At 69.7% G+C, this 44,970-nt stretch carries 38 protein-coding genes, 1 tRNA gene and 2 pseudogenes; 17 read left to right on the top strand and 24 right to left on the bottom strand.

Annotated features, from left to right (window positions below; translation table 11 throughout):
• Positions 1–466 precede the first annotated feature (466 nt).
• Positions 467–631: pseudogene (locus ACIRR9_RS52080) on the bottom strand (IS5/IS1182 family transposase); the annotation flags it as partial.
• A gap of 2 nt (positions 632–633) precedes the next feature.
• Complete coding sequence (locus ACIRR9_RS52075) at positions 634–873, bottom strand: hypothetical protein (protein WP_403767874.1); 240 nt, start codon at positions 871–873, stop codon at positions 634–636.
• Positions 874–1,176: 303 nt separating this feature from the next.
• Between ACIRR9_RS52075 and ACIRR9_RS52070 the strand changes: the two genes are divergently transcribed.
• Positions 1,177–1,623, top strand: a complete 447-nt coding sequence (locus tag ACIRR9_RS52070) for a peptidoglycan-binding protein (protein WP_403767871.1) — start codon at positions 1,177–1,179, stop codon at positions 1,621–1,623.
• A 150-nt stretch (positions 1,624–1,773) separates the two neighbouring features.
• Here the strand turns inward: ACIRR9_RS52070 and ACIRR9_RS52065 are convergent, their stop codons facing one another.
• From ACIRR9_RS52065 to ACIRR9_RS52050, 4 genes are all read right to left on the bottom strand, one after another.
• Entirely contained in the window at positions 1,774–2,028 is a 255-nt protein-coding gene (locus tag ACIRR9_RS52065) for a hypothetical protein (protein ID WP_403767869.1), read from the bottom strand.
• A gap of 203 nt (positions 2,029–2,231) precedes the next feature.
• Positions 2,232–2,543, bottom strand: coding sequence for a hypothetical protein (locus ACIRR9_RS52060; protein ID WP_403767866.1), 312 nt, complete (start codon positions 2,541–2,543; stop codon positions 2,232–2,234).
• A gap of 1,762 nt (positions 2,544–4,305) precedes the next feature.
• A complete protein-coding gene (locus tag ACIRR9_RS52055; protein WP_365352061.1) occupies positions 4,306–5,424 on the bottom strand; it encodes an acyl-CoA desaturase in 1,119 nt (372 codons plus the stop codon).
• A gap of 7 nt (positions 5,425–5,431) precedes the next feature.
• A complete protein-coding gene (locus tag ACIRR9_RS52050; protein WP_403767880.1) occupies positions 5,432–6,442 on the bottom strand; it encodes a ferredoxin reductase in 1,011 nt (336 codons plus the stop codon).
• Positions 6,443–6,573: 131 nt separating this feature from the next.
• On the opposite strand from ACIRR9_RS52050, the gene ACIRR9_RS52045 reads away from it, so the two are divergent.
• Complete coding sequence (locus ACIRR9_RS52045) at positions 6,574–7,713, top strand: PucR family transcriptional regulator (RefSeq protein WP_403767863.1); 1,140 nt, start codon at positions 6,574–6,576, stop codon at positions 7,711–7,713.
• A gap of 355 nt (positions 7,714–8,068) precedes the next feature.
• A complete protein-coding gene (locus ACIRR9_RS52040; protein WP_403767860.1) occupies positions 8,069–8,407 on the top strand; it encodes a thioredoxin family protein in 339 nt (112 codons plus the stop codon).
• A gap of 338 nt (positions 8,408–8,745) precedes the next feature.
• Here ACIRR9_RS52040 and ACIRR9_RS52035 read toward each other — a convergent pair whose 3' ends face one another.
• Positions 8,746–10,362 (bottom strand): nitrilase-related carbon-nitrogen hydrolase, encoded by a 1,617-nt coding sequence (locus ACIRR9_RS52035; RefSeq protein ID WP_403767858.1) that lies wholly within the window; start codon positions 10,360–10,362, stop codon positions 8,746–8,748.
• A 137-nt stretch (positions 10,363–10,499) separates the two neighbouring features.
• Between ACIRR9_RS52035 and ACIRR9_RS52030 the strand changes: the two genes are divergently transcribed.
• Positions 10,500–11,726: a sensor histidine kinase gene (locus ACIRR9_RS52030; RefSeq protein ID WP_403767856.1), complete on the top strand. Its 1,227-nt coding sequence runs from the start codon at positions 10,500–10,502 to the stop codon at positions 11,724–11,726.
• The gene (locus ACIRR9_RS52025) at positions 11,723–12,430 is read left to right on the top strand and encodes a response regulator (RefSeq protein WP_403767853.1); all 708 of its coding nucleotides are present in this window, start codon (positions 11,723–11,725) and stop codon (positions 12,428–12,430) included. The genes ACIRR9_RS52030 and ACIRR9_RS52025 overlap by 4 nt, the downstream gene beginning before the upstream one ends.
• A 412-nt stretch (positions 12,431–12,842) precedes the next feature.
• Here ACIRR9_RS52025 and ACIRR9_RS52020 read toward each other — a convergent pair whose 3' ends face one another.
• The 6 genes from ACIRR9_RS52020 to ACIRR9_RS51995 form a co-directional block, all read right to left on the bottom strand.
• Positions 12,843–13,055 carry a transposase gene (locus ACIRR9_RS52020; protein ID WP_403767850.1) on the bottom strand — a complete coding sequence of 71 codons (213 nt, stop codon included), beginning with the start codon at positions 13,053–13,055 and terminating at the stop codon, positions 12,843–12,845.
• Between the two features lie 220 nt (positions 13,056–13,275).
• Positions 13,276–13,479 carry a hypothetical protein gene (locus ACIRR9_RS52015; protein WP_403767847.1) on the bottom strand — a complete coding sequence of 68 codons (204 nt, stop codon included), beginning with the start codon at positions 13,477–13,479 and terminating at the stop codon, positions 13,276–13,278.
• A gap of 62 nt (positions 13,480–13,541) precedes the next feature.
• Positions 13,542–13,724 (bottom strand): hypothetical protein, encoded by a 183-nt coding sequence (locus ACIRR9_RS52010; protein ID WP_403767844.1) that lies wholly within the window; start codon positions 13,722–13,724, stop codon positions 13,542–13,544.
• 132 nt (positions 13,725–13,856) lie between these two features.
• A complete protein-coding gene (locus ACIRR9_RS52005) occupies positions 13,857–14,954 on the bottom strand; it encodes an alpha/beta hydrolase family protein (protein ID WP_403767841.1) in 1,098 nt (365 codons plus the stop codon).
• Positions 14,955–15,084: 130 nt separating this feature from the next.
• The gene (locus ACIRR9_RS52000; RefSeq protein WP_403767838.1) at positions 15,085–16,188 is read right to left on the bottom strand and encodes a DUF1648 domain-containing protein; all 1,104 of its coding nucleotides are present in this window, start codon (positions 16,186–16,188) and stop codon (positions 15,085–15,087) included.
• Positions 16,189–16,193: 5 nt separating this feature from the next.
• Positions 16,194–16,625: a GntR family transcriptional regulator gene (locus ACIRR9_RS51995; RefSeq protein ID WP_403767835.1), complete on the bottom strand. Its 432-nt coding sequence runs from the start codon at positions 16,623–16,625 to the stop codon at positions 16,194–16,196.
• A 311-nt stretch (positions 16,626–16,936) separates the two neighbouring features.
• Here ACIRR9_RS51995 and ACIRR9_RS51990 point away from each other — a divergent pair, with 311 nt between their 5' ends.
• The gene (locus tag ACIRR9_RS51990) at positions 16,937–18,418 is read left to right on the top strand and encodes a glycoside hydrolase family 3 N-terminal domain-containing protein (RefSeq protein WP_403767832.1); all 1,482 of its coding nucleotides are present in this window, start codon (positions 16,937–16,939) and stop codon (positions 18,416–18,418) included.
• 103 nt (positions 18,419–18,521) lie between these two features.
• Here ACIRR9_RS51990 and ACIRR9_RS51985 read toward each other — a convergent pair.
• Positions 18,522–19,795: pseudogene (locus tag ACIRR9_RS51985) on the bottom strand (glycosyl hydrolase).
• Positions 19,796–19,836: 41 nt separating this feature from the next.
• Between ACIRR9_RS51985 and ACIRR9_RS51980 the strand changes: the two are divergent.
• Together ACIRR9_RS51980 and ACIRR9_RS51975 are read left to right on the top strand one after the other, a co-directional pair.
• Positions 19,837–20,922, top strand: coding sequence for an N-acetylglucosamine kinase (locus ACIRR9_RS51980; RefSeq protein ID WP_403767829.1), 1,086 nt, complete (start codon positions 19,837–19,839; stop codon positions 20,920–20,922).
• An 85-nt stretch (positions 20,923–21,007) separates the two neighbouring features.
• Positions 21,008–23,221, top strand: a complete 2,214-nt coding sequence (locus ACIRR9_RS51975) for a glycoside hydrolase family 3 N-terminal domain-containing protein (RefSeq protein WP_403767826.1) — start codon at positions 21,008–21,010, stop codon at positions 23,219–23,221.
• Here the strand turns inward: ACIRR9_RS51975 and ACIRR9_RS51970 are convergent.
• The 6 genes from ACIRR9_RS51970 to ACIRR9_RS51945 all read right to left on the bottom strand — a co-directional run bounded on the left by ACIRR9_RS51970 (position 23,211) and on the right by ACIRR9_RS51945 (position 32,606).
• Positions 23,211–24,095, bottom strand: a complete 885-nt coding sequence (locus ACIRR9_RS51970) for a carbohydrate ABC transporter permease (protein WP_403767823.1) — start codon at positions 24,093–24,095, stop codon at positions 23,211–23,213. The genes ACIRR9_RS51975 and ACIRR9_RS51970 overlap by 11 nt on opposite strands.
• Positions 24,092–25,090, bottom strand: coding sequence for a carbohydrate ABC transporter permease (locus ACIRR9_RS51965; RefSeq protein ID WP_403767877.1), 999 nt, complete (start codon positions 25,088–25,090; stop codon positions 24,092–24,094). The genes ACIRR9_RS51970 and ACIRR9_RS51965 overlap by 4 nt, the downstream gene beginning before the upstream one ends.
• 17 nt (positions 25,091–25,107) lie before the next feature.
• The gene (locus tag ACIRR9_RS51960) at positions 25,108–26,484 is read right to left on the bottom strand and encodes an extracellular solute-binding protein (protein WP_403767820.1); all 1,377 of its coding nucleotides are present in this window, start codon (positions 26,482–26,484) and stop codon (positions 25,108–25,110) included.
• A gap of 154 nt (positions 26,485–26,638) precedes the next feature.
• Positions 26,639–27,322, bottom strand: a complete 684-nt coding sequence (locus tag ACIRR9_RS51955; RefSeq protein WP_403767818.1) for a peptidyl-prolyl cis-trans isomerase — start codon at positions 27,320–27,322, stop codon at positions 26,639–26,641.
• A gap of 49 nt (positions 27,323–27,371) precedes the next feature.
• On the bottom strand, positions 27,372–31,598 hold the full coding sequence (locus ACIRR9_RS51950) for an NEW3 domain-containing protein (RefSeq protein WP_403767815.1): 4,227 nt from the start codon (positions 31,596–31,598) through the stop codon (positions 27,372–27,374).
• 114 nt (positions 31,599–31,712) lie between these two features.
• Entirely contained in the window at positions 31,713–32,606 is an 894-nt protein-coding gene (locus ACIRR9_RS51945) for a MurR/RpiR family transcriptional regulator (RefSeq protein WP_403767813.1), read from the bottom strand.
• Positions 32,607–32,724: 118 nt separating this feature from the next.
• Between ACIRR9_RS51945 and ACIRR9_RS51940 the strand changes: the two genes are divergently transcribed.
• The gene (locus ACIRR9_RS51940) at positions 32,725–33,489 is read left to right on the top strand and encodes a sugar isomerase domain-containing protein (protein WP_403767810.1); all 765 of its coding nucleotides are present in this window, start codon (positions 32,725–32,727) and stop codon (positions 33,487–33,489) included.
• A 77-nt stretch (positions 33,490–33,566) separates the two neighbouring features.
• On the opposite strand, the gene ACIRR9_RS51935 is transcribed toward ACIRR9_RS51940, so the two are convergent.
• A complete protein-coding gene (locus ACIRR9_RS51935) occupies positions 33,567–36,653 on the bottom strand; it encodes a beta-N-acetylglucosaminidase domain-containing protein (RefSeq protein WP_403767807.1) in 3,087 nt (1,028 codons plus the stop codon).
• 170 nt (positions 36,654–36,823) lie between these two features.
• On the opposite strand from ACIRR9_RS51935, the gene ACIRR9_RS51930 reads away from it, so the two are divergent.
• The 3 genes from ACIRR9_RS51930 to ACIRR9_RS51920 are packed head-to-tail and all read left to right on the top strand — an operon-like array spanning position 36,824 to position 37,643.
• Positions 36,824–37,006 carry a hypothetical protein gene (locus ACIRR9_RS51930; RefSeq protein ID WP_403767804.1) on the top strand — a complete coding sequence of 61 codons (183 nt, stop codon included), beginning with the start codon at positions 36,824–36,826 and terminating at the stop codon, positions 37,004–37,006.
• A gap of 20 nt (positions 37,007–37,026) precedes the next feature.
• Positions 37,027–37,266: a hypothetical protein gene (locus ACIRR9_RS51925; protein ID WP_365350362.1), complete on the top strand. Its 240-nt coding sequence runs from the start codon at positions 37,027–37,029 to the stop codon at positions 37,264–37,266.
• Positions 37,266–37,643, top strand: coding sequence for a fic family toxin-antitoxin system, toxin component (locus tag ACIRR9_RS51920; RefSeq protein ID WP_403767801.1), 378 nt, complete (start codon positions 37,266–37,268; stop codon positions 37,641–37,643). Before ACIRR9_RS51925 ends, ACIRR9_RS51920 begins: the two co-directional genes overlap by 1 nt.
• A 197-nt stretch (positions 37,644–37,840) precedes the next feature.
• Here ACIRR9_RS51920 and ACIRR9_RS51915 read toward each other — a convergent pair.
• Positions 37,841–37,915: transfer RNA gene (locus ACIRR9_RS51915), tRNA-Met, on the bottom strand.
• A 128-nt stretch (positions 37,916–38,043) separates the two neighbouring features.
• On the opposite strand from ACIRR9_RS51915, the gene ACIRR9_RS51910 reads away from it, so the two are divergent.
• Together ACIRR9_RS51910 and ACIRR9_RS51905 are read left to right on the top strand one after the other, a co-directional pair.
• On the top strand, positions 38,044–38,568 hold the full coding sequence (locus ACIRR9_RS51910) for a hypothetical protein (RefSeq protein ID WP_403767799.1): 525 nt from the start codon (positions 38,044–38,046) through the stop codon (positions 38,566–38,568).
• Positions 38,569–39,413: 845 nt separating this feature from the next.
• Complete coding sequence (locus ACIRR9_RS51905) at positions 39,414–40,445, top strand: polyprenyl synthetase family protein (protein ID WP_403767796.1); 1,032 nt, start codon at positions 39,414–39,416, stop codon at positions 40,443–40,445.
• A 500-nt stretch (positions 40,446–40,945) separates the two neighbouring features.
• Here ACIRR9_RS51905 and ACIRR9_RS51900 read toward each other — a convergent pair whose 3' ends face one another.
• Complete coding sequence (locus tag ACIRR9_RS51900; RefSeq protein WP_403767794.1) at positions 40,946–41,311, bottom strand: hypothetical protein; 366 nt, start codon at positions 41,309–41,311, stop codon at positions 40,946–40,948.
• 189 nt (positions 41,312–41,500) lie between these two features.
• On the opposite strand from ACIRR9_RS51900, the gene ACIRR9_RS51895 reads away from it, so the two are divergent.
• Both ACIRR9_RS51895 and ACIRR9_RS51890 read left to right on the top strand, forming a co-directional pair.
• Complete coding sequence (locus ACIRR9_RS51895) at positions 41,501–42,181, top strand: hypothetical protein (protein ID WP_403767791.1); 681 nt, start codon at positions 41,501–41,503, stop codon at positions 42,179–42,181.
• A gap of 206 nt (positions 42,182–42,387) precedes the next feature.
• A complete protein-coding gene (locus tag ACIRR9_RS51890; RefSeq protein WP_403767788.1) occupies positions 42,388–43,419 on the top strand; it encodes a hypothetical protein in 1,032 nt (343 codons plus the stop codon).
• A gap of 240 nt (positions 43,420–43,659) precedes the next feature.
• Here the strand turns inward: ACIRR9_RS51890 and ACIRR9_RS51885 are convergent, their stop codons facing one another.
• A complete protein-coding gene (locus ACIRR9_RS51885) occupies positions 43,660–44,190 on the bottom strand; it encodes a hypothetical protein (RefSeq protein WP_403767785.1) in 531 nt (176 codons plus the stop codon).
• Between the two features lie 298 nt (positions 44,191–44,488).
• Between ACIRR9_RS51885 and ACIRR9_RS51880 the strand changes: the two genes are divergently transcribed.
• On the top strand, positions 44,489–44,746 hold the full coding sequence (locus tag ACIRR9_RS51880; protein WP_403767783.1) for a hypothetical protein: 258 nt from the start codon (positions 44,489–44,491) through the stop codon (positions 44,744–44,746).
• The last annotated feature ends 224 nt before the right edge of the window (positions 44,747–44,970 follow it).

Here is a 44,970-nt window from a genome sequence, read left to right as displayed (position 1 = left end):
GCGGCAGACAGATGAGATGTGAGATGGGTGCCCGTGCGCCGAGGCGCCCCAGCGGGCTGTAAGGACTGTCGCCTACGGCCAAGGGAGGGCCTGCGTACGAGCCGGGCCCCGATGCCTTACGCCACCGGTGGTGCGTCGAGGCAGAGATGGCGCGCCACCGGCTGCTGACGCGTGCCTTCAGGTCAGTCTGGCCTGTCACCCGTTTCCGCCGTGGTGACGGGCCAGACGTCTGCTGAGCTGGTGAGGAGGACGAGGCACTCGGCTTCCGGGCCAGCTCCAACACAACCTGCGAGTAACGGGCGTTGCGCCCCGTCACCTGCAGTCGTATCTCGTCCAGAGCCCACCAGAGCCCACCAGAGCACGCGGCCACCTCGCACCGTTTTTCGTGCGGCGATCTTAGATGATCGACGACATTCAGCGAGATCTTTCAGCGCTGCCGTTGGGACTTCAGTCGTGCAACGTTGCGTCCTGGCAGGCGTCTGAGGGGTGTCGTCACCCACGGGCCGTCTCCCACGTAGGCACGGTCGGCGAGGACCGGAACGCCCTGGCGTTCGCAGATCCGGATGATCCGGTGGGCGTGGGCCGCAGTGAGGTCGTGCGTGCGGCCGTGCAACGTCGGTGAGATCCACTCGATCAGCCAGAGGTTGTCGAGGTTGGCACCGGCATCGGCCATCCGGCCTCGATGCGGTGGTCCAGGTGCCGGCGCCGGATCTCCAGGCGCTGCGCAGTCGGCTCAGGCCTCGGCATCCGCGCGGCCAGGATGTCCGCCCCCAGGTCCTCGTTGCCGGCGAGCCGCTCGATGTCCTCAAGCGCCCACCGCCCGAACCGGGCCTTGATGCCCTGGTCGCTGGCGGCCTTCTCGTACTCGGTCACCTCCCAGCCGCACCGGCCGGCCGCCTCATCCGTCCGGGCCGAGGCCTGAAGTCACGCGACCCACTCGGCCACGATTCCCTCGAGCGCCGCGCACATCGCCGCGGTCGGGGAGCTGTCGTGCCTTGCTGTCCCACCTGTCACCATCTCGGATCCAACAATATGGCCTGAAGTAAGTCATACGAGAAGTCTGGTCGCATTTTCCCAAGATTTAGGAGTCCGCTCCTGGCACGCTTTGTGGCGGCGCGGACGGCCCCTGCGGGCGGTCGCGCCAAAGCCTGCACAGTCGATCGGAAAGAGGAAGCAATGCGATCTTCTCTGGCCAGGGCACTCGTTGCCGCGACTGCCGTCGTCGGCATTGCCGCCGGAGGTCTTGCGGGTGCGAGCGCGAGCGTGGCGGCCCCCCAGCAGGCCACCAAGCCCGCGGTCGGCAGCCGGCAGATCCTCGCGGTGAACAATCTCGGCTTGAATACAGCCCGGGCCAAGAACTGGCAGAGCTGCCTGAACGCCTGGCACTTCAACGCCGGTAGTGAGGACGGACAACTGGGCACCAACAGCTGGATGGCGGCACAGAGGATGCTCAACGCCTGGGGCTACAACGCCGGTGACGTCGACGGGGTCGTCGGCCCCAACACGATCACGGCGCTGCAGAAGTTCCTCAACGCCGTCGGCGAGAACGCCGGCACCCCCGACGGGATCGCCGGACCGCAGACCAGGGCCGCGTTCTGGAATTACAACGCCACGGGCTGCTGAGCCGATCCCACATGGTGCGTCGTGCCGGCCGAGCAGCGAACCGACTGCTCGACCGGCACGGAACCGGACGTCGGCTTCCGAGTCGAACTCACCGACTGTCCCGCCAGGATTTCGGGTTCACCCGATTCCACATAAGTGAACGGCTCACTTTTACACCTCGTTGAAACCACGCGACGCGTCGTAGATGTCGGCCTCGATGACAACCACGAAGAAGCTCGTCACGACATGGTGGACCATTACACGGTCTTCCCAGGCCGCGCGCGTCACAGTGTCGGTCCGGTAGGCAAGGTGGCTGTCGGCGCCTTCCGGATCAGCTGTGATCCTGTCGACAAGCCGCAGGAACTTCTCCCGATCTCCGGTCGGCATGCAGTCACGGAACGGCACAACCTGCTCGGTGAACTGCACGCGTCTCTTCATCGAGCGGGATTCTATGGACACGGCGCAGGGCCCCGCATGGAATATCGGTGGGGGCTACGACGGCGGATCCGGCCAGTCGGGAGGTGGTGACGTAGCCGTCGTGGCGTGCCGGACCGCGCGCAAATCCGGCCTGTGTGCCGATACCTGAAGTGATGCTGCGGAGTGGCGCGCTCTTCCGCGCTCGCGATCCGTCACGGGTGGATCGGGGGCAGTTTCCGGCGCTTTCGGCTGCGGGGGCCGTTGCGATAGGTGTCCCGGTCGCGGGCCAGCAGAAGGTAGCCGACGATGCTGAGTGCCGCGCAGCAGCCGGCGAGGATGACGCCGAGTGGCTGGCGGTCTCCGATCAGAGAGTTTGCCGCGTGTATCAACTGCGCTGCCCCGAGGGCGAGTCCGCCCCACCCCGCGAGGGTGCTGGCGCCCCTGCGGTGTTGCCGCCGGACGAACCACATGCCCATGGCAAAGCAGATGACACCACCAGCGCCGAAAGTCACCGCAATGAACATCCCCGCCTCCGGGGGAAGCGTACCGGTCCGGAAGACGGAGCAGGAGTGCGCGCCGACGGTCACTTCGGGGGTGGTGGGCGGCGTGCCCTCCAGATCACCCGAAGCCAGGGCCGAAGCCGTGGTCGTGCAGGCGTGCGCATCGCAGGAGTACGCGGACCATGCCCGTGTTGCCCATCGCCCAGCCGGTGCAGGGTTCGAGGTGGGCAGGGGTGGCTCGGTGCTCGACGTTGGACCAGTGGGCGCCCTCGCTGTCGGTGAGGTCCGTGACGAGGACGTGGGCGAAGCCGTACGCGTCCTGTTGCTCGGAGATCCGATCTCGCCCTGGTAGCGCTGCGCACCAAGGAGGTGCGCGGTGGCCGATGCTGGCGCCTCACCCGAGGCTGCGCGCCATGCTGCGGGCGGTCGGGGATGCCCCGTATGAGGCGGACGGCGCCGGCGACGTCCGCTTTTCGCTGCCTGATCAGAGCAACCGCGAACGGTGGCTGCGGTTGGACGAGATCCCGCTGGCGCCGACAGCCCAGGCCGTCTGGCCGCGCATGTAGGGGGCTTTCTCACCTGAAGGGCCCGGCGGCTGTCGCCGGGCTCTAACAGGTAGTCTTGACAGGCCGTTTGGAGAGTATTCGGCAGGCACTGGTGGGGGCTTGATCCTGACGGACGTTCATCGGCGACGACTCCCACGGTGCTGTGCAGGGCTGCGCGATACTCGTCCTGTGGAGTGGTTCGAGCAAGCCCGGGCAGCTGAACGGCGCCGGGATTGGGATGCGGCCATCGCGTTGGTAAGCGCCCGCGCCGAGTGCTACTCCACCGATCCCTGCAGGCACGACAACCATCTGTGGCACATGGATTTGCTCGCCCGTGCGGAGCGGCTCTCGGAACTGACAGAGCGCGCTGTCACGGATGTCCACGCACGTCGGAGACTCAACAGATCGCTTCGCGATCGGGGGATGGAGGCAGCGCTGCGCGACCGCGCCAGAGACGGTGACCGTGGTGCCCTGTACGTCCTGGTTCGGCTGCTCTGTGAGACGGGTCGGGCCCAAGAGGCCCATCGCGTGGTCCAGGACCTTGGTCCGGACGATCAGCACGCACACCAGATCATGGCCCGCTTTCGATCGCCATCGAGCGGTGCACAGTAACGCTCGCCTGCCTTGTCCGATCTATGAAAAGCCGGTGACCCTCGAACCTGCCCGTGGTGCCGGACCTACGACCGGATCCAGCCCGTATACGCTGATTTGAGCGGCTTGGCCACGTCCCCTCCACGCCTCTCCCTTCGAGCGCCATATACCAGAGCAGGGCCTCGTTGCGGTCGGTGGTCGACCACGTCGGCTCGTTCGGCGGGCCGATGTCGGCGAGCACCTCGACGTCGAACGCCACGTATGTGGCCAGGTGCTGAGCGGCGAGCTTGCGGGGCCAGCGAGGCCGGGAGAGCGCGGGGGACTGCGCAGCGGCGAAGCTGATGTACACCATGGCCTCGCCGTCCAGTGCCGTCGCGTCCGGCAGCTGGCTGTTCCCGGATTAGATCTCCCGGAACGGAGCAGTCAGGCTCGTGCCCGGCTGTGAGTGCAGCACTACCCGGCCCACGTCGACGGGGACCAGGGTGCGTGCTGAGCTCCTGGTGCGCGTCCGGGCAGTGCAGCCGGGCACCGGCCTGTCCGGATCCCGTGTCGTACGGTCTGGTGTCGCGGCCACCCACCGTCTGCAACGGACCTCACCGGCCCCGGCGGTGCCGCCGGTACGGTCGGAAGATCTGAACCAATGCCGGAAATCAGGCCGCGACGAGCTCCTGCTCGCGATCCGGTGTCTTGACCTTGGGCTTCTTGTTCGGCAGCGAGAGCCGGAAGACCTTGTGCCACGCGGAGAACACCTGCTTGGGCAGCGGACCGGTGACGTACTCCAGCTCGTACTTCTCGAACAGCGCGCGCACCTTCACCGCGACCTCGGCGTACCGGTTGCTCGGCAGGTCCGGGAACAGGTGGTGCTCGATCTGGTGCGACAGGTTGCCGGTCATGAAGTGCATGGCCCTGCTGCCGCTGATGTTCGCCGAGCCCATCATCTGGCGCAGGTACCACTGGCCGCGCGTCTCACCCTTGATCGACCGGCGCTCGAAGACCTGCACGCCCTCGGGGAAATGCCCGCACATGATCACAGAGTGGGACCAGAGGTTGCGCACCAGGTTCGCGGTGAACGTGGCGGCGAGCGTAGGGAGGAACGACGGGCCCGACAGCAGCGGGTGGATCACGTAGTCCTTGAGCACCTGCTTGCGGATCTTGCGGCCCACGGCCTTGGCCCGCGCGCGGAACTCCGGGTTCTTGCGGCGGCGCTTGTGCAGGTTCTTGCCGAGCTCCAAGTCGTACGCAGCGATGCCGTACTCGAAGAAGCAGGCGTTGATGAAGTTCCACAGCGGCTGGCCGAGGTGGAACGGGTGCCACTTCTGGTCCTCGTCGACGCGCATGATGCCGTAGCCGAGGTCGTTGTCCTTGCCGATCACGTTGGTGTACGTGTGGTGCAGCTCGTTGTGGGAGTGCTTCCACTGGTCGGCCGGCGAGACGTGATCCCACTCCCAGGTGGTGGAGTGGATCTTCGGGTCCCGCATCCAGTCCCACTGGCCGTGCAGGATGTTGTGGCCGATCTCCATGTTGTCCATGATCTTCGCCACGGACAGCCCGGCGGTGCCGATCAGCCACGCGGGCGGGAAGATCGAGAACAGCAGCACGCCCCGGCTGACCAACTCGAGCTTGCGCTGCGCCGAGATGACCTTGCGGATGTAGGCGGCGTCCTTCTCACCGCGGGTGGCGATCACCTCGTCGCGGATCGCATCCAGCTCGCGGCCGAGCTCCTCGATCTGCTCCGCGGTCAGGTGGGCGGTGGGGTCGATGGCGGTCAAGGTGTTCCTACCGTTCGATGTCGCAGGGGCCCGCCGCGGCGGACACACAGGTCTGGATGAGGACGCCGGGCTCGGCCTCGGTGATCTCGCCGGTGCGCAGGTCGCGGACGGCGCCCGCCTTGAGCGGCGTGATGCAGCCGAAGCAGATGCCCATGCGGCACCCGGAGGGCATGAGCACGCCGGCCTCCTCGCCGATGTCCAGCAACGGCGTGGCGCCGTCCGCGTCTACGGTCTTGCCGGTGGCGCTGAACGTGACCTCGCCGCCGTCGCCGGCGACGACGATGCCGGGGCGGAAGCGTTCGGTGTGCAGGCGCTCTTGGACGCCGTGCTCGCTCCAGTGCTCTTCGGCGGCGTCGAGCAGGCCCGCGGGCCCGCAGGCCCAGGTCTCGCGCTCGGCCCAGTCGGGCACGAGTTCGTCGAGACGGGCGATGTCGAGCATGCCGTCCGTGGCGGTGTGCACCTCGGTGAGCCGCAGCTTCTTGTCCGTGACCAGGCCGTGCAGTTCGTTGCGGAAGATCACGTCTTGCGGCTGTGGCGCGCAGTGGACCATGACGACGTCGTCGAACTCGGTGTCGCGCAGCATGCCCATCACGGGCGTGATGCCGCTGCCGGCCGTCAGGTAGAGCACCTTGGCGGGCTTGGCCTGCGGCAGCACGAAGTCACCGGTCGCCTGGTCGAGCTGGATCAGCGTGCCCGGAGTCGCCCTGCGGACCAGGTGGTTGCTGACCTTGCCGTCCGGGATCGCCTTCACGGTGATCGTGACGCGGCCGTCCTGGCGGTTGGTCGGCGAGGTGATGGAGTAGGCACGCCACAGGCGCACCCCGTCGACGTCGACCCCGATCCGCACGTACTGACCGGCTGTGTGGCCGCGCCAGCCCCGTCCGGGTCTGATCACGATGGTCGCGGCGTCACCCGTCTCGGGGTGCACGGCCTCGATGCGCCCCCGCAGGTCGGCGCCCGCACGCAGCGGGCTGACCAGGTCGAGGTAGTCCGACGGCAGCAGCGGCGTCGTGACCATCTCCAGCAGCTTCCACGCCCTGCTGCGGAGGGCTGTACTCGTCATGGCTCCAGCTTGCTGTGCCTCAGGGCGTAAGGTCCTAACCGCAGGACGTAAATCTGGACGGCAGAATTGTTCGCAGGGAATAAAACGTGAACCATGTGATCCGGAGGGCCAGCGAACTGGCCCTGGATGAGACGACGGTCACCGTACTTCGGGCTGGGCTGAAGGCCACCGCCGACGAGGTCGTCCAGGCGATCATCGACGAGGTCCCTCCCTACGCCAATGCTCTTACGGGCCACATGGGCGCCACCATCCGCCGAGCCGTCCGCACCGCCCTGGGGCACTATCTGGACCTCGCGAGCGGGAACGCCACGGGCGGCGACGGCGGTGACGCGGCCTACGAGCTCGGCCGCGGCGAGGTGCGCGACGGCCGTTCGATGGACGCCCTGCTCAGCGCCTACCGCGTCGGTGCCCGCGTGGCCTGGCGATGCCTGGCAGCGGGTGCCGTACCCGCAGGTCTGCCCGCCGCCGAGGTCGCCAAGTTCGCCGAGCTGACCTTCGCGTACATCGACGAGCTCTCCGCCGCGAGCGCCGCGGGCCACGCCGACGAACTGGCCGCCCGGGGCAGGGATCACGAGCGCCACCTGGAGCAGCTGGCCCGCGACCTCGTCGCCGGCGCGAGCCCGGACGTGCTGCTGGCCTCTGCTCAACGGGCCGGGTGGCAGCCTCCGGTTTCGCTGACCGCGGTCCTGCTGCCCGCCGCCCAGGCCCGGCCCGCCTACCGCGCGTTCGACCCGAGCGCTCTCGTCCTCGACGATCTGCCGGACGCCACCGGTGTGCTGCTCGTCCCTGATGCCGACCGATCACATCTCTTGCGGCAGCTGACCGACCGCACCGCCGTGGTCGGCCCGGCCCGGCCATGGACTCGTGCGTCCGCCTCGTACGCACGAGCCGTCCGCGCGCGCTCCCTCTCCTCTGATATTCGCGACACCGAGGACCATCTGCCCGAGCTGGTGCTGAGCGCCGACGTGGACGCGTTCGCAGACCTGCGTGCCCGAGCCCTCGCACCGTTGCGGACCTTGCCTGCCGCGACCGCGCGGCGGCTGGAGGAGACGTTGCGGGCGTGGCTGCTGCACCAGGGCAGGAGGGACGAGGTGGCGGCGGCGTTGTTCGTCCATCCCCAGACCGTCCGGTACCGGATGTCGCAGCTGCGGGAGCTGTTTCCGGATCTCGCATTGCCGCACCGGATCCTTGAACTGACGCTGGCGGTCGGTCCCAGGGTCGGCTGACGCGTACTTCGATTGTCCACGACCGCGTCCGCGAGCGGTCCAGGAATCGCGCCTCGGTCTCGGTGGATACAGCTCGACTGGATCCGGTGGGCGATGCGCTCATCGGACATCTGGTCCGCGATCTGGGTGGCTGTGTCCTAAAAACGGCTTTCATGCTGTCGTGGAGGGCGCCGCCCTGGCATGAGCTGCCCCACGGGTGCGGGGCCGGTCCGCTCGCGCCGGGGACCACTGTGGTTCTGCGACAGCCCCGTGCCTCCCTTCCCACAGGTCAACCGGACGACCGACCTGGCCAGCCTGGCACATCGCGCAAGGGATGATGGGGATGGAACGACGGAACGTGAGGTCAGGAGCTTCCATGACAAAGCGGGTTCACCGACCCCGTGAGGACGCGGAGTTCAATTTCATCCTCGGGATGAGCAGAGTTCCGGTCCTCGCATACTTCACCGGGACATGGCCCAAGGCAATCGAGCCCTGCCGGGTGATGGACCTCGTCGTGGGTGACATCGCCGACGAGTACACGGGCCGCCTGACGGCCGTCCGCGCCGACATCACGCGTTGCCCGGCCGCAACCGAGCGATACGGGATCACCGGAGCCCCGTCCTACGTCCTGCTGAAGGAGGGAGAGGCGGTGGCGCACGGCGCGGGGCCCATGACCATCGCCGAGGTACGGAAGCTCCTGGACAGCCACCTCTGAACGGCCGCTGCGGCGCGTGGCCGCGAAGCCCGTCAGGTCTCGTCTACGGAAGTCGCGCCGCCTGAGACACCTTGAGGCTGAGACACCCCCACAGGCCGCATACTGAATTCGGCTTGGCAGGGTGATGTCGGGACGCCGAAGGGCAGGCCGGCTCCGGCTGTGAAGCCGTTGAGGAAGCCGGCCCGGTACTGGAGGCGCTTGAGTCGGTGCCTGCCTCGGCGAACTGGTGGACGCCGGCGACCGCTTCCTGCCGCGTCGGCTTCGTTTGATGCCCGTACGACGGGGTCGCCAGTGTTGGATGGCGACCCCACGAGGTACAGCAACGGCGTAACGGCTTATCAGGCGGCGGAAGAGTCGGGGTGGGTGCTGGCCGTGGCGGCGGTGCGGCGCCAGGTGCGGGCCAGGGCGGTGAAGGTGAGCACGATGACGCCGGTCAGGCATAGCCAGGCGAAGGCATCGCCGATTCGGTCGTAGATCGTGGTGACGCCGTGTGTGGGCACGTAGGCCACCATGGTTTGCTGGCCGGTGGTGAAGGCGTCGGTGGTGGCGAGGACATGGCCCTCGTTGTCGTAGGCGGTCGCGACGCCCTGCGCGTCCTGGCGGATCAGTGAGTAGCCGCTGTCGATGGCACGCAGGCTCGCCTTCTCGGTGTGAGGGCCGCCGTACTCCTTCCAGTCGTGCGAGGGGACGAGCATGATGTCGGCGCGGGTGTGCATCATGGCAGGGAAGTCGGCGTCGTAGCAGATGACGTTGGCGATGCGGCCGTATGGGGTGTCGACGACGGGCACGCGGCCGTCACCGGGGTCGAACTTCTCCGAGCCGGGGATGGGGTGTGCCTTCTGATAGGTCCACAGCGCCTTCCCGCTGGGGTCGATGAGGATCGCCTCGTCCCGGCCGTGGGCGGGTGCGGTCGTGCTGTAGACACGGACGCCGATCTCCAGGTAGATGCGCGACCGGCGAGCCTGCCCCTGCGCGGCCGCGATGGCGGCGGACTCGTGGGACTCCTGTGTCTTGAGGGCCTCCTCGGGCCAGACCACGATCTTCGCTCCGGCGGCGGCCTCGCGCCGAGTTGAGGCCAGCAGGTCGTTCTCGACCGCGTTCATCGACGGTTCCACCTCTGAGGCGGGCGCGGAGGCGATATCTGTCGCTCCATCAGCGAACCGGCTCAGGGTGGCCTGGAGCGCGTCGGTCACGGTCCGGCTGGGGCTCACCCCGGCAATCCGCACGGTCGCCCCTGTGGGCGGGCTGAGGGCGAGCCGGGCGCCGCCTGCGAGCACGACGGTCAAGAGGACGACCCCGTACACCACACCGCTGTGCCACGATGGCCGCTGCCAGATCCGGTTGGCGGTGCTGGCGAAGTAGGCGATCAGGAATCCGATCCCCCACGGGCCTGTGATCGAGATGACCTGCAGGAGCGGGAGATCACCGTACTGGGTGACGGCCAGGGAACCATAGGCCGTGCCGAACGGGGACAACACGGTGATCAGGAACTCACCGGCCGCGACGCCGGCGGGGAAGGCCAGGGCCGCCACCGCGGGACGCAACCGTTCGACCAGCAGTCTGTCGGCCAGGAACGGCAGCGTCTGCAAGGCGGCGAGAGCAGTCAACCCCGTGATGACGACGAGGTTGAAGCCGATCGCCGACTCCTGGACCCAGAAGACGGCGGCGACTATGTGGGCCAGCCAGATCCACAACGTCCCGGTCCATACGCGGCTGAGGCGGGTGAAACGCAGCAGGAGCACTGGGAAGATCCAGGCCGCAGCGGCGATGTCCCACCGGCCGCCCACCGCGAACAGCATCGTTCCCGTACCGAGGGTCAGCAGTACCCATCGTGTGGCAGAGGCCGAACGTTCCCTTCGCTTGGCGTAGTTGCTCGCTGTCGTCGGGGCGCGGTGAGGCTGCGCCATCGCCCCGGCCTGCCCGATGGGGAGGTTCGTCACCGAGTGCTTCGTCATGGGAGACGACGCTAGGAGCGCGGCACCTTGTGACGCCTCGGTCCACATGACGATCTCGGAAGCGGTGGCGCAACTATCGATGTGCTCCCGAGGAAGGATCCGCCAGGCCCTGCGTTCGTCTAGCCTGACGAACCAAGATGTTCACCCACGTGAAGGCGGCGCTACGAGCCGCGCAGCAATGGATCGCCGACCGACCGCGTCTGACGGACGTGGCACTGGGCGCCGGGCTGACGTCGTTCGATGTGGTCACGGTGCTGGACCGTGCACCACAGCCGAGCGGCTGGGCCGTCGCGTTGTGGGGGGCGCAGACGTTTCCGCTGCTGTGGAGGCGGACGCGTCCGCGTACCGTCCTGGTGGTAACGACCGGCCTCTACATCGCCTTTCAGGTACTCAGCCCGATTCGGGGGAGGATTCCCGGCCCCTTTCTGCTCATGTTCGGTGTGTACGCACTGGCGCGCTACGCGTCGGTCTCGGCAAGTCTGCCGGGGACGCTTCTGTGCCTCGTGTCGGCCATCGCTGCCGACGCCCTCACCGGGCACTGGCAGACCCCGCGCCTGGGCTCGTTGGAGCCGATCAGCGCCGTGACGTTCGTCTTCTTTTTCGCGCTTGCCTGGCTTCTGGGGTTCGGCAGGCGCAGGATCGACGCCGACGCGGAACGCTTGCGCGATCTCAACCAGCGCCTGCAGGCGGAGCAGGAGCTCAACGCCCATCAGGCGGTGGTGGCCGAACGTGCCCGTATCGCCCGCGACCTGCATGATGTGGTCGCCCACCATGTGAGTGCCATCGCCGTTCAGGCGCGCGCGGTCGAGGACGTCATGGCGACCGGTCCTCTCGTCGCCGCGGAGGCCGTGGAGAGCGTCGGCCTCATCGCGCAGACCGCTGATACCGCGCTCGTCGAGATGCGGCGCCTTCTCGGGTTGCTGTCGTTCCGGGAACGGCAGCTCACGCCCGAACCATCGCTGGAACATCTCGGCCCCCTTATCGGCGCGGCGACGTCCTCGGGTTGCCGGGTGACGTATGTATCGGACATCCGTGCACAGGCCGTGCCGTCAGCGGGGTTGCAGGTCTCGGCCTACCGGATCGTGCAGGAGGCGCTGACGAACGTGGTCAAGCACGCCGGCCCCGTTGACGTGCAGGTGACCGTACGCGGTGACGACTCCTGCCTCACGGTCGAGGTCGAGAACGACCCGCCGCCTCCGGGCCACCGGGCCGTTCCCGGCACCGGGCGGGGGCTCATCGGCATGCGAGAACGCGTGGCTGCCTTCGACGGCGTGCTGCAGGCCGGGCCGCGCGAGGAAGGCGGCTGGCGGCTGTGCGCCGTCCTGCGCGCGAAGGCACCTCAACCGGCGGAGCTGGGCGCATGACCCTACGCGTGCTTCTCGCCGACGACCAGGAGATCGTCCGGACCGCGCTTCGCTTGGTCATCGACCGCCGTGAGGGCTTGTCGGTCGTCGGCGAGGCAGCCGACGGGGAGCAGGCTGTCGCCCAGGCGATCGAGCTCCAGCCCGACGTCGTGCTGATGGACGTCCGCATGCCCGGCATGACCGGCGTCGAAGCCACCCGGCGCATCACCACCTGCTGGCCGGGGCCGGGACAGGCTCCGCGTGTCCTGGTACTCACCACATTCGACCTGGACGAGTACGTGCACTCGGCTCTGCGGGCCGGCGCCGTCGGCTTCCTGCTCAAGAACAGCCTTCCCGACCAGCTTGCCCAGGCCATCCGCGCAGCAGCCGACGGGGAGGCTGTACTGGCCCCGAGCGTCACGCGTCGTCTCATCGACACCGTCACCGCTTTGCCGGCCGCCTTACTGCCCAACACCCCAGTCCCCACACTGCGCGAGGGCGGGCCTGCGGACTTGCTGACCGAGCGCGAACTCCAGGTCCTCGTGCTGGTCGCCCGAGGCATGTCCAACGCCCAGATCGCCTCAGCGCTCGACCTCAGCGAGGGAAACGTGAAGAGCCGCATCAACCGCATCCTCACCCGCCTGGGACTGGAGAACCGTGTTCAGGCCGCCCTGCTCGCCCACGAGGTAGGTCTTACCCGAACCGTCCGGATGCGCCGCCCGTAACCTGACTCCACATCGCCGCGCCTCATGTCGTCCCGCCGCCCGCGCCCAGCGGGTCATGTGAGTGTCGCGGCTCCAGTCCGGCAGGCTCCGGTCGCACTATTCTGGATCTTGCAGTCTCGGGTGCACAAAGTGGTCGGCGGACCGAACAGAAGAACCTGACGGGGAAAGGCACCCGCCCACACCGTACGTGGGCTGACTACCCCCACGACCGTCTGACCACCTACTCGGCAGCCGCACCCGCACCCGCCCTCGCCCGGCACACGGCAGTCCTCCACGACGGAGTCGACGCAACAACTGCCGAGAGCAAGCCAGGAATGCTCCACCGCGATCTCCAACCCGGCTATCTCGTCCGCCGCCTGACGGCCCCTGATGCTGCTGGAGAGGGGAACTGGCCGCTTCGGCGCCCCACGCGTCAGGGTGACGTGGGGGTGTCAAGGGACAAACCAGTCCTGGCTATGAAGCGGTCGAGGGTGTCGGAGCGATACTGGAGGCGCTTGAGCCGGTTGCGCACGAGGGCTTCGAGCCGGTCGAGGGCGACCACGGCGAGGTTGGCCAGGCTGCGCTTGACGTGTGCCCACACGCCGTCGACGGGATTCAGGTCCGGCGAGAAATCGCGTTCACCCATGCTGCGACGCTTGCCCTTACCCGCGGACTGGGTGCGCAGGCGGTGGCACAGCCGGGTACGGGAGCCCGGCCGCACGGCGATCAGCCCTGCCACTGACAGCCGTCCCGAGCGTCGGCCGCTCACCCACAGCCGCCGCGCGACCTCCGGTGGCTTGACGTCTTGGGCGAACAGCCACTGGATAAAACCAACGCTCCAGCCGAATCAGGAACTTCAGACGAGATCACCCTGACAAGCCGAAATCGGTAGCGCCGTCGAGCGCGGTCGCGTCCGGCAGTTGTGCGGCGCCGGCGCGGACCTCGGGGAAGGATGGGAGGAGGCCCGTCCCCTGGCCGGAGCGCAGCACCAGATGCCCGGCGTCCGTCAAGAACAGCGCCCGCCATCCGTCCCACTTCACCACGGCGGCCCATCCCGGGGGCTGCATCATGCCTTTTACGCGAACGGTCCTGGCCCACTGTCTCCGGGAACCGGTCCGCCGTGTCCTGGTGGTCACTTGTAGGCGGCGACGGCGGCGAAGTAGATGCCCGGACTGCTGCCCGCGGCGTCCGCGCCGGTGAGGATCGCCTTGTGGAGGCCGGCGCCGGAGCGGCGGGCGAGCAGGCCCGTGGTGAAGGTGATGTTGAGAGCGGCGGCTAGGGCGAGCAGCAGGGACAGGACCTGCGTCGGGCTCATCGGGCGGAGGCTGACTCCGGGTTCGGCGGGAGTGGGGCGCGCGCCGACGCCGTTGTGGTCGGCGCGGTGATGGACCCAGCGGGGGAGCGGGGCACAGCCGCGAGGGGCGATGCACGTATGGAGGAGGGTTCCTCAGCCCTGAGTGGCCTGCCGCCAGGGACGGACGAAGTCGTGGAGGCTCTGCTGCGCGGCGGGGGCGATCGCCGGGTCGTTGACCGGTGTGCCGACGGGGTGGAGGAGATGGTCGAGTCCGGCAAGGACCTGCAGTCCTGGGCCGGTGGTGCGGGCGGCGGTGAGGGCCGACACCAGAGAAGGCATCGTCCGGCAGGGCACGTTGGTGTCCTCGGTGCCGCAGGTGATGAGCGTACGCGTGCCGTGCGCGATGCCTCGGGCGACGGACGGCGGATAGATGGCGTCATCGCTACGGACGAAATCCGCGTTGACCGGTCCGAACATGCCCTTGAGAAGAGAGTCCAGGGACGGCAGTAGCCCCGAGGTGTCGACCGGGCGCCGGGCGCGGAAGTCCGCGATGGCCCTGGCCACACCCCGGTTGTTCAACCACGCCTGCTGCGCTGTGAGTTGCCCTGCCGCGACCGCCTTGTTCAGTTCAGTCGCCAATTGCAGGCGGATCAGGTCCAGAAGCCGCATGTCCTGCGGGGCGATGAGCGCGAGCCCAGCGGGCTTCGGCTGTACGGCGCGGTCGACGAGGAGTGCTTGCAGACCGCCCTCACTGTGCCCGACCACCAGCAGCGCGTGCGCATCGGCTTCAGGCTGGGCGCGCAGGGTGTTGTACGCGGCCACGGCCTGTCGCGTGTAGGCGGCCATGTCAGGAGCGCTGCTGCGTCCGCCCAGGCCCGTCCGCCCGGTGCCGTACTTGTCGAAACGCAGGGTCATCACGCCGTCGTCGCTGAGGACGCCGGCCATGAGGGCCAGGGTGTGGGGAGTGAAGCCGGGCGGCTCGTCGCCATTGCGGTCGGTCGGGCCGCTGCCGGGAAGCAACAGCGCCGCGGCGAGCCTGCGGCCCACGCGGTGGGCGGGTATGTGCAGCGTGCCGTACGCGGTGGTGCCGTCCGCGGTGAAGCGGACCTCACGGTCCACGGCGGATACGAGGGCGGCCCGGGGTGCCGCGGACGCCCGGGTCGTGCCTGACATCGGCCCGGCCGTGACGACGGCGACCGCCACTATGAGCACGGCGATCATTCTGCTGCGCCAGGGGGTGCGTAAACGCATGTGTTCTCCTCATGGTCTGAAGTTGTGAGAGAGGGTGGGAAAACCGGGGATGGTTGGTTTGCCGGGTGCGGAGTCAACACGCCCTGGCCGGAAGCCTGAGCAATGACCCGTCTGCCGTCGGCGGACGCGCTCAGTGGACGAGAAGCGGTACGACGAGCGCGGGGGCCAGAATGAGCCCGAGCAGCAGCACGACACCCCGCGGGTTGCCGAAGTTGACGGTCCAGCCGATGCCGAACCGCTTCTGAACGAGCAGTGCGGGATCGGCCCGGTTGACGTATACCGAGCCGAGCAGACGCCAGTACTGGTCGTCGTCGCGCCGCACCATGCCGGTGCTCTCTTCCGCCACCGCGCCGTCGTGAGCGCGCAGTCGGCTGCCCCCCTGCCCGGTGCGGACAGCAATACCGATCACCACGACCAGCCCGGCAAGGATGGGCAGCAGCATGAGGGCCGGGGACACCCGTTGGCCCGCGTGCCACATCGCCCACGCTTCGGCGAGCAACGAGAGGTTGGTGAACGCTGCCAGCAGCAGAAGGGAGATGGCGGTACGAACCGAGAAACGACGGTGTCTGCGGGCGGAGTCGGCCGGCCGCGCCGGATCGAGATCCGCCCGAGCCCGGAATGACAGCCAGGTCAGCGCCAAGAGCAGCACGGTGAGCGCGGCCTGAGCGAACACCGGGAAGAACGCGGTGCCGATCGACCTGGCGGCGAAGCGGTCAGCGCTGCCGGAGCCGGTGAAGTGCACGGGAATGCGGTCCGGCAGTGACGGATAGCGCAGGACGCCCACCACTGTCGTACCGATGCAAACGAGGACTGCGGGGACTGCCCACATCCAGGGGAAGCGTTCCGGATCGGTACGCAGCGCCGTGTCCGCCACCACGCCCTGGCGTAGCCCGCCGTACCAGTCCTCACGCCGTTTGACCGCCATGACCGCCACTCGTGCCCGGCTGTAGGCCGCTGTGCAGGCGGCAACGGTCAGCAGGGGAATGACGCCAGGCATATCGAAGCGGAAGACGGCGCTCACCAGGACTCCCGCCGTGATCAGCACCGTACCGGACGCGGCGACCTGCCTCCGGTACCGTCTGCGTTGCTCGGCGATCCCTGGGGCGTCCGCCCGCGCATCGGGGCTCCGTACCCCGAAGAGCAAAGTCGGACTGGTGAGCGACGGCAGCCACCATGCCACTACCGCAAGCACGGCAGGTATGAACACGTTGACCAACACATCGGCACTGTTCATGACGCTCAATCTCCTTGCTCTGCACCGGGGTTCGCGCCGGGGGAAGGGGGCGCGGGTGACGTGAACGAGACGAGGACGGAGCGGCAACTGTCCAGTACCGCCGGGTCACCGGTCCCATGGGCGACCGCTTCGGCGAGCAGGGTCCGAAGCCGGGTCTCCCACTCGGCGGTGAAGCCCGGTGCGGGCGGACCGCTGCGGGTGTCGCGCTGCACCAGGGCGCCGCTCTTGCGGTTGACCCGCAGCAGTCCTTCGCGTCGCAGTAGGTCGTAGGCCTTGTTCACGGTGTGGAAGTTGATGCCCAGATCTACAGCGAGCTGCCGCGTAGAGGGCAGTGAGCTGCCTTCGGTGAGCTGACCGGAGGCGATGGCCTCGACGATGCGGTCCCGGATCTGCTGGTAGATGGGCACCTCGCTGTCCATGTCGAGGCTGAGGATCATGTCCGCTCCCGGTGTCGCTCTGTTATAGCTTTTATAGAACACCAGGCGATGCGCCGTCGACAGGGTCGGCATCAAGAACGTGACAAAGATGGCGCCGTCAGGCGATGCCTCTGCTCACAGGCATTCACCTACACGCCGGAAGCGGCCGTGACAGGTGCTCATCTGGGGGAGTCCTTCCGGCAACAGAATGCCGACGGCCCTGACCCGGCGGGCGCCGAGCCGGATCGAGGTGGGCCGAGTGGGGTGCGGTGGTGAATGGATGAGCCATTTCTCTGTTGACTTTCGGCTCGATTAACCAGAGGATTCCAGGGGTGACACACGCCGACCCCCTGCCCGCCCGCGCAGCTCTCCCCGCCGATCTGGACGAGGCGGCCCATCGCTGCCTGGTCGCGGGATTCGAGGGCACCACCGTCGTCCCCGACACGCTCAGGCGGCTGATCGACCGGGGTCTCGGCGGCGTCATCCTGTTCACCCGCAACATCCGGGACGCGGAGCAGGTGCGCCGGCTCACCGACACCCTGCGCGCCCTCCGCCCCGACCTGCTGGTCGGCATCGACAACGAGGGCGGCGGCATCGGTCACCTGGTGACCGCGGGCGCTCCGGAGGTCCCCGGCAACTACGCGCTCGGCGTGGTCGACGACCCGGCCCTGACCGCGCGCTGCTCCGACGCGCTGGCCGGGCATCTGGCCGTGCTCGGCATCACCGCCTCGTACGCCCCCGTCGCGGACGTCCAGCGGCAGGCGGGCAACCCGATCGTGCGCACACGGGCCTTCGGCGACGACCCCGAGCGGGTCTCGCGGCACCTGCGCGCGTGGATCGAGGCGACCGAGGCACGGGGCATCGCCTCCTGCGCCAAGCACTTCCCCGGGCACGGGGGCACCCTCACCGACAGCCACCACGAACTGGCGGTCGACCCGAGGCCGTACGAGGAACTCGACCTCGCACCCTTCCGGGCCGCGATCGCCGCTGGGGTGCCGATGCTGATGAGCGCCCACGTCGTGTTCCCGGCGCTCGACGAGGACCGTCCCGCGACGCTCAGCCGCCGGATCCTGAGCGACTTGTTGAGGATCGAACTCGGCTTCGACGGGGTCCTCGTCAGCGACGCGCTGGAGATGAAGGCGATCGCCGACCGGTACGGGGAGGCGACGGGGGCGAGGATCGCGATCGCCGCGGGGGCGGACCAGGTGATCGTGGCCGTGCCCGATCTCGGGGTCACGCTGGCGTGCCGGGACGCGGTGCTCGCGGCGCTGCGTTCCGGGGCGCTGGCCGAGAGACGGGTACGGGAGGCGGCGGAACGGGTGCGGAAGCTGTCCTCGCGGTATGCCGAGCCCTCTGCCGTGGTCGATCCGTGGGACACGCAGGCCGGGCTGGAGGCCGCTCGGCGGGCCGTGGGCGGACAGGGTGGGCCGGTCGGGGTGGCCGGGGCGCACGTCGTCGACCTGTTTCCGGCGCCGCATCCCGCGTTGAACTGGGGTGGGGAGGATCTGCCGGCCGCGGTGCGGGCAGTGGATCCTTCGGCCACGGGAACCGCGGTGACGGGGGAGCCGGCCGATCCGGGGGCGCTGGTCGAGATGATCCTACGGCGGGCCGGGGACGGGCCGTTGGTCGTCGCCACCAGCGATGCCGGGCTGTACCCGTGGCAGGTCCGCTTGAGCGAAGCGCTGACGGCCCGGCGGCCCGACGGGATACGCGTCGCCACAGGTCTGCCCGAACGAGACGCGGTGGTGTGTTCTTACGGGCGTGGGAAGGTCAACCTGCGGGCGCTGGCAGAGGTGCTGGTCGGGGCGCGGTGACGTTTGCCGGCCGGCGCGGTGGCGTTCGTCGCCGGCCGGTGGGCCGCGCCCCCGCGGCGGACACCGCGGTCGGGCGCGGACCCACACTCCTGAAGGCATCCGGTCACGGCGTTCGCAACAGCTCCTTGATCCCCCTTGACGCCAGGTACCTCTCGTCGCTCGCCCGCTCGGCCAGGACCACCGCCGGACGGGCTCCCTGCTTGCGCAGATCCATCCAGGTCTCGAAGTACGTGCCTCCCGGCCCCGACGTCGAGCGGGTGGACGGAGTGCAGTCCAGGACAAGGGCTGTCTCCCGCTGCTGCGGAGTCCACGGTTCGGCCCGCAGGTCCGTGATCGTGGCCGCGAGGGATTCCGCGATCGGCTTCGGGCGGCCACCGGAGTCGAAGAGCCCCAGGGTGTACTCCAGCTCCGGGAAGTCGGCCAGGGAACGGTCGACGTCGTGGGAGCACCACCAGGTCACGCCCCACAGGTTCGTGCAACGGGACACGTTGAGGACCGTCTCGCGAGCGAACTCGGGGGCGTCGGCCGCCGGGATGTGGGGCTCCGGGGCGCCCGTCTCCTGGACCCAGACGGGGCGGGCAGGGGCGACGGCGTAGGCCTTGGCCACTTCGGTGCCGTATTCGGCGAGGTGCTGGACCTGGGGGGAGCGCGGGCCGTAGCGGCGGGCGCAGTCGCCGGAGAACACCCAGGGGTGGACCGTGGTGACGTCGCCCTTGCGGGCCGACGCCTCGGGGGTGAAGGGGTGGTCGTCGCCGTACCAGGCCGCGTCGTACGCGGAGTGCGTGACCAGGCCGCCCGGCGCGCCCAGGCCCTCGCGGGCCGCCGCCAGCAGGGTGTCGAGGTAGTGGTCGACCTGTGCGACCGTCACCGGGTTGTGCTCGACCAGATTGTTGAGCTCGTTGCCGAGCTGGAGGCCGATGAGGTTCGGGCGGCCGGCCAGGGCGCCGCCCAGCGTACGCAGCAGGACCGCCTGGGCCTCGATCGCCTCGCGGTCGGTGAACACGTTCCGGTGGTGCCAGCTGCGGGTCCACTCCGGGTAGAAGTCGAAGCTGGACAGGTGGCCCTGCACACCGTCCACCAGGACGTCGAGGCCCTCGTCGGCGGCCAGGTCGACCAGCCGCACCAGCTGGTCCACGGCGGCGGTCCGGATCAGGGTGCGGTTGGGCTGGAGGAGCGGCCACAGGTGGAAGACCCGGACGTGGTCGAGACCGAGGCCGGCGATCTGGGCCAGATCCTCGCGGGTCCGGGCCGGATCGAAGTCCTGCCAGGAGTGGAACCAGCCGTGACGGGGCGTGTAGTTGACGCCGAAGCGGAGCGTGGAAATGGGACCCTCCCTGGGCCGGCTTCCTGGTGTTCCTGTCCGGTTGTTCGCGTCATGGTCTTGTCCTGCGCGAATGTATCAACCACCATAGTCAGTGATGGGCAATGATTTGAACCAGAACCAGAACCAGAATCAGAACCTCGTCATCGGCCTCGACGCCGGTGGCACCCGCACCCGCGTCGTGCTCGCCGGTGCCGCCGACGGCCGTCTGTTGGCCGAGGCCACGGCCGGTCCGGGCAACGCCCTGACCGTGCCGCCGCGGCAGCTCACCGATTGTCTGGCCGAGGCGCTCGTCGGCGTGGTGCCCGAAGGGGCCCGCGATCGGGTCGTCGCCGTGGCCGGCGGTTTCGCGGGAGCCACGGCCGCCGACGCGGACGATCCCGGGACCGTCCGGGCCCGCGGCGCCCTCGCCGAGGCGCTGCGCCGGCTCGGCGTGCCCGAGGGACCGGTCGGCATCTGGAGCGACATCGAGGCCGCCTTCGCCGCGGCTCCCGGCGCCCCGGCCGACGGTCTTGCCCTGGTCGCCGGTACCGGCGCGGTCGCCATGCGCATCGCCGGGCGGCAGGCCACGACCACTGTGGACGGCGACGGGTGGCTTCTCGGCGACGAGGGCAGCGGCTTCTGGATCGGACGCAGCGCGGTACGGGCTGCTCTGCGCATGGCGGACGGGCGGGGACGGGAGACGGTACTGGCCGGGTGGGTCGGGCGTTCGCTCGGTCTGCCGGTCGACGTCCTGCCCTCGGGAAGCGTGTCGTCGTACGGCGAGGCAGGCGCCCCCGGTCCGCCTGGCGCGGTAGCCCGGGGCACCGGGATCACCGACTGGTCCCGCGCCCGGCGCGAGGACTTCCGCAGGCATCTGCTGCCCGCCGTGATGGCCGATCCGCCGATCCGGCTCGCCCGGTTCGCCCCGCTGGTCGCCGAGGCGGCCGTCGAGAAGGACGCCGTCGCGTTGGAGATCCTGGACGAGGCCGCGGACCACCTGCTGGACACGGTCCGCGCGCTGGAGCCCGGCCCCGGCGAGCGGATCGTCGCCACCGGCGGACTGCTCGGCCCCGCCGGTCCGATGACCGTCCCGCTGACCGAGCGCCTGCATGTCCTCGGCCTGAGCCTCGACTGGGTGGCCGACGGGGGACCGGGCGCGGTGGCGCTGGCGCGGATCATGTACGACGGCCGGGTCCGGTGAACGGCGGACAGGCCCACGGCGGGTCACCCGGCAGCGGACCCGCCCACGCGACACCCGTGAACAACAGCCCGGAGAGCCCCGGCCGATGAGCGACCTCCTCTACCGCGACCCCACCGCTGCCGTCGACGCCCGCGTCCGGGATCTCCTCTCCCGGATGACCCTGCGGGAGAAGGTGGGGCAGGTCAACCAGCGCATGTACGGCTGGGACGCCTACCGGCGCACGCCCGACGGCGGCTTCGAACTCACCGACGCCCTGTACGCCGAGACCGAGCGCTTCGAAGGGCTCGGTGCCCTGTACGGCCTGCAGCGTGCCGACGCCTGGTCCGGCGTCGACCACGACAACGGGCCGGGCGCCGAGCATGGCGCGGCCCTCGCCGAGTCGGTGCAGCGGCATGTCGTGGAGCGGAGCCGCCTCGGCATCCCCGCTCTGTTCGTGGAGGAGGTCCCGCACGGCCTCATGGCCCTCGACGGCACGGTCCTCCCGGTAAACCTGGCCGTCGGCGCCACCTGGGACCCGGGTCTGTACGAGCGTGCCGCCGCCCACGCCGCCGCCGAACTCCGGTCCCGCGGCGGCCATGTCGCCCTCGTCTCCGCGCTCGACATCTCCCGCGACCCGCGCTGGGGCCGCACCGAGGAGTGCTTCGGCGAGGACCCGTACCTGGCCGCCCGGCTCACGGAGGCGGTCGTACGAGGCATGCAAGGCACCTGTCCCGACAGCCTGTTCGCCGCCGACAAAGCCCCCGTCGTCCTCAAGCACTTCGCCGGCCAGGGCGCCACCGTCGGCGGCCGCAACTCCGCCGAGTCCGAGCTGGGCCGGCGCGAGCTGCACGAGATCCATCTCCCAGCCGCCCGGGCCGGCGTTCGCGCGGGCGCCGCCGCCGTCATGTCGGCGTACAACGAGGTCGACGGCATGCCCTGCTCCGGCAACCGCGCCCTGCTCACCGAACTCCTGCGGGACGAATGGGGTTTCGAGGGGCTGGTCATGGCGGACGGCCTGGCCGTCGACCGGCTGGCCCGCATCACGGGTGACAAGGTGTCGGCGGGCGCGCTCGCCCTCAACTCCGGTGTGGATCTGAGTCTTTGGGACGAGGGCTTCACGCATCTGGAGGAGGCGGTCGAGCGCGGGCTCGTCGAGGAGACCGTGCTCGACACCGCCGTCGCCCGGGTCCTGCGGCTCAAGTTCCGCCTTGGACTGTTCGACGGGACTCCCGAGTCCTCCGCGCCCGAAGCGGGCGGGGACCTCAGCAAGGAGGTCGCCCGCGCCGCCGCCACCCTCCTGCGCAACGACGGGGTGCTCCCCATCGACGGGAACGTCTCCCGCATCGCCGTCCTCGGGCCCCAAGCGGCCACCACCGCCCACCAGTCGGGCGACTACACGGCTCCGCAGCGCCCCGGTACCGGCAGCGACGTCCTCGACGCCCTGCGCCGGCTCGCCCGGCCCGGACTCGACATCCGGCACACCCGGGGCTGCGCCCTCACCGGCGACGACCGCTCCGGGATCCCGGCCGCGGTCGCCGAGGCTACCGCCGCCGACCTCGCCGTGCTGGTGCTGGGCGGCAGCAGCGCGCGCAGCGCCGACACCGAGTTCGACGCCAACGGCGCGGCCCTCATCGCCGTCGACCACATGACCTGCGGTGAGGGCGTCGACCTCGCCGGACTCCGGCTCGGCGCCGCCCAGTACGCGCTGCTGGACGCCGTCGTCGCCACCGGCACGCCCACCGCGGTCGTCCTGGTCCAGGGGCGCCCGCACGTCGTCCCGGACACCGCGCCCGCCCTGCTCACCGCCTGGTACCCGGGCCCGTGGGGCGGCGAGGCGATCGCCGAGGTGCTGCTCGGGCTCGCGGAACCGACGGGACGGCTCTCCGTCTCCGTGCCGCGCTCTGCCACCCAACTCCCCGTCCACTACAACCACAAGGACACCGAGTACGGCGGCTACGTCGACGAGAGCGCCGAGCCCGCCTACTCCTTCGGGCACGGACTGGCGTACACGGACTTCGCGTTCGGTACGCCCCGGCTCGACGGCCGTAACGTCACCGTCGAGGTCACCAACACCGGTGCACGGCAGGGGCGTTCGGTCGTACAGGTCTATCTGCGGCGGATGATCACCGCCACCTGGCCGCGCACCCTCGAACTGTGCGCGTTCGAGGGCGTCGACCTCGCGCCGGGCGAGTGCCGCACGGTAGTGACACGCCTCGGCGCCGACCAACTGGCCGGCGCCGACGTCGTTCAGATCCGGGTCGCCTCCTCGGCACGGGCGGCCCTCACCGCCGTACCGCTGACCCTGGACCTCAGATCTTGACCGCTCCCGAGGACACGCCCTTGTAGAACCATCGCTGGGTGATCACGAAGAGCACCAGCACCGGGATCACGGAGATCACCGAACCGGCCATGACCATGCGCTGGTCGTAGCCGAACGACGAGCTCTGCAGACGCGAAAGCCCCAGCGTGAGCGTCATGTTGCTCTCGGAACGCAGCACGATCAGCGGCCACAGGAAGTCGTCCCAGGCGCTGATGAACGTGTTGATGACGACCACCATGATCGCGCCCCACGCGGACGGCAGATACAGGTACTTGAAGCGCTGCCACTCGTTCGCGCCGTCCAGCATCGCCGAGTCCTCGATCTCGCGTGGGACCGCGAGGAACGCGCCGCGCATGAGCAGGACGTTGATGGCGCCGACGAAGCCGGGCAGCCACACGCCGGCCAGGCTGTCGACCAGGCCCAGGTCGCGGATGCTGATGAACAGCGAGACCATGATCGACTCGAAGGGGAACATCATAGAGGCGACCAGCACCACCCAGACCGCCTTGCGGCCCTTCCAGGCGGGCTTGGAGAGCATGTAGCCGGCCGTCGTGGAGAAGACCAGCTGGCTGGTGATCGACAGGGCGACCACGATCAGGCTGTTCCTGATGTACGACCACACCGGTACCTGGTCGAAGACCGTCCGGTAGGCGCGCAGCGTCGGGTGGTGCGGCAGCAGGGTGGCGTCCGCGCCGAAGACGTCCTCGCTCGTGCCCTTCAGAGAGGCCAGCAGCTGCCACAGCAGCGGGCCCACGGTGAGGCCGAGCACCAGGAGGAGGAGCAGATAGCGGACGACCAGCTCGCGCGGGCGGCCGTAGTCACGCCAACGCGGCATCAGGCGACGGCCCTTGGTCTCGACGACACTCGTCGTCATGACTCGTCCTCCTTGGTCAGACGCTGCGCCAGCAGGGTCAGCCCCAGCGTCAGCGCGAACAGGGCCACGCTGACGGCCGAGCCGTAACCCGCGTTGCCGGTGATCGGGTCCAGACCGACGTCCCGGATGTAGAACGGCAGGGTGCGGTCGGCGCCGCCGGGACCGCCGGTGGAGCTGCCGAGCATGTAGATCTCGGTGAACACCCGCAGCGAGCCGATGCCGGTGAGCGTGCCGACGAGCATCATGGCCTGCCGGACGCCGGGGATAGTGATGTGCCAGAAGCGGCGCACCGCGCCGGCGCCGTCCATCTGCGCGGCCTCGTGCAGTTCCCTGGGCACGTTCCCGAGGGCGGCCAGGTAGAAGACCATGTACCAGCCGAGGCCCTTCCACAGGGTCAGACCCATCGCGGACAGCAGGATCAGCCAGGAGTCGGAGAGGAAGGGGATCGCCGACTTGATCAAGTGGGCTTTCTCCAGCCAGGTGTTGACCAGCCCGTCGTCCGCGAGCAGCCACTGCCAGCTCAGGCCGACGACCACGCTGGAGGCCAGCACCGGTGTGTAGAACGCCGATCGGAAGAAGCCGATGCCGGGGAGGTTCTTCTCCACGAGGACGGCCAGTACCAGCGGCAGCAGCACCATCAGCGGGACGACGATCACCGCGTACAGGATGCTGTTGCGGGTGGCGAGCCAGAAGTCGTCGTCCTGGAGCATCCGCGTGTAGTTGTCGAATCCGACGAAACCCGCCGCGCCACCCAGCGGTTTGGCGTTCGTGAACGACAGCAGGACCGTGTTGAGGAACGGGAACACCCCGAACACCACCGCACACCCGATCGCGGGGGCGGTCCACAGCCACGGCAGCCACCAACGGCGGTACATGGCCGCCCCGTTGGCCCCGGGGGCGGGACCGGGCAGCGCTGCCTTGGCGAGTCGGCGGAGGCGGGACGGGGCCGGGCCCGGCGCGGAGGTCCTGGCCTCCGGGCCGGACACCGGCTTCATGATCTGTGCCGTCACTGTCAGCTGCCCTGCTTCAGCAGCTCGTTCGACTTCTCCTGGGCGTCCTTGACGGCGTCCGCCGCGCTCTTCTTGCCCTGCATGGCCAGCTGCACCTGGGCCACGATGGCGTTCTGCACGGCCGGGGAGAGGTTGGTCTGGTTGGTGGAGGCCGTCTTGAGCTGGTCGGCGACCAGCTTGCGGGCCTGGGAGAACGGGTCGGTGCCGGTGACGTTCTGGAAGAACGGGTCGTCCAGCGACTTCGTGGTGGTCGGGAAGATGACCACGTCGGGGTCCTTGCACCAGGCCGTCTGGTTCCCGGCGTTGGTGAGGAACTCGGCGAACGCGAGGGCCACCGGGGCGTGCTTGCTGGTCGCGGCGACCGAGATGTACTGCGGGGCGCCGGCAGAGGCGACGCCGAGGGCGTCGTAAGGCTGCTGGCCGACGGCCGTCTTGGCGTAGATCGACGGGCTGTTCTGCTTCACGAACCGCACGAAGCTGGGGTTCGTCGAACCGTAGGCCACCTTGCCCTGGCTGTAGAGGGTGGACGGGTCGTTGCTGGAGGACAGCGAGTCCTTCGGCATCGCACCCTCCTTGTACAGCTTCGCCATCCACGCCACCCACTGGGTGGTGCGCGGGTCGTCGGCGAAGACGGCGGACTTGCCGTCGGCGGAGAGGACCTTGATGCCCATCTGGTCGAAGTCGGAGGGTATGCGCCAGACGGGGTTGGCCATCGTGGCGAAGTACTTGCCGTCGGCGGCCTTGGCGATCTTCTCGTAGTCGGCGAAGAGTCCGAAGAGGGTCGTCGGCGGCTTCGCCGGGTCCACGCCGGCCTTCTCCAGCAGGTCCTTGTTGTACGTCAGCAGGACACCGCCGGTGTACCAGGGCAGCGTGGTGTGGATCGACTTGCCCGAGGCGTCCGCGAAGGTGGCGGTCTTCCAGAACGACGGGACGAAGGGCTTGGACGCGTCCGGGTCCTTGGTGCCGATGTCGAGCAGGTAGCCGGCCTTGGTGAGGGCGGTCGCCGTCGGTGCGTTGACGTTGATGACGTCGGCCATCGTGCAGGCCTGGGCGTCGGCGACGGTCCGGGTGGTGAAGGTGTTGTCGCCGGGGTCGTCGATCCACTTGACCTTGGTGCCGGGGTGGGCCTTCTGGAAGTCCGCGATCACTCCGTTGAAGAAGCCGCCGAAGTCTTTCTTCAGGTTCGTGGTCTGGAAGGTGATCGTGCCCTTGACGTCCCCGGTCAGCTTCCCCGAGCCGACGTTGCCCTTGTCGACCTTGCAACCGCCGGCGGTTGCACCCCCGTCGCCGGAGCCGCCACCGGACAGACCGCAGCCGGCGGTTGCCAGCGCCAGCGCGGCGATACAGGTCAAGGTGCGGGTCAGTCTTCTTGCGCGCATGTGATGGGCCCTCCTGCGACCGGGCGAGTCAGGAAATGCAGCTGGTTCAAATCACCAACTTGGATTCCGATTGATGAAAATGTGGACCAGAAGTCATCGGAGGTCAATGCCTGGCCGTGTTGCGTTTGGATTCCGTACAGCTGTTGGAGGTGCGTCAGTGACGGTGTTCGTGGTCCACATGGCCGGGATCGCCCGGGTGTTCGTGACCGTGCGCGTACACGACCGAGCCACGGGCCAGGTCGAGCCAGCCGAAAAAGGCCCGCCGGCCCGCCGCGCGGCGCAGCTCTCGCACCACGTCCTCGCGGACGGTCTCGTAGGGGAGGACGTCGTCGGGCGCGGTCACCCCGAAGGGGTCGACCCCGCGTCTGAGCGCGTCCGGGGTGAGGAAGCGGTCCCGGTTGCGCCCGTAGTAGTCCCGCACGTCGGCCTCGGGTACCACCTGCCCGGCCTCCAGGGCGTCCAGCAGGACCCGCGCGGCCGCCGAGTGGGCCAGCGCCGCGGCGACGATGCTCCCCAGGTCGGCGACATCGTTCCCGGCGACGGCGAGCAGCCGCTCCGCGGACGCTTCGGGCGGCACCTCCAGCCCCCGCGCGGCGCACTCCCGCCGCGCGAGTTCGTCGGCGACGACCACTTGTGTCGCCCAGCGCCGCCGCTGCCGCTCCGCCCGCGCGAGCGACTCGGGCCGAGAGGCCCCGCCGGGGCCACGAGCGGGAACGGAGGCGAGCAGGGCGTCCACCCGGGCCCTGGGGACGGCGTCGGGACCGATGAACGCGGCATGGGCGCCAGCGGCCGGGGGACGGGTGCGGGGGTGACGGTGCTGCGCTCTGCCGGGGCCCACCTCCTCTCCCGGCTCTCCTGGTATCACTTCCTCTCCCGGCATCAACTCCTCACGCATCCGTCACCTCCAGCACCACGGCCTCCGTGTATGCCACGCAGCCGTGCCACGCGGCCTTCGCCAGCAGCCAGTACGAGCCGGGCGGTACGGCCGAGCCGTCCACCTCGATCACGGCCTCCACCTGCTCCCCGGGGGGCACCGTGAAGCCCTGGAGGCCCGGAACGACCCCAGGCCAGGTGCCCCACGGGGAGAGGGCCCAGAGCTGGCCGGTGACCGGGCCCCGGGTGGTGTTGCGCAGGGCGACCGGGACGCGGGCCCGTTCCCCCCGCCGTACGGTGATCCGCCCGGTGCCCAGCGTGCACACCAGGCCGGAGCCCGCGGGCGGCCCGCCGGGCACGTCCAGGCCCACCACGTCCTCGTACGTCTGACCGCCGTACGACAGCCGCGCGGCGAGCCAGTGGCGGCCGGGCCCGGCGTCAGGCGCCGGCGTCACCGTGACCTCGGCCAGCGTGAACCCGCCGGGGCCCAGCGCGTACGGCAACGACGCGGGCTGCGCCGTCCAGCCCTCCGGCACCTCGAAGGCCACCGTGCCGGACACCGGCGCGTCCGTGAGCTCGGAGCTCACCCGGACCGTCGCCGTGACGGGACCGGCCGCGGTCAGGGCCGTGGGCGACACGTACAGCGCGACCGGCATGTTGCCGCGCGGCGCCGGACCCGAATTGTGCAGCCAGTACCGGGTGTTGACCGGCTGGGCGGGCTCGTGCGCCGCGACACCGGGACCCGAGCACCCGGCGGCGATGACCGGCGTCGCCAGCACCGTGGCCACCTCGAAGCCGCCTAGGCCCACCGCCAGCGAGCCCTCGTCCTCCCGTGCCAGCGGCTCTCCCGCTCTCTCCAGTACGTCCGCTCGCGCGCCGCCGGCCCACCCGACGGGCCCGCGTACCCGTGCCCGCACCGGCTGTCCGTTCGCCTCGTGCACCCGCACCACGACCCCGCGCCCCGGATCCACCGGGCCCGTACCGCCCCGGGCCAGCGGCGAGCCCACCGGCTTCAGCGCGTCGAGGATCACCTCGCGGGCGGGCTCCACCGAGAGCAGGCAGGCCGTGCGGGGCAGCGAGGGACTCCCGCCCTCGCCCCCGCCCCGTACGCGTCCCGTCAGCGGATGGTTGTACGCGTGCCCGCGGGCGGGCAGCTCCAGCGCCCGCCAGTCGCCCTCGCCGGCGACGACCGCGTACTCGAAGGTGTGCGACCAGCGTTGGAGCTGGAACGCCGAGCCGTCGGGCGCGGTGCGCCGGGGCGGGTCGACCCAGATGCCGGAGGGCCAGCCGGTGCAGGACCGCATCAGGGACATGTAGAGGTCGCCGGAGGCGGTCACCACGCAGCCGGGTGTGCCCCGGTTCAGAACGGCGAATCCGCGCCCGTCCCAGGCGTCACCGGGCGGCAGGGCCTCACCGCCGCCCGCCGCGGTGGCCGACACGGTGAAGTCGGCGAGGTCGGCGACGAGCGCGTCCACCGCCTTGGCGTCGCCCGCGGCGTCCGGGCCCGCGATCACGAGCAGCGGCAGCCGCTCCAGGTCCCGGAGGTCCGCGCCGGGCACCCACTCCTCGCGCAGGGAGGCGCGGGGCGCGACCCAGACGGAGGCCGTGCCCCGCTCGGCGAGCTGTCGGCGCAGCTCGCGGCCGGCCGCCGGGTCCATGGCGAGCGCCTCGGCGACCAGCGCGTTGCGTTCCGGTCCGCCCACGGCGATCCGCAGGTCGGGCAGGTTGGAGTCGACCTCCAGGTCGCCGTAGCGGGGGCCGCCCGCGATGGTCGAGGTGGCGGTGACCCCCGTGCGGACCAGGGCCGCCGCGAGCGGGGCGCCCAGCTCACCGGCCTCGTCCCAGTCGGCGTACACCAGCTCCGCGACTCCGACGGACCGGTGGCCCAGCAGCGTCCCGGTGTCGTCGTGGACCGCGACCCGGGCCGTGGACCCGAGGCCGAACCAGGTGTTGGCGGGGTTGTCCAGCGTCCACGGGAAACGCTCGCTGTCCACCTCCACGAACCCGAACCCGCGCCCGATCACCGCGTCCGCGACCTCGTGCACGGGCAGCCCGCCCCGCACGTCCGAGGGCCAGCGCACCCGGATGAGGCGGTCGGCGCCGTCGTAGCCGTCGATCGTGGTGGTGACGTCGAGCCGGTCGACGCCCGTCCACAGGGTCAGCCGCTGCGTGTAAGCGAAGAGGCCGAGGTCGGCACGGACCGTGATCCGGGAGCCGGCGGGGGAGTGCTCGACATCGATGTCGGCGGTGACGTCACCGCTGCGTGCGGCGGTCGTGCCGGTCGGGGTGAGGTGCCAGGGGCCCTCGCCGAAGCGCGGGTGGCGGGGGTACTCCTCCTGGACGACGAGCTCGTTGCCGATGTCGCCGGGGCGCAGCAGCTCCCGGCCGCCCTCGGCCAGCGCCCTGAGGCTGCTGACGGCGCCGCCGCGGGCCGGGGCGACCGTCACCTCGTAGAACTCGTTGCGGATGGTCGTGCCCTCGCCGGGGATCCATCCGGGGACGCGGCCCGTGTGCAGCGGCAGGGCCTTCAGGCCGACGCCCGGGACCTCGGGTACGACGACCCTGAGCCTGCCGTCCTTCTCGCGTACGGCCGGCAGCGGCCGGGAGTCGTCGCCGGCGGGGACGAGGCCCGGGTCGTCGACGGTGAGCACGTCCCGGCGCTGCCAGGCGGCGGAGTTGAAGACGACGAGGTCCGGTCCGGTGCCGGGCGCCACGCTGTCGGCGAGCGCCCTCGTGGCGTCGGCGTGCACGGTCTCGGCGAGGTCGGCCAGCTCCCGCCAGCCGGTGAGCAGGTCGATGTAGACCTGGTCGGACTCGGATCCGGTGATGGCGTCGTGGTGAGCGCCGTAGACCAGCTGCCGCCAGGCCTTGTCGAGGGCCGCGTCCGGGTAGGCGTGCCCGGTGACCAGGGAGGCGAGGGTCGCCCAGGCCTCGGCGTCGGCGAGGAGCGTCTCGCCGTACCGCTGGGCCTGCTTGGTGTCGATGTAGGAGACGTCCTTGCCGGTGTAGACCGGGTTCATGTCCCGGGTCTGCGGCGAGGCCTTGCGTCCCTCGGCCGCCAACTCGGCACGCACGGCGGCGAAGAAGTCGCGGGGGATGCCGCTGACGAAGCGCGGCCAGACGTAACGGGCGTTCCAGTCGCGGTGGATGGCCATGACCCAGCGGCACGGCGGCGCGTAGTCCCCGCCGACCGGCAGCAGCACGTTGCGGGTGAGGGCGACCTGCTTGAGCCCCGTGAACAGTTTGAGGGCCTCGGCCTCCGCCTCCGGCAGCGTCGGCGCGTTGTCGATCCGCCAGCCCGCGCCGTAGTGGTTGACCATGTACGCGGTGAGGATCCCGCGCCCCGAGGGGGCGATCCAGTCGAACTCCGCCGGGAACTGCATCCGCTTCGGATCCCGCGGCTCCTCACCGAACACGGACAGCGTCGGCCCCCACTGGTGGAAGGGCCCGCGCGCCCACGAGCTGGAACTGACCCCGGCGTCCGCCATCAGCCCGGGGAACTGCGGGTCGTGCCCGAAGGCGTCCAGCTGCCAGGCCGTCTCCGGGGACGCCCCGAGGATCGCCCGCTGGTATCCGTCGCCGTACAGGGCGTTGCGTACGGTGGCCTCGGCGCCGGTGAGGTTGGTGTTCGGCTCGTTGTAGGTGCCGCCCATGATCTCGACCCGGCCGCTGCGGATCAGCTGGCGCAGGAAGGCGCGCTCCTCCGGGAAGGCGTCCCAGTACGGCTTGAGGTAGTCGACCTCCGCCAGGACGAAGGTGTACGCCGGGTCGCGCCGTGCGAGGTCGCAGTGGGCACGCACCAGGCTCATCCCGGACTGGCCGCGCGAGTCGAAGGTGCGGGCGGCCAGTCCGGTGACGGCCGTGTCGTCGGCGACGTCCCAGGTCTCGGTGTAGGCGGCCTGGGTGTTCCACCAGACGGGGTCGTAGTGGAAGTGACTGACCATGAACATGGTCCAGCCCGGCTCGGCGACCGTGAACTCGCCGCTGAGACGCGCGACTTCGCCACCGTCGGTGGCGACGACCGCCATCGGTCCGCTCTCGCCCGTCACGGGGATCTCGGCGCGTACGGTGCCGTCCTCGCCGACGGTCACGACCGTCTCCCCGACACCGCGTGCGGCCCCTTCGACGGTCAGACATACCGTGCGGCCCGGTATGTGCTCGACCTCGGCGGCGACCACCTGGTGCGGGGTCTCGGGGCTGCCGACGAACAACTCGGTCGACTCGACGGAGGTGACGCGCATGGGTCTCCTAGTGAGTGGAAGAGCCCCATCCTGCACCGGTTGGATGATTCAAACAACCACCTTCGAGCATCTCGGGTGGTTCATCCATGCATACCTAGCCTTGATCGCCTGCGGTCACCGACCCCGGCGGCTCTTGCGCGCGTGCTGCGGGGTGATGTGGTCGGTCAGCGCCAGGGAGGCGCTGGAGCGCTGGTAGGTGAGCTGCGCGACCCGCACGTAGAGGCAGTCGATGAGGACCAGCACGGAGTGTCTGCCGCCGATGCTGCCGGTGCGCCCGGGGAATCCGGTCTCCGTGGGGGAGGCCGAGATGAGCCGGATGTCGGCGGCGCGGGCCAGCGGCGAGCGCGGGTCCGAGGTGATCGCCACGGTGGTCGCGCCGCGCTCCCTGGCCAGTTCCAGCGGCTCGATGGTCTCCCGGGTGGCTCCCGAGTGCGAGATGCCGATGGCCAGGTCGGCCGGGGTGAGCAGGGCGGCGGAGGTGGCGGCGCCGTGCACCTCGGACCAGCCGCGCACCGAGCAGCCGATCCGGAACAGCCGGATCTCGGTCTCCTGGGCCACCGCGCCGCTGCCGCCGACGCCGTACACGTCGATCCGGCGGGCCCGGGCCATCGCCTGGGCGGCGCGCTCCATGGCGTCCAGGTCGATCCGGTCGATGGTCTGCTGCACCGCGCGCAGGTCGGCGGTACCGACGACCTGCACGACCCGCTCCAGGTCGTCGTCCGGGGAGATGTCCGGGCCGATCTCCGCGCTGCCCCAGTCGGAGACCTCGCTGCGCCCGCGCTCCTGGGCCAGCTCGATCAGCAGGTGCTGGTAGGAGTCGAGTCCGATGGCCCGGCAGAACCGTGTCACCGTGGCCTGGGACGTACCGGTACGGCGGCCCAACTCGGCGGCCGAGCAGTGGGTGGCGGCGACCGGATCCTCCAGGATCAGCTCGCCGACCTTCCGTAGGGAGCCGGCCAGCCGGGGCAGCTCGGTGCGGATCAGTGTGGTGACGTCCGTCGCAGGCATGCAGAGAAGGTACCAGTCACCCTTCTGTGCCTTGAATGAATACCAGTACCGTCGTACGGTTGGTTGATTCACTTGCTGATGGTTACATGGTGATTCAATCCATCAGAAGGAGCAAAGCGTGTCCGTCGACCCAGTCAGCGCCCAGGGCTTCGCCGAGCAGAGCCTGGCCGTCCTCCGTCACGTCACCGAGTCCGCGCGGGACGATGTGCGCCGCGCCGCTGGGCTGATCGTCGACTGCGTCCGCGGCGACGGTGTGGTCCAGGCGTTCGGTACCGGGCACTCCCAGGCGATGGTTCTCGAAGTCGCGGGCCGCGCAGGGGGATTGGTGCCGACGAACCGACTCCAGATGGCCGACCTCGTCCTCTTCGGCGGTGACGATCCCAGCGTGCTGGACGATCCGCTGCTGGAGCGTGAGCCGGGCATCGCCGTGCGGCTCTACGACCTGGCCGCGCCGCGTGCCGAGGATCTCTTCGTGATCATCTCCAACTCCGGGGTGAACAGTGTCATCGTGGAGATGGCACTCCATGTGAAGGAGCAGGGACACAAGATCCTGGCGATCACGTCACTCACTCACACCCGCGCTGTTCCCGCGGGGCATGTGAGCGGGAAGAAGCTGATTGACCTGGCCGACGTGGTGTTGGACAACGCGGCGCCTGCGGGGGACGCGTTGCTCGCGCTGCCGGGGGGCGGTGCGGTGTCCGCACTGTCCACGTTGACCGGGGTGGCGCTGGTGCAGATGGCGGTCGCCGAGGCTTCGGGGTTGTTGCTCGCCGCGGGGGAGGCGCCGCCGGTCTACGTGTCGGCGAACGTGCCCGGCGGCTTCGAGCGGAATCTGGAACTGGAGAAGAAGTACGCGGGGCGGATCCGGCGTACCGCCAGTTAGGGGTCGCGCGGGGAAGCTGCGGGCCGGTGACGGCTGGACGCGCAGCTCCCCGCGCCCCTGGGCGGGTCACCCGGTCGTCACTCCACGGGCACCGGAGTCAGCGCAACGGCCAGTGGATATGCGCCTGTCCTCAGCGGTGAACCTGCGGTGCCGGTCGCCGTGTCGACCGGCACCAGTCCGTTTCCGTCTGCCGTGGTGACGTAGGCCGTGGTGCCGTTCCAGTCCAGGGCCACGTCGAAGGCCGACGCACCTACCGTGATCCTGGTTCCGGGGACGCCGGTCACCGTGTCCACCGGCGTGACGTAGTCACCGTTGCTCGGACTGACCCAGAGCGTGCGGCCGTCCGGGGAGAGGGCGAGGCCGTAGGCCTGGCCGGAGACCAGGATGGTCGGTTCGGTCTCGTTCGTCGCGGTGTCGATCGGGGTGACCGTCGAGCCGCCGGAGTCCGAGACGTACACCGTTCTGCCGTCGGGCGCGGCGACCACGTTGAAGGGGCTCGGGCCCACCGGGATCGCCGTGCCCGCTCTCTGCGTTGTCAGGTCGACGGGGGTGACCGTGTTGTCGTGGATGTTCGCCACGTAGAGGGTCCGGCCGTCGGGGGTGACCGTCATGTTCTCCGGGCCGGAACCGACGGGTATCGGCACGCCCGTCCTCAGGGTGCCCGTGTCGATCGGCTGCACCGCGCCGTCGGCGTAGTCGGCCACCCACAGCGTCTTGCCGTCCGGGGTGAGCGCCAGGCCGGCGGGGACCTTGCCCACGGCGACCGTGGCGTCGACCATGCCCTTCGCCACGTCGATCACGCTGACCGTGTCGGAGCCCTGGTCGGCCGCGTACGCGGTCCGCCCGTCGGCGCTCACCACGACCTCGCCGGGGTTGTTCCCGACCGCGATGTCCGTCCTGGTCCCGGTGGCGAGATCGATCGAACTCACCGACGCACCGCTGAAGTCGGCGGTCAGGGCACGGAAGTGCCCGGAGCCGTCGGCGACCTGTACGGGGAGCGCGCGGGAGAGGACGCCGGTGCCTTCGGCGACCACCGCGTGCACGCCCTCCGTGCCGCCGGTCAGGGTGACGGTCGCCGAAGCCCCGCCCCCGGCCGGGACGGTCACGGTCCCTTCGGCAGGAGACGCGGTGACGCCGTCGGGCACGTCGAGCCTCCAGCCGACGGTCTTCTCCTCGGTGGACCGTTTGTCGGAGAGTTCGAGAGTCACGGTCCGCGAGGCACCGGGCTCCAGCGACAGCGACGACGGGGAGAAGGAGACGTCGACTCCCGGGTCGGGCGCGGTCTCCAGCATCGTCGTGTAGAGGAACTGGTCCATCACGCCCGGCGAGACCTGTTGCGGGACTGCGTCCAACTCCTTGCGCTCGGCCCGCAGTCGGGTCCAGTACTTCGACACCGCGTCCGTGTCCCCCGCCTTGTTCGCCAACAGCAGTTCCACGGCCGTCCTGCCCGCGCTGCCGTAGCCGCCGAGCTTGTCCAGCCAGGCAGACGTCTCGTCGAGGAACTCCGGGTTGTCCAGGCGGGCTCGCAACTGGGCGGGTGTGGCGGCCATGTCGGCGAAGTACCCCCTGAGCCTGGCCGCGGCCCGGCCGAGACCACGGTCCTCCTCGTACGCCTTGCGGAAGTTGGCGATCAGCCTGGTGAGCGTCGGGGACTCGGTCGCACCGAGCCGGGAGGAGAAGTTGTTCTCGGCGAAGATCTGGAGCCAGTTGGCGGCCTGCGGCCCGCCGAGGTCGCGGACGGAGGCGAGGAAGGCCCGGCGCGGGTCGTAGGCGGACGGGTTCCACAGGTAGTCGGCCGAGGTGAACAGGGCCAGCCTGCTCGCCTCGCCCTGGACCATCGGGTTGGCCGTCACGCCGGTCGCCTCCGTCGCGACACCTGTCTCCCTGCCCGTGTAGGGCCCGAGCAGGAGCCGACTGGTCACGTAGTCGTTGACCGGGTAGTTGTCCCAGATCAGGATCGGGTGGCCGTAGACCTCGCGGGCCTGCTTCACCTGGTCGGTGGTGATGGTGGGCGCGATGACGCCGACGCCGGTCCACTCCACGACCACCGACGGGTCGAGCTGTTCCCGCAGGGCCCTCTTGTACGGGGAGTCCGCGAGGTCGGAGTACTCGGTGGGGACCGTCTCCAGAGGCTGCAGCCCGGCATGGTCGGCGGAGAACGCCTTCCAGACGGTGTTCAGCAGATGCGCCTGCGCGGCACCGGCCGCACTGCCGCCCGTCCCGAACTCCCGCTCGTCCTCGGCACAGTTCCACCTCGTGTAGCTGATGTCGTCCAACGGGATCGCGAAGGAGCGCACGCCGATCGCGTAGAGCGAGTCGAATTTCGCGGTCAGTGCCTTGACGTCGGCGTCGGAGGAGTAGCAGACCGACAGACCGGGGGAGAGCGCGTAGGTGAAGCGGACGTGGTTCGTGTCGGCCCGTTCGACCAGTTCCTTCAACTGGCCCAGTGCGGTCGGCGGGTACTCGTCCCTCCAGCGGGCACGCAGGTAGTCGTCGTCCTTGGGGGAGTAGACGTACACGTTCTGCTTCGTGCGGCCGTAGAAGTCGAGCTGGTGGAGTCGCTCGGTGTGCGTCCAGGGGGTGCCGTAGAAGCCCTCGACGACTCCGCGCAGGGCGGCGCTGGGCCAGTCCCGGACGGTGGTGACCGGCAACGCGTGTCTGCCGTCGAGGAGTTGGCGCAGGGTCTGGGCCGCGTAGAAGGTGCCGGTGGTGTCGACACCGGAGAGGGCGAGGACGGCCCGGCCCTGGCTGCGGCCGGAGGCGAGGACGTAGCCGCCGGAGGCGAGGCCGGCGGGGGAGTCGGCCCGGAGCCGTTTCAGCGCCCCGGCGGTGGCGCTGTTCTCGCCGGGACCGCCGACGTAGACGGTCAGAGCCGTGGCGGGCAGGCGGTCACCGGCGTCGACCATGGTGATCCGCTCGGCGCCGGCGGCCTTGAGTGCCGTCTCGACGACCTTCCGGGCCGACGGGTCGGTGCCGGGGCCGACGACCTCGACGAGCTGGTCGGGGACGGGGAGCGTGCCCTGTCCTGTGTGCGTGCTCTGCGGGGTCGGCCACACCTGGGGAGCGGGCTGACGCGTCTCGGCCGCGGCGGGTACCGCCGGAGCCGCGAGTCCGACGGCCAGCAACAGGGCGGCCGTACATCTGAGGATGATGGATGAAGCCACCTGGATAGGTTAGGTATGTTGAATGATTCATTCAAGAAGGGCTTGGCGTTGCAATGGTGGTTGCTGTGACGGAGTTCCGCGCCCGGTTCCGCCGGGAGGTGCGGTTCTCGGCCCGGGTTCAGGGCCCGTGCCTGCTGCCACTCCTGGGAGCTGAGCCCGACGCTCCCTGGTTGGCGATCCCCGACGCGCCCGGGCCGCTTCTGGCCCAGCACCTGGCTGCCCACGGCCCGCTCGCGGGCGGCACGTTGTATGCCTGCGCCACCGGCACCGCCCAGGCCCTCGCGGCGATTCGTGCGGCCGGGGTGGTGCATCGTGACATGAAGCCGCTCCAGGATGCCCCCTCCTGGTGGTAACAGCTGTTACCATCGAGTGTATGGCGAAGACACAGCTGGGCGCGCGCGTCGACCGCGAGATCAAGCAACTGGCGGAAGCCCGGGCCAGGGACCGTGGCCTGAGCCTCGGCGACTACATTGCTGTCCTGGTGCAGGAAGACACGGAAGGGTTGCGGCAGCGGGGCCTGACCGCTGCGGAGCGATTCCTCGCCGAGCACCAGGATGTCTTCGACGAAGCCGAAGACATCGACCACCACACCCCCGGAGCGCACGCCGCGTAATGGACCTGTACATCGACGTTCCCTGGATCCTGCAGGTCGCGGAGATCGCGGGAGCCGGGGATCCCGCCCCCGAGGACTATGGAGTGCCGGTGGCCGCGGTCGCCGCTCACCGGGCCGAACTGCTGGACCAGCCCGTCTACGCCGGCCCCTACGCCCGGGCCGCTGCCCTGGTGCACATCCTCGGCCGCTGCCGATGGCTGGAGCGCTCCAACATGGCGGTGGCGGCGGCGACGGGCGTCATGTACCTGGAGGCCTCAGGGATACCGGTCAAGCCCGCCCGGGAGGACGCCGTCGCCCTACGGGACCTGCTACGGGATCCCGCCTGTACGGCTGCGAGGATCGCCACCCAACTGCGCGGATGGCCGCAGGCCACCTGACCCCCGGCGGAGCCGGCGAGGCCGCACCTGGTGCGCCCGCTCGCCGGGCACGTGTCGTACGGGCACGGCCTCCTCGCAGGTCTTCTCGCCGACCAGTGAGGACGGGCGTCGGAGGCGAATGTGGCGGTGCGCGCCCCGGCAACCGCTACTGAACGGCTCCGGCCCCTCCGCAGGAACGCGGAGGGGCCGGATGGTTGTAGCGGGGGCGGGATTTGAACCACGCGACCTCTGGGTTATGAGCCCAGCGAGCTACCGAGCTGCTCCACCCCGCGTCGGTGTCTTTACCGTACGGCATCCGCGCGGCGCCGACAGGGATTTATGCCGTCGGGCTGTCCCTCGGGTTTGCCGCTGTGCGGCACCGGTGGGCCGTGGCATGCCGTGGGTGGGCATACTCGTGGGCATGAGAGCCCCGGTCCGTACCCGGCCGTTCGCGGCGTTGACGCTGCTGATCATGTGCGCGGGATCGGCCGGGGGCTATGCCGGGCTCCGGTTGGGCGGTTGGCTGGGTGCGGGCGCCGGGATGCTCGCGAGCGTGACCGTGGTGTGTCTGGGCGCGAGAATCACGATCTCTCTGTGCCGTCTGCAGACGCAGGACTTCCTGAAGCAGCTCGTGGGCGACGGCAAGGCAGAGGCATCAGCGGATGCTGTCCTGCGGGGGATCATGCTGTACGAGGCAGCGGTCTTCCCGCTGAGCGCCGGCGGGGTCAGTGCCGCGGAGCGAGAGTCACGGCGTACCGTCGCGTACCAGTGCGCCGCGTTCGACGACCTGCCGTTTTCCGTGCGTCTGGCGGCGGCCCAGACGCTGGAAGTCGTCGAACAGGGCCAGGACCGGGAGCAGGTGCGGGCCGCGGTCTGGGCGCTGGCCGAAGTGGTCCGCGAGTGCCGCGCCGGTCACCTCAACGTCCGTGACGAGCAGGCTTCCTGACCTCCCGGAGGACGAGACGGGGCCGTCGGCGAGCTGGGCGAGAACGACCCCGCGGCCCGGTCCCGCCTGATTGCCCCGACTGCTGCTGGAACGAACGCACGACGCACTGGTGCTTTCGGTGAAAGGCAGTGGGGCGCTGCTCCAGCTACACCGTACCGTCGGACCATGACCGTCTTACCGACACCGTCTTCAGGCGCGCGCCGGCTGCTCAAGGCGACGATCCGGTCGGCACGCGCCGACGGCCCCCGGTGGGATCAACAGCGAGCTCTGCTGCGCTCCGTAGCCTCGTACGACTCCGGCACCCAGGCCTGGAGCACCTGGATCGATGCGCTCGGCCTTGCGACCGTGGAGACGCTGCAGACTCTGTTCGATGCGGCACGCATTTCGGGATCGAGATCAATGTCGGGCCCGTGCCGGTCCCGGACCGGTGGACGGGCCCGGCCTTCACGGGCGACGCCGAGATCGCCGCTTTCCGTGCCGCCAAGTCGGGGAACTCCGCGACGCCCTGCTGCGCTGCGCCGGCTCGGTGGGCACCGGCTGGGGCGACCGGGAACGCCGCCAGCTCGCCGACCTGCTCCACGCCGCCGCCTGGCCGACCTCCCAACCAGAGACGGCCGCTGCGCACCGCCACTTCACGCCATTGCCCCGGCGGGGCATGCGCTGTTCGCCCGGTGCTGCTGCCGCGACCCTGCACGCCGCCACGGTGCAGGTAGCGATGACTCCTCGACCGGGTGGCTCGCCTTTGACCAACACTCCACCACTCACGGGGCCGGACTGAGCAACCGCCCGCTGGCGGGAGGCGCGCCCGAATCGTAGCGGCTCCCGAGAGAACGGAGTTGCTTGTCATGCCTGGCGCCCAGTCCGGACTCGGCCGTAGTGCCGAGGAGATCTTTGTCGACACCGCGCGGATCACCGATCCGGCGCTCGCGCGCGTGATCGATTGCCTGCCGTCACCGCTGCGGGAAAGCGTGTCCTACCACTACGGATGGGCGGGCAAGGACAGCGGGCCGCTTATCGGTGTCCGCGGCGGAACCGGGCGCAAGGCTATCGCCTTCACGCTGCTGTGCGCGGGTGTCGACGGCGGGCCGGTCGAACGCGGTCTCCCCGCCGTCGTCGCCGGAAACCTCCTCATGAACGTGGCGACGCTCCACGACGACATCATCGACCTGGAAGCCCAGCGCCGCGGCCGGCCCACCGTGTTGGCGGCCTACCCCACCGGGCAGGCCGTCATGGCCGGTGACGCCCTGCTGGCCTTGGCCTTCTCCCACCTGGGCGAGCACCCCCACCCCAGGACCCAGCAGACGCTGCAGATCATGCGCGAGGGCTGGCTCCAGCTCTGCGCGGGCCAGGTCCGCGACGAGGAACATGAGGGGAACTGCGAGACAGACCTCGACCAGGCCATTGCGGTGCAGGCGGCCAAGTCCGCCGAGGGCATGCGCGCACTGTGCTGCCTGCCCGCTTTGCTGACCGACGCCTCCACCGCGCAGGTCGAGGCCGTCGGCCGGTTCGGATGGCACCTGGGTATGGCGGGGCAGTACCACAACGATCTGTCGGACCTGTGGCCGACGGATCCGCTGGCCCGCTCCCGCTACGGAGACGTCCGCCGCCGCAAGATCACCCCCTCCGTCGTCGCGTGCCTGGAGTCGGGCCATCCCGACAGCGTGCGCCTGGCCGAGTTCTACCGCGGGGAAGGCGAGCCCTCCGAAGAGCAGCTGGCCGCTGTCGCGGACTTGATCGACCGGTGCGGCGGCCGTGCCTGGACCCGCGAACAGACCCACGAGCACATGCGCTTGGCCCTCCGCAGCCTCCAGGAAGCCGACCCGCCGCCGGCCGTCTACCGCGACGCGGCCACCCTCGCCGACATCTACCTGGTGTGAGGTGCGAAAGCCCGAAGGCCCCCGCCCGTCGGCCGCCCCAGTTCGAGTGGTGGTCGGCGGGCGGGTGGCGCCGCTCATCGCGCGGGCTGACGGCACGCCTCTTGAGCCACCTGGTGGTGAATTCCGTTGAAACCACCCCCCCACCACGCACCGCGGGATCCCGTTGACGCCCGGAGCGTGGCCCGTTCTCGGCCACGTCACCGCACACTGGCTGTCGGCCTGCCGAAGAACCGGCGAGATCATCCCGGTCAGCCTCGGCTCCCGCCGCGTACCTCCGGTGAAGACGGGCAAGACCGCCAAGAACACGAAGGAGTAGCTGGAACAGCTGAGCAAGAGCGAACTGTATGGGCAGGTGGCCAAGCGGGACGTCGCCAGCCGGTCCAAGATGAACCGTGATCAGCTCATCCATGCCCTCAAGGCCGCCTCCTGAACGATGAAGCCCAACGGTGCGTGATGCTCAGGGCTGAACTCTGCGGAGTTGAGTTCCGGAAGGAAGGAGCTCAGGTCCCGACGGCGGCCGAGCCCGTCTGCGGAAGTCTGCGCTCCAGTACTGGGCGGTCCTCGTCGATCACGCTCTCGGGGAGGTCGTAGCCGTGCTCGGCGGACTCGATGTCGGTGAAGCGCTGGGCGGTCTCCTCGGCCGTGGCCGGACGCGCGAGCGGGCCGAGCCCGCCGTGCCTCACCGCCGGGACGACCTTGGCGAACCGGCCGCCGGTGGCCGAGTGGAAGCCGCGCGTGGCCATGTTCTGCTCGCTCGCCAGGTAGACCACGAGGGGCGTGACATAGGAGGGGTCATGGGCGGGCGCCAGGATGTCCGCGCCCGGGTGGACCTCTCCGACCATCTCCTCGTACCACTCCTGGCTCATCTCCTTCTTCAACCGGGTTCCGGCGGTGGGGAGGACCGCGTTGACGAGGATGCCGTGCTTGCGGCCTTGCCAGGCAGGGCAGTTGGTGAGGCCCAGCAGGGTTGGAACCCGGTCACGCGTGTGGGGACCGAGGGGCTCACGGCGTCTCTGACGGGGCGGGATGTCAGTGGCATCGGATTGGATGATCCTGTGACTGTCTATGACGTGGCCCGCCAGCTCCCCGCCGTCGCCGACCTGCGGGACCTGTGCCGTTCACTGGCGATGCTTGATGCGATCCTGAGCCCGGACTGGGAAAGCCGGTACTACTCCTTCAACACCGGTTGGGCCGATGGAGAGGAGATGGCCTCGATGCGCAACGGGTCGGGAGACGAGTACTCGATCGTGTTCTCGGCGGCCGGGGGCTATGCGCGCGGCTTCGACCACGAATCGCCGATGAGCCCCTTCGCCAACGATGGCGAGCCCTGGCCAGGTGTGATCGACGAAGTCCCCGAGCTCTTCAGAGCCTTCGTCGAGGAGCCGGCGTTCACCGATCAGGAGGGGGTGCCCGTCGTGACGGCCTGCTTGTGGCGGGGACCGACGGACGAGCGGTGGCACCACGGGACAATCGAGTTTCCCGAGAGGGCTGTCGATCCTGATGGGGCGACAAGCCTGTTCGGTCTCCTGGTCGACCGATCTCCGGAAGCGTTCCAGCGCTTCGCCGAGGACTACTACGAGGTCTCCCTCGACCTGGGGGCGGTGAGCCAGGTATATGCCTTGCGGCCACTGGACCAGGAACTCGTATCGTTGCTGAACCCTGAGGTCAGCTTGGCGGACCTGGCCCAAGACATCTCCGAGATCGGCTATCCGCAGCTGGAGCAGGAGTCGGCCTGAGCGCCGTCGGCGGTTGCAAGAAGCGTGGCCAGATGGTTCCGGCATGTGTGTCCCGCAGGGGCAAAACTGCCAGGTCACCACATCGCGGCGGTTCCAGCTATCGTGTCCCGGCTCAGTGAGCGGCTGGATCATCCGGCGAGTGGCTTCCGGTGGGCCGCCGGAGTCGTCATGACCAAGTTCTGGGGTTCAACGGTGGGGGTGCGGGTGTGACGGACTGGCGGACCGATCCGACGTTCGCGATGTGCAGGGAAGTGGCGGACGGAGCGGACCTGGCCTTGTTCTCGGGCGGCCCGTTCGACGTGCGGGCGGTGGTGGCCGGCATCCTGCCCGAACCCCGGCAGGGCTTGGACCTCGATGCCGTCCCGTGGGGCAACTTCCCCCATGGGTACGACGCCCGAAAGGCCGTTCACCTCCTGCGCGCTGACGGCGAACCGGGCGTGGATGCGACCGGTGTGCTGTGGGGCCTGTGCGCCAATGACAGCCGGGCCGCTGCCGCCCTCGCCGTGCCGTTCCTCATCCCCCTGGCCCTCGACGCCCACCACCCACACCGCGCCGCCGCCCTTGCCGTACTCTCCGGCCCCGCCCGTGCCCGGCACCACGGCGTCGCCTCCCGCGAGGAACTCCTCCTCCATCGTAACGATCCCCGCCGCGACGCCCCCGACACCCACGACGACTACGGCTACGAGGTGACCGGCTACCCGGCCGGCTGGTCGGTGGCCGCCGCCCGAGCCACGATCACCACAGACACCTCCGCACTCCTGCCCCTTCTCGCAGACTCCGACCCCACCGTCCGCGTCGACGCCGCCTATGTCCTGGCGACCGCCGCCGACCCCGACCACATCATCCGGACCGCCTTGGCCAACGGATTCGCCGCCGAAGGAGACGCCATGGTCCGCGCCGCCCTGCTCCTGGCCACCGCCGAGATCACCCGGGCCCACCCGCACCCGCCGACCGTCACATGGCTGCGCGAACGGTGGCACGACCGGACGGAGACCCCCGAAGCCCGCCTGGCGGCGGCGGTCGGCTGGCTCTGCCTCACCGACCGATCCGCACCCGAGGAGCTCCGCCGGACCGTCGACGCCCTCGCCGACGACGAGCGCGCACACGCCATGGAGGCCCTGCCGTGGATGAACGCCGCCTCCGGCACCAACGAACCAGGACTCCTGCGCTGCAGACGCTGCATGCTCCACCCAGAAGAACCCGACCCGGAAGCGGTCATCTGGGACTCCCTGTTCTGAACAACCGGGCTGTGGTCGGGGCTGGGCGATCGGCTCCTGGATGAGATCACCGGACCGGAGACTTGCTGTGCCCACGTGGTGATTCGGGTCCACTCGGGTTCGGACCGGCCGCTCGCGATGATCGAGCCGTCGCGGCTGATCTGAGCGGGCTCGGCATGCCCATAGTGCTGGATGCCAGCGAAATACCAGGGGTGCCGGCAGAGCTGTTTCCTGTGCCGCGAGCTCAACCGCCTTGCTCTCCTACAACTGGTCCCCCTTGCCGGCTGGTTTCGGAGGATGTGGCCCACCACCGTCCTTGATGTCCTCATCGCAGGTTCGTGGGTTGTAGGACTGGTCATTGGGGATCAACAGCACTCCGGCAACTTGCGCAGGGTGCTCGACAGCCAACCAGTCGTCGCCCGTGAGGGCACCGTTCGGCTGGGGCCATGCCTCGGACGAATAGATCGTCTGACACCCCAACGCCAGGCGCTTCCTATCGACCGCGCAGGCGTCCACTGCAGGGCCGGAGTATTCGTTGGCGCCGTCGAAGCGGTAGTTGAAGTGGACCTGGTCACCTTCGGAGGGTTCCTGCGGGTGAGGCTCCAGGCGCCAGTCAACGACCTCGGCGGTGACGCCGGGACGCTGCCCATACGTGTTTTCGACCTGCACCCTCACACCGGCCTTACCGCGCTTCGCTGTCGTGTCGGTGCAGCCCCAGGAGGAAGAGCAGCCGGACATGGCGAGAGCCAACAGCGCCAACGGGGCGCCGGCAATTACCCGTGCAGGGAACACGAAGATGACCTCCGGTCGGGGCGGAGCGGAGCAGTGTATCCCGGGGCCGCCTGGCATCTGCGGGCGACGGCGGCGAGCGCTTGCGACGGTGAAGCCGAAGCTCAGAAGAGCCAGTGAACCGGGCACTCTAGATAGGCTCCAAGGTCTCCAACTTCACTGCGGTATCAGTCACTTGGCGTCTCTCGCGTGATCGTCGGATCCGCCGTCAGATTTTCCTCCCCTACGCGAGAGGCGGGCAGAGGTTGTGAGCCGCGCTGTTGCCTGGTTGAGGGTCGGGCTTGCACCGGAGGCCTGCCGGATGTCGACTCCGGCGCTACAGGCGATGGCGGGCTTCGTCGGTGATGTGCTGGTCGAGGCAGCCGACCATGTCATGGAACCAGATGATGTTGCGGGCGCCGTAGGAGTCGGGGCCGGTCTGCAGGCTTGCCGACGCACATCACTCGCCGTAACAGCTCCCCAAGATCTGTGCCAGAACCCGATTCTCGTGAACATCCGCAGCACTCAAGATCGCCTACTGCTGTCCAAACCGCTGCTCAAGCGCTGCTACTTCACGTGAACGCAGCCAAAAGGGCGATGTGTGACGGGTATTGTTCCGGACCCTGCGTACCCAAGTCCTGATCCGCCCCTCAGCCTTGTCCGGCTGCAGCCGCGAGGAGACATCTACCCAGGGCTTCATGTCGAACTCTCCATCCCTTGATCTTCGCAGGGAATCCCGGCCTTCAGGCCGGGCGGGAATGCGGTCCTCGGCCCGGAGGCGCGCAGCGCCGGAGATCTCTGCGT

Origin of the sequence: Streptomyces sp. NPDC101234, assembly GCF_044767525.1 — a bacterium.
Classification (GTDB): domain Bacteria; phylum Actinomycetota; class Actinomycetes; order Streptomycetales; family Streptomycetaceae; genus Streptomyces; species Streptomyces sasae.
This window is presented reverse-complemented; position numbering and strand designations above follow the sequence as displayed.

What these genes read in the sequence shown, in the direction of transcription:
- ACIRR9_RS52070 (WP_403767871.1), top strand. Translation starts at nt 1,177, where the DNA reads ATGCGATCTTCTCTGGCCAGGGCACTCGTTGCCGCGACTGCCGTCGTC.
- ACIRR9_RS52060 (WP_403767866.1), bottom strand. Translation starts at nt 2,543, where the DNA reads ATGTTCATTGCGGTGACTTTCGGCGCTGGTGGTGTCATCTGCTTTGCC.
- ACIRR9_RS52050 (WP_403767880.1), bottom strand. Translation starts at nt 6,442, where the DNA reads ATGGTCACGACGCCGCTGCTGCCGTCGGACTACCTCGACCTGGTCAGC.
- ACIRR9_RS52040 (WP_403767860.1), top strand. Translation starts at nt 8,069, where the DNA reads ATGACAAAGCGGGTTCACCGACCCCGTGAGGACGCGGAGTTCAATTTC.
- ACIRR9_RS52035 (WP_403767858.1), bottom strand. Translation starts at nt 10,362, where the DNA reads ATGACGAAGCACTCGGTGACGAACCTCCCCATCGGGCAGGCCGGGGCG.
- ACIRR9_RS52030 (WP_403767856.1), top strand. Translation starts at nt 10,500, where the DNA reads ATGTTCACCCACGTGAAGGCGGCGCTACGAGCCGCGCAGCAATGGATC.
- ACIRR9_RS52025 (WP_403767853.1), top strand. Translation starts at nt 11,723, where the DNA reads ATGACCCTACGCGTGCTTCTCGCCGACGACCAGGAGATCGTCCGGACC.
- ACIRR9_RS52020 (WP_403767850.1), bottom strand. Translation starts at nt 13,055, where the DNA reads ATGGGTGAACGCGATTTCTCGCCGGACCTGAATCCCGTCGACGGCGTG.
- ACIRR9_RS52015 (WP_403767847.1), bottom strand. Translation starts at nt 13,479, where the DNA reads ATGATGCAGCCCCCGGGATGGGCCGCCGTGGTGAAGTGGGACGGATGG.
- ACIRR9_RS52010 (WP_403767844.1), bottom strand. Translation starts at nt 13,724, where the DNA reads ATGAGCCCGACGCAGGTCCTGTCCCTGCTGCTCGCCCTAGCCGCCGCT.
- ACIRR9_RS52005 (WP_403767841.1), bottom strand. Translation starts at nt 14,954, where the DNA reads ATGCGTTTACGCACCCCCTGGCGCAGCAGAATGATCGCCGTGCTCATA.
- ACIRR9_RS52000 (WP_403767838.1), bottom strand. Translation starts at nt 16,188, where the DNA reads ATGAACAGTGCCGATGTGTTGGTCAACGTGTTCATACCTGCCGTGCTT.
- ACIRR9_RS51995 (WP_403767835.1), bottom strand. Translation starts at nt 16,625, where the DNA reads ATGATCCTCAGCCTCGACATGGACAGCGAGGTGCCCATCTACCAGCAG.
- ACIRR9_RS51980 (WP_403767829.1), top strand. Translation starts at nt 19,837, where the DNA reads ATGGGCAATGATTTGAACCAGAACCAGAACCAGAATCAGAACCTCGTC.
- ACIRR9_RS51975 (WP_403767826.1), top strand. Translation starts at nt 21,008, where the DNA reads ATGAGCGACCTCCTCTACCGCGACCCCACCGCTGCCGTCGACGCCCGC.
- ACIRR9_RS51970 (WP_403767823.1), bottom strand. Translation starts at nt 24,095, where the DNA reads ATGACGACGAGTGTCGTCGAGACCAAGGGCCGTCGCCTGATGCCGCGT.
- ACIRR9_RS51965 (WP_403767877.1), bottom strand. Translation starts at nt 25,090, where the DNA reads ATGAAGCCGGTGTCCGGCCCGGAGGCCAGGACCTCCGCGCCGGGCCCG.
- ACIRR9_RS51960 (WP_403767820.1), bottom strand. Translation starts at nt 26,484, where the DNA reads ATGCGCGCAAGAAGACTGACCCGCACCTTGACCTGTATCGCCGCGCTG.
- ACIRR9_RS51950 (WP_403767815.1), bottom strand. Translation starts at nt 31,598, where the DNA reads ATGCGCGTCACCTCCGTCGAGTCGACCGAGTTGTTCGTCGGCAGCCCC.
- ACIRR9_RS51945 (WP_403767813.1), bottom strand. Translation starts at nt 32,606, where the DNA reads ATGCCTGCGACGGACGTCACCACACTGATCCGCACCGAGCTGCCCCGG.
- ACIRR9_RS51925 (WP_365350362.1), top strand. Translation starts at nt 37,027, where the DNA reads ATGGCGAAGACACAGCTGGGCGCGCGCGTCGACCGCGAGATCAAGCAA.
- ACIRR9_RS51920 (WP_403767801.1), top strand. Translation starts at nt 37,266, where the DNA reads ATGGACCTGTACATCGACGTTCCCTGGATCCTGCAGGTCGCGGAGATC.
- ACIRR9_RS51910 (WP_403767799.1), top strand. Translation starts at nt 38,044, where the DNA reads ATGAGAGCCCCGGTCCGTACCCGGCCGTTCGCGGCGTTGACGCTGCTG.
- ACIRR9_RS51905 (WP_403767796.1), top strand. Translation starts at nt 39,414, where the DNA reads ATGCCTGGCGCCCAGTCCGGACTCGGCCGTAGTGCCGAGGAGATCTTT.
- ACIRR9_RS51900 (WP_403767794.1), bottom strand. Translation starts at nt 41,311, where the DNA reads ATGAGCCAGGAGTGGTACGAGGAGATGGTCGGAGAGGTCCACCCGGGC.
- ACIRR9_RS51880 (WP_403767783.1), top strand. Translation starts at nt 44,489, where the DNA reads ATGTCGACTCCGGCGCTACAGGCGATGGCGGGCTTCGTCGGTGATGTG.